We start from the raw sequence: 57,671 nt of genomic DNA, 5'->3' as shown, positions 1-57,671 counted from the left end.
CCCGCTCGTGAGCCACTTCTGTGAGCTCATCGAGTTGCTGGGTCAGGGTAGCCACCTTGACCGTCTTACCGTGCTTGACCCGGCCACGGGTCGGTTGCACAGTACGGGTGATCAGGCCCAGCAAAGTCGACTTACCGGCCCCATTGACGCCCATAATGCCGGTGCGCTCACCTGGGGCTATTCTCCAGGTGACCTTTTTGAGGACATTCTTGGTGCGGGTTGGGTCTTGGGTATCGGGGTAGCTAACATCCACATCCTCAATATCGACCACGTCCTTGCCCAGGCGTGCTACCGCCATCTGGGAGAGCTCCACAGTGTTGCGGACCGGGGGGACATCAGCAATGAGAGCATTGGCCGCATCGATACGGAACTTGGGCTTGGAGGTGCGGGCCGGGGCGCCGCGACGTAACCAGGCTAGTTCCTTACGCATCAGGTTCTGGCGTTTAGCTTCGGCAGTTGCGGCCTGACGGTCGCGTTCAACGCGCTGAAGGATGTAGGCGGCGTAGCCACCTTCGAAAGGTTCTACCAGGCCGTCGTGAACTTCCCAGGTGCCGGTGCAGATTTCATCCAGGAACCAGCGGTCGTGGGTGACTGTCAGCAGCCCCCCGGCATTCTTAGGCCAGCGGTTTTTGAGGTGCTGGGCTAGCCAGGTAATGGCTTCAACATCGAGGTGGTTGGTGGGCTCATCGAGCATGAGTACATCCCAGTCACCGGCTAGCAGCGCTGCAAGGGCTACACGTCGGCGTTGACCGCCTGAGAGTGACTCAACTGGCCCATTCCAGTTCAGGTCAGAGACCAGGCCGGCGATGACGTCGCGTACCTTGGGGTCAGATGCCCACTCGTATTCGGGGGTATCGCCCACAATTGCCTGGCCCACGGTCAGGGTGTTGTCCAGGACATCAGCCTGGTCAAGGTAGCCAATTCGTGTGCCCGAGCGCACTGTGACCTTGCCGGAATCTGGGGCCAAGCGCCCGCCCAGTAGGGAAAGCAGAGTGGATTTACCGTCACCGTTGCGGCCCACGATGCCGATGCGGTCACCCTCGTTGAGGCCTACGGTGATGCCCTCAAAGATAGTGCGGGTAGGAAATTCGATATGCAGCTCTTCGCCGCCTAATAGATGGGCCATATTTTTATTATTCCTTAGCGAGAATTTTTCTTTCTTGAATGAGAATCTGGCTCATGTCAGACATATCCTGGTTCAGTTTTTTGGAAGTAATGCCCATATGATCAAAGAGAGACGAAAAACGGTGCCTCCAGTCAAAATTCTCTAACGAATTGAGTATATTAATGCTTGCTTGCTTTCTTGAGAAAGAATCTAAGGCTTCACTAATCTGCTTCATTCCGCGTCTGATATCGTCTGGAGATATATCGACGGTTGCGGTATCCCATAACAGGTCCCTGGACGAAGCAGAATCTGGTTTTTGGCCAACGACAACTGCTCCCCATGCCAGCGCATCGAGCCAGCGCCCCGTAATATAGTCCTTGGTTGGATGGGTGTAATTTCTTGGGCTTACTTTGACTGAAAAAGCCAGGACAGATTTTGTTTGACTGAGCGCATTATTGAGCATCTTGGCTGAAGCATCTGCTGATTTTCCAAATCCGGGGCGCCCCTCAAAGATAAGTCCGTGTTCCTGGGCTACTTGAGCAGTTATAGCATCATTTTTCCATGCAACTGGTTGTCTGCCGACCCGGAGTAAATCGGTTGTCTTATGTTCCACAGATGCCAAACGATCTGAAAGGTTTGACCACACATCCGTACCCCATTGCAAAATGCCGAGGGATTCAACGCCTGCTCTGCGCCAATCTTCTAGATCAGCTGGGTCAGTAACAAAGATTTTCGTATAGGTTTGGTTACTACGCGCGATACGGGGTATTCGCTCAGTCCAAAAACTGTCTATAACCCAGCCAAAGCAAGCAGAATACTGTTTCAAAAAAAGATGATTTTGGGCGATAGCGTTTAGCTGCCCAGGATCGTAAGCAATGACTAGAGCCTGCCGTTTTCCGCTTTTTCTTCGAGGAATCATCCCCAGGAGCCGGGTCGAGAGTGATAAGGATGAACTGGTGTCAAGCAGAATCGGTTGAGTTTCCAGGTAGCCGCATAGCAAATCTGCCATAGATAGTATGGGTGCCCAACCTGGTTCTTTTGGAACTGCCACATAAACATCTACTGGTGAGATCACATCTACCTCCAAATCACTGTATGTTGTGGCCTGCATTTAGTCTTCAAAATGTCACGCTGCCACCACACTAGGCTACAGCCTTAGGGAACATGAGGAGGTAAAAATAAGGAAAACAGCATGCGGGTATTGGGCTAGATCCCCAGAGTGTTAGCCCACCACCAAGCTGTGATTTGCAGGTAGAATCTCTATGGTGGCAAGTGTCTTGCCTAAACAAGAGAGATTGAGCGGAGTGCAATGATAAGTTTTGGGGTTTCCTCGCTACTGAGAAAAGTGGGGGATCGAACAGATCCTGAACCGGATCATGCAGATACAAAAAAAGAGGTTTTGTTCGTCTGTACCGGTAATATAGCCCGTTCCGCCAGTGCCCAATATCTGGCAGCGGCAATGCTAGAGGATGGCTCTACTTGGACTTTTAATAGTGCCGGTACCGGTGCAATGGTCGGGGCAGGGGTTGCCCGCCATATTGATATCGAACTCGCTCAACGTGGTGCTCAGTACGATCAGCACCTTGCCAAACAAATCACGGAACGCCTGGTCAGAGAGTCAGCTCTTGTGCTGGTCATGGAGAAAGAGCACCTGGACTGGATCGTGCATGAATGGCCCCAGTACCGTTCAAAGGTTCACCTGCTATGCCAGATGGCCAGGGTGCAGAAGCAAGCAGGCAAGCGCGTTGACCCGGTAGCTTTCATGATGCAGTATGACGAAGAACCTCTTGCCCAAGACGAGGTTGCTGATCCTTACTTGCGTGGACCAGAGGCCGCCAAGGTAGCTGTCCAGCGAATTCAAGAAGCACTGGATATTGTCGTGCCCTGGCTAGGGAATTAGCAATTTATCAGCTACACGGTAGCTTTCAGAAAGTTCTTATTTAGCACCCTAACTTTATCTTTGCTACTATGGTCTAAGTCTGCTCCTGCTCAACCCAGCATGGGACTGAGCTAGGGTAGCCCTATTCCGCCATGGTGTAATTGGCAACACAGCGGCCTTTGGAGCCGTTATTCAAGGTTCGAGTCCTTGTGGCGGAGCTCAACCACCCCGGTGCCTTCATGGCATATTTTTGGGGTATCACTCACTTGAGGAGTTCCATACAGTGACAGTAGTTACATCAGCCCCATCTGCCGTGATCGTTCTGGCTGCGGGGGCCGGAACCCGTATGAAGTCATCAACTCCCAAGGTTATGCACCCTATCGGTGGTCGCTCCATGGTGGAGCACGCTGTTGCCGTGGCACGGGAACTTGAACCCAAGAACCTTGCCGTTGTTGTACGTCACCAGCGTGACAAGGTGGCTGAGCATGTCACCGCCTTTGATGCGCAGGTCACCATCATCGATCAGGACGAGATTCCCGGAACCGGCCGCGCTGTAGAGGTCGGCCTGCTGGGCCTTGATTCCGAAGTGGGTCAGGTAGAGGGCACAGTTGTTGTCACCTACGGCGATGTTCCCCTGCTGAAGACCGAAAGTCTGCGTAAGCTCATCGCTTTTCACGAAGAAGGCAAAAACGCTGTCACTGTTCTGACGACACACCTTGAGGAGCCCTGCTCCTACGGCCGTATCGTCCGCAATGAATCAGGCGAAGTCACTGCCATCGTTGAAGCTAAAGATGCCACCCCTGAACAGCTTGCCATCACCGAGATTAACTCTGGTATTTACGCTTTCGATGCCACTGTTCTGCGTAACTCGCTAACCCGCGTCACCACCGATAACGCTCAGGGCGAGAAGTACATCACCGATGTCCTATCCATTGCTCGCGAAGACGGCCACCGAACCTCGGCACTCGATATCGAGGACCGCTGGGAGGTAGAAGGTGCTAATGACCGTGTTCAGCTGGCTCAGCTGGGTCGCAAACTCAACGACCGCATTACTCATGGCCACATGGTCGGTGGTGTCACCATTGTTGACCCCGAGAGCACATGGATTGATGTCACCGTAACCATCGAGAACGATGTCACCATTCTTCCCGGCACGCACCTCAAGGGAACCACCCACATCGCTACCGGCTCCGTGATTGGGCCAGACACCACGCTCACCAACGTCAAGGTAGGGGAGAAGGTCACTATCTCACGCACCGAAGGCTGCGACTCAGAAATTGCAGACGGTGCAAGTGTTGGCCCCTTCGCCTACCTGCGCCCCGGCACCAAGCTCGGTGTTAAGGGCAAGATCGGTACTTTCGTGGAAACCAAGAACGCAGAGATTGGTTCCGGATCTAAGCTCCCCCACCTGTCCTATGCTGGCGACGTCACCATTGGTGAGAACTCCAATATTGGAGCCGCTTCAGTGTTCGTTAACTATGACGGTGTGAATAAGTCCCGCTCAACCGTGGGAAGTAACGTTCGCATGGGTTCAGACAACATGTATGTTGCTCCCGTAAATATTGGGGACGGGGCGTATTCTGGTGCTGGAACCGTTATCCGCAAGGACGTACCCGCTGGGGCTCTTGCCATCAACGAAGCTCCCCAACGCAATATCGAGCGCTGGGTCATTGAAAAACGCGCTGGAACAGAGGCTGCTCAAGCCGCCGAGGCGGCTTTGGCGCAGCAGCCGGCACAGCCTGAAAAGGAAAGCGATAAGCAGTAATGACTGAGATTACGAATCCGGGCGAAAAGAAGATGGCCTTGGTCTCCGGGCGTGCCCACCCCGAACTGGCTGAGCAGATTGCTGCTGAGCTAGGAAACGAGGTTCTTCCCTCATCTGCCTACACTTTTGCTAATGGGGAAACCTACGTCCGATTCAACGAATCGGTACGCGGTAAAGATGCTTTCGTGATTCAGTCTCACCCGGCACCCATTAACGATGCCCTCATGGAACAGCTGATTATGATTGACTCGCTCAAGCGAGCATCCGCCCGTTCCATTACTGTTGTTTCTCCTTTCTACCCTTACGCCCGCCAGGACAAAAAGCATAAGGGCCGCGAGCCCATCTCAGCCCGTCTGGTTGCAGATCTTTACAAGACTGCTGGTGCTGACCGTCTGATGAGCGTTGATCTGCACACCGCCCAGATTCAGGGCTTTTTTGACGGTCCTGTGGATCACCTCATGGCTATCCCGCTTCTTGCTGAGCACGTTGCCAGCAAGGTAGACACCTCAAACGTTACTGTTGTTTCCCCCGATACCGGCCGTGTACGTGTCGCTGAGCAGTGGGCAGAGCTCCTGGGCGGTGCACCTCTGGCTTTCGTTCACAAGACCCGCGATATTAACGTGCCCAACCAGGCTGTTTCTAAGACCGTGGTGGGCGATATCAAGGGCCGTACCTGTGTTCTGATTGATGACATGATTGACACCGGTGGCACTATTGCCGGTGCGGTCAAGGTCCTTAAGGACAATGGCGCTAAGGACGTTATTATCGCGGCAACCCACGCGGTTTTCTCTGAGCCTGCTGCTGAAAGGCTAAGCCAGTGCGGTGCTAGCGAGGTTGTTGTCACTAATACCCTGCCACTGCGCCCCGAACAGAAGTTTGAGAACCTGACCGTGCTTTCCATTGCCCCCCTGCTGGCACGCGCTATCAAGGAAGTCTTCGATGAAGGCTCTGTCACTAGCCTCTTTGATGGTCGGTCAAACTAAATAATGCACAGCCTCTTAGCAAATCTGCTAAGAGGCCATATAAATTTTCTACATTAAGATTGAGATATTGGGGAATGATCGCAAAACTAAGGCTCCTATTTCCGGGCAATAAATTTGTAAAGTTGATGGGGTTTGTAGCCCTTCTTTTCCTGGTATCCTTATTTGACCTGGTTGGCGTTGCGGCTATACTTCCGGTTATTGATTTAGTGACGGGTGCTGACCCCAATCGGGGGTATTTATCAATCATTTACAATTTTCTTGGAAAGCCGTCTAAGAACAATTTTATTATAATTGCCTGTATATTTTTGGTATCTGCTTTTATATTCAAGGGAATATTTTCGCTGATAGTAAAATGGAAAAGTTCTGGCTTTATTGCCTATCAGCAGACAGCTACCTCCGCCACGCTCCTTAAAAATTTTGTTTATGGGGATTATGTCGAGAACCGCAAAAAAACATCGGGTGAAGTCATGAGAGATACCAGTGACTCTGTGGGTGCTACTTACTCATATCTGGTTACTGGAACACTCACAATCATTGGTGAGGTATTTTCTATAATTCTCATCATGATGCTACTCGTTGTTGTTATGCCTTTGCCAGCTTTATTTGCTTTCGTTTATTTTGCTCTAACTGGTTTTATTCTGCAAAAATATCTGGCAAAGAAAAATCTGACGGTAGGGAAAAATGCTATAGAGGCAGCGCTTAAGGCTATTTCCTCTACTATCGAATTAACTAACGGTTATCGTGAAGCAAGAATCTTTGGTGTAGCGGATAGATTTGTTTACAGGGTTCAACAAAATACTTTGCGGTCGGTAGATGCTACCCGGGCGCGAAATTTCCTAACTGAAATTCCAAGGTATATCCTCGAGATTATTTTTATAATAGGAATTGCGCTTGTTCTAAGCATAATTATGTTACAGGGTGGTACAGGATCCGCTCCTTATCTTTTGGTGTTCGCGGGGGCTTGTATCCGAATCCTCCCCAGCTACACGCGGATTGTTGCATCCCTGGGATCTGTTAAAAGCGGACAGGCTGCCTTTGACATCGTGGAGAAGCAACTTCGGCAGATTCCTAGTGATTCGATTGAGCTACTTACCGAGCCTGATATAGGTAACTATTCCCGAGTTAACGCGACACAAGTCAGTGTTCAAGTAGACCTAGAGGGCGTTACCTACGCCTACCCAGATGGGACTGAAAACGTACTTGAAGATATTAACTTTTCCGTTCCTGCTGGCACCTCATTAGCTTTGGTTGGTGGATCGGGATCAGGAAAAACTACACTGGTTGATATTATTCTGGGTCTTATTAAGCAAAATCAGGGAACCATCAAAATCAACGGTATTTCCACAGAGGATAATTTAGATAATTTACTTCTCAACGTAGGATACGTTCCACAGAATGTATTCTTTGGATCTTCGACACTTGTTGAGTCTATAGCATTTGGCAAGAATCCAGATGAAATTGATATTCCACGTGTGTACGAATGTATAAAACTTGCAGAGTTAGAGGACGTAGTCAATAATCTTGAAGATGGTATTTACACGGATCTAGGTGACCAGGGGTCACGGCTATCGGGTGGACAGCGCCAGCGAGTAGGTATAGCAAGAGCACTTTACCGCAAGCCCAGCTTTATTATTCTAGATGAGGCGACATCAGCACTCGATAATGAAACAGAGCACAAAATAACTGAAACTATGCACCGTCTTTCTGGGGAGGTTACTTTCATCGTCATTGCTCACAGGTTATCGACCGTTAGAAATGTTGATCAACTTGTTTTCTTGAAAGATGGAAAAATTGCTGTTCAGGGCACTTTTTCAGAAGTGCGCCAAAAGAACCCTGAATTTGCACGCCTTGTCGAGTTAGGACAGCTTCCGGAATGAGAATAGAAAAAGGAAAAATATATATTAAGAAAAATCTTAATTTTATTAGCTCTCTACCAATAATTCCTGCTGGTTTTAGATGGAAGCTATTAAAGATTTTCGGGAGCAAAGGGATAGAAAATTCATATATAGAAAAGCATAATAACTTTACAGGTTTCAACACCTCAATTGGTGAAGGTGCATTCATTAATCAAGGTTCATATTTTGATAGCAGTGAGGCCATCACAATTGGTAAAGAAGTGGGTATCGGTCCTCGATGCACATTGATTACAGGGTCGCATCACCTGGGCCCGTCCCAGGCCCGGATTCAGGGGGGCGGTAATCATGCACCAATATTTATTGGGGATGGCTGTTGGCTAGGAGCAAACGTAACAGTCTTACCTGGGGTAGTCATCGGGAAAGGGTGTGTTATAGCAGCCGGCGCTGTTGTTGTGCGTGATTGTGAGCCCAACGGTTTATACGCGGGTGTTCCAGCCCGCCGAATCAAAGATTTACCGGTAGATTAAAGATATGAATCCAGAAGTATCGATTATCATTCCTGCGCTAAACTCTGCTGCATGGATTTTGGAACAACTAGAATCACTTAATCGTCAGGTTGATGCTCCCATCTTCGAGGTATTAGTGTGTGATAACGGAAGTACGGATGAAACTGTTGACTGTGTGAAGTCATTCCATGCGAGTTTCAGCCTTAAAGTTATCAATGCATCGGGAGTACCAAGCGCTTCGTATGCCCGTAATATCGGTGCGCAGAATGCTTCTGCTGATATTCTCCTTTTTTGTGATTCAGATGATTATGTAAACGATATTTGGGTGAGGGAGCTCTATAACGCTTATCGGCTCTCAGGAGGCGCGTTAGTTTCTGGTGCTATTCACCATAATCGCTTTAACTCACGCCGAGTGCTAGACGCCTATGACATTCCCGATGACCCCAAAACATTGGGATCAGCTGTCATGTCTCGTGACGCACCAGCTTTCGCTGGCTATCTACCAACTGTACCTGGTGGTAACTTTGCTTTCGGAAAAGCCGACTACCTCTCCTTGGGTGGTATGGACTCAAGCTACCCTGGGGGAGCTGAGGAAACAGATTTCTCTTGGAGGGCACAAGAGGCTGGACACTCTGTGGTGGTGGCTCCGCGCGCCGTAATTCATTATCGCCTTAAGAAAACTGGAAGGTCCATATTTAGGCAACAACGTATTCAGCAGAGAGCTAGAATTTTGCTCTGGACTCGGTATAGTGACAGGGGTATGAACGGCCCTAGTACCAGGTATTCAATTAGTGAAATATTGAAATCTATACCGATGCTGGTTAAAGATGATAGCCGATTGGCGGGCATGAGAGTCCTGGGAGGAAATATTGGAGCTCTCGAGGGAATTATAAAGTATAGAGTTCTTGGTAAACTTGGAGTAAATAAAAAACAATGATTATTAATTTAATAACTTCTGGGTACTTTTACCATGGGTAGCCAATATAAAATAGTTGCATCAGTTATTATTCCGGTATATAACGGGATGAAAACTTTACCACTGCAACTTGAATCGCTTTCTCTACAAAAAGGTGCCCCCTACTTTGAGGTTATCATCGCAGATAACGGTTCCACCGATGGGCTTGAAGACTGGATTTCTCATCTGACTTTTGATTCTTTTGCTATACGGTACCTGGATGCTTCTGGGTTCAGGGGAGCGGCTTATGCGAGAAATTATGCCACTGCTCGGGCCCAAAGCCAGCTTTTGTTATTTTGCGATGCGGATGACCTTGTTGACGAGTCATGGGTGGCTTCAGCGATCAGAGCACTTAAGCAGTATCCGGTTGTGACCGGTGCGGTATATACAGTTTTTGAGACTGAATTTAACAAAATCAAGTTCGCCCAAGAGGGTTGGAAGAAGTTTCCTGCATTGAACATAAATACCTACTCCAAGGCAAAGATGGGGTCCTTGGCTCCAGTTCTATTGGGGGGTAATTTTGCTATAAGGAAGGATTACTTCTTGAAAATTGGAGGGTTTGATACACACTTTTCAGCAGGATCTGAAGATAATGATTTATCGTACAGAATTTATAAAGATGGAGTCGAGCTGGTAGTGGCTGATGATCTCAGGATCTTATATAGGATTAGAGATGATTGGAAAAAACTAACTTTTAGGGGCTACACAACCGGTTTCACTTTTTCTCAGTTAGCTGCCAAGCACGATGCTTGGCAGGAAGCAGCTCCTTACCACAAACTCTCTTTAGCTTCGGCACCCAAAACCTTGGTAAAGTTCTTCTTAAATTTTAGGCCGAATGACGTAGAGGGGAATATCTCGCGGTTTTCTAATTTTTTGACGGTTGTTGGGTTACTTGTGGGAAGATTTAAATATAAGACATTAGGTAAAGAGCTTAAATTTAGTGAAGGAGCTGGTCTTTGAGTGGTTGAAATTGGTAAAAACCCAGTTTTACTATCGGTGATTATTCCCTTCTACGGAGATCCTGCCGATTCTATTACTTTGATTGAACAGATTAAGAACCAATCTAACGTTGCTCCTCTTGAAGTTATTGTCTCTGATGATTTTTCGCCCACGCCTTTTCCTCAGGTTGATGGCGTTACCGTTGTACGCCGTGAGACTAACGGCGGATTTGGATCTAACGTAAATTCAGGGGTTGCCCAGGCGAAGGGAGATTGGATACTTATTCTGAACAGCGACCTTACTTTACCTCCCCATTTTCTCGGAGATATGGTCGCAGCTTATCAGCATGAAAATGGAGCCATAATTAGTCCACAGGTTCTTGGGCACGGTAATCAAAGCCAGTGGGTGGGAAGACGGTTTCCAAAGACAGCGCATCATGCCTGGGAGTGGTTTACCCCGGTTGCTCGCTTCCGGGATACCCGCTTCTGGCATATCATGGTTGGTCATGACACCAAATGTCAGACGGGTAAAAGAGCTGAACCTGATTGGTTGATGGGGGCCTGCATGATGCTCAGGAAAGCAGACTTTGAGGCTGTCGGTGGTATGGATGAGCGCTTTTTTATGAACAGCGAAGAAATTGACCTACAACGCCGACTAGCGGATCAAGGAATCAAACGTGTCTTTCGGGGCGATATTGTAGTCCGACACGCTGGAGGAGGTTCTTCTGGCGGGTCAGCTCAGCGACGCCAGTGGGTTCTTAACTCTCGCTTTATTTACAACAAGAAATGGGATGAGGGTCTTCTCTTAGCGCCTATTCTCAAAGCCGTAAGCTACCTGAATTTTGTGTTCAATACGTTTCGTTCGTTATGGAACTCAGCCGTCAAACCCCGCCGGATACTCCAAGAAGAGCTCAAATTTATCAAGAAAGCTGAAGCTCAATAATGCCAACCGAGAAACTGCTCATTGTTAGTCCGGCATTTCATGGGTACTGTCACTCGATTGCTGATGGATTCAGCCAACTTGGTTACGAGGTTACAGTTCACAGATACGATGCTTTTGACACTTTCAAAGATAAGATTCGCAATAAGGCCCTGTACGAGCTTCCCTCAAAAATAGGTTTGCAAGGACAAAAGGCTGCTGAGATTGCAGCGACTACCAAGGCTTTGAGGGTTCTTGACGAAGTAAAGCCTGACAAACTCATTGTTATTAAAGCCGATGGGTTGGGCGATAACTTTTGGCAGAAAGTGGACGAATCACGAATTCCTCACATCTTATGGCTATACGACGATCTTAAAAGGCATCGTTACACTCTTGAATTTCTTAAGAGCCGCCCCACAGTAGTTAGCTATGCACGTTCAGAAGCTGAAGAATTTTCCCTCAATGGAGCTAACGCCCACTTTGTAGCTAACGGCTATGACCCTAAGCTTGCTGACTTCCCCACTGAACGCATCCCCGAAATTGTTTTTGTAGGATCACGCTACGATAACCGCGAAAAAATGATGCTTGCCCTCCAAGAAGCGGGGGTGCCCGTAAGGGTCTACGGTCGAGCCTGGTCACACCACCCCTTTGACCGCTTACGTACTTGGGAAATAAAGCGACCCGAACTTCCAGCAGAGCGAGATATACCTCTTGCTGAAGCCTATAAGGTTCAAGCTGCTGCTGCTGCCTCGCTGAATGTTCATGGGCTACAGGCAGGCTTGTCCATGAGAACTTTTGAGGTACCCGGCATGAACGGCCTGCAGCTCATTGACCGGCCCGATGTTGAAGAATTTTACGAAGTCGGCAAGGAGGTTCTGCTCTACCAGAGCACCGATGAACTAATCGAGATTTGCCAGCGAGTTATTGCAGAGCCCTCTTGGAGTGATTCGATTCGCGAAGCAGGGCTCAAACGTAGCCAAGCTGAACATACTTTTTTCCACCGAGCACAGAAGATGAATCTTTTATGGGCCTAAAGTACCCTTCAGACTTAGAAGCCTGGAATAGATGGCAGGCAAATGCCCATCTGTTACGGAGGGGTAAAAGCACTGTCAAAAATTTTGCGTCTTCACTACCTTCCACGGGCAAAGGTAAGCCCCTAAATGAGCTTGTAACTGGCTACCTACATACCACCGGTGAAACTGCAAAGATACTAATCGCGCTGGACTCCACCTCACCTACTTCGCTGAACTCTCTGGTCACCCCCACCAAATTTTTGGGGCAAACCCCCTATGCGGTGTGGGCCCCCAACGACCTTACAGCCTATCTTCCAGACCAGAGCTGGACGGTGCAATTGGTGCAAGAAGACAAGCTGGATACTGTTTTACCTGAGGTCCAAGAGATAGTGGCGCTTGGTCACTATATGGCATGGGGCTCCGCCGCCTACCGATTCTCGCAAAGGACCGAAGCTCAGTTCGTTACTATTCAACACGGGTTGCAGACCCCGTATGCGCCGCCTCTGGCTTTCGGTACTCACCTCTTGGCCTTCAGCCAGGCTGATGCTGACTTCTGGATTTCCGGTCGTACCGATGTGACGGCTCAGGTCGTGGGTTCTCAGCTTTTCTGGGAGGCCTCTCAGCAACCTGCGGTTGATCCTGCCGAGATTCTCTCCACTCCGTTGTTCCTTGGGCAAATGCACGGGGCCGAGCTGCCCCGTGCTTCCTTCGCTTACTCCACCCTCAAATTCACCAGGGAGAACAAGGCAATCTACAGACCTCACCCGAGTGAGAAAGATAAACTTTCTCTCCTCACACACGGTTTGATGGATAGACTGGGCATTGAAGTTGATCGCTCACAGCGGCCTCTGAACCAGGTTAATAATCCGATTGTTTCCATCTTCTCAACGGGGGTCCTAGAAGCCGCTATTCGCGGGGTTCCATCTTGGGTCTACCACCCGCATCCGCCGCAGTGGTTGCAGGATTTCTGGGAGCGCTACGGCATGAGCCCCTGGGGGAGCGAACCGACCCCGGCACCTCAGCTTCCGAGCCGTGAACCGGCGGAAACCATCGCACATATCCTCACTCAATCATTGGAGAACTAGACAGCATGCGTATTCTTTGCGTGATACCCGTTCGCGGCGGGTCTAAGGGAATCCCGCGCAAGAACCTCAAGCCTATCGCTGGGAAACCGCTGGTTGCCTGGACCATTGAGCAGGCTCTTGAGGCGCAGAAAGCTCTGGCAGGTGAACATACAGTAGACGTTGTGGTGTCCACCGACGACGCCGAACTGGCCGATACTGCCCGTGAATACGGGGCAGAGGTGCCCTTTATCCGCCCGGCCCACCTGGCTAAGGACACCACCGCAACCGAACCGGTGATTGAGCACGCGATTGACTTCTACACGCAGGACGGCAGACGGCCGGATGCGGTTATGCTCTTGCAGGCCACCAGCCCCGTCCGCCTACCCGGCACCCTGGAACGGGCTGTCCGCCAGTTTGCAGACTCAGACTCGGACTCCATGGTGGGGGTCATCCCCATCGGCCCCTTCATCTGGGCGGCAACAGAGCCTCCGACAGCACAGTACGAAGTCATGAATCGGCCTCGCAGGCAGGAACTTACCCGTGAGACCTTCCGCTACCGCGAAAACGGGTCCATGTACATCACCAGCACAGAGCTCTATGAAAGCCTCCATAACCGTCTGGGCGGAAAGATTGAGCTCTTCATTCTCGATGAGGTAGAAGGCGTAGACATCGATGCCATGATTGACTTCTCCCTCGCTGAACACCAGCTTCTTACCACCCTCGCACCCTCGCACAAGAAAAAAGGCTAATCCCCCATGATTATCGAACGTAACATCACCCCCTACATCGTTTTCTCAGAGGACCCGGTTCTAACCGCCCTCCACAAAATCTCCGCTAACGGCCAGCGCATCATTTTCCTGGTCAATGAATCCGGCGTTCTCAAAGGCTCGCTATCCGACGGCGACTTCCGGCGCTGGCTGATTGCCAACCCCACCGCCTCGCTGGAAACCAGCGCCCTTGACGTCGCTCACCTGGGTGTCAAGACCGCACCGGTTGGTTCTGAGCCCGCTGAACTTCAGAAGGAGTTTGCCAAGGGGATTAGCCACCTTCCCCTGGTCGATGAGCGCGGCCACCTGGTCGCTATCGCCATGGATGAGCAGAACGTCCTGCGTATTGGCCGCACCGAGATCTCCGAGGACTCACCAGCCTTCATCATTGCTGAAATCGGCAACAACCACCAGGGCAACGTTGACCTGGCTAAGCGCCTGGTAGACCTGGCTGTTGATACCGGTGCCGATGCTGTTAAATTCCAGCTTCGTGACATGGACGCTCTCTACCGCCAGAAGGGCTCCAAGTCAGCAGGCGAGGACCTGGGTGTTCAGTACACCCTCGATTTGCTCTCTCGTTTCTCCTTCACCGTAGATCAGATGTATGAGGTCTTTGACCATGTCAAACAGCACGACATGGACATCATGTGCACCCCCTGGGATGCCCCCTCCGTTCAGGCTCTGGTGGATTACGGTGTACAGGGCCTCAAGGTTGCCTCAGCAGACCTAACCAACCATGACCTGCTCCGTGACATGGCCTCACGGGGCCTGCCCATGCTTATCTCAACCGGCATGAGCCGCGAAGAAGAGATCCGTGAATCGGTCAAACTGCTCCGTTCACTCGGTGCCTCTTATGGGCTACTCCAATGCCAGTCCACCTACCCTGCGCCCTTCAAGGATGTCAACCTGGCCTATATGGACCGCCTGGCAGAAATCGGTCAGTGCTTGGTTGGCTACTCCGGCCACGAACGCGGCTATCATGTACCCATCGCTGCTGTTGCCCGCGGTGCCAAGATTATTGAGAAGCACTTCACCATTGACAAGACCCTTGAGGGCAACGACCATACCGTCTCCCTGCTGCCCGAAGAGTTCAAGGCTATGGTCCAGCAGATTCGTGAGGTTGAGGAGTCCATCGGTACCGCCGCACCCCGCCAAGTATCCACTGGTGAGCTTATGAACCGTGTGAACCTGGCTAAGTCACTGGTGGCTACCCGCACTATCGCCAAGGGCGAGGTCGTCACCGAAGCCGACGTTGAGGTCAAGTCACCTGGCCGTGGACTGCAGCCCAACTACCTGCCCCAGCTCCTGGGACGCACCATGCAGCGCGAGGTTGAGGCCGGCTCCTTCTTCTTCGAGGGTGATCTCAAAGACGACCTGGTGACCCGCCGCGACTTCAAATTCGACCGCCCCTGGGGCCTACCCGTTCGCTACCACGACTACAAGCCGCTGATTTCAGAAGCCAAGCCTGACTTCCTTGAATTCCACTTCAGCTACAAGGACCTGGAAGTCAACATTGACGATGTCTTTGACCGCAAGTTAGACATGTCATTCACCACCCACCTGCCCGACCTCTTCGCCGGGGACTTCCTGGTAGACCTAGCCTCACGCGACCAGGAAATCTGGGAACGCTCCATCGCCGAGGTCCAGCGCACCATCGACATCACCCGCGACTTGACCCGCTACTTCACCCTAGATGATGACCCGGTCATGGTTGTCACCATGGGCGGTTTCACCAAGGACGGCCACATTGCCCCGGCCGCCCGTGCCGATAAATACGAGCGTATCGGCCAGGCCCTGGCTAAGCTGGACACCTCCGGCGTGCGAATTGCTGCTCAGACCCTGCCCCCTTACCCCTGGCTCATGGGTGGCCAGCAGTACCACAACCTCTTCCTTGACCCCAAGGACACCGCAGAGTTCTCCGATACCTACAACACCGCCCTCTGCCTGGATATCTCCCACACCATGCTGGCGGCTAACTTCCTCAAGATGCCGCTGTCAGAAGCCGTGGACCTGCTGGCCCCCCGCTCTATCCACCTGCACCTAGTTGACGGTGTGGGCGTGGACGGCGAAGGCGTCCAGGTGGGCGAAGGCGACGTGGACTGGGCCGCGCTGGGCAAGCAGCTGCGCGAACTTACCCCCAACTCATCCTTTATCCCCGAAATCTGGCAGGGCCACGTCAACAACGGTGAGGGCTTCTTCACTGCCCTGGATAGGCTGGAAAAGTGGCTGTAAACAGCGACCTACCGGTGGCGCTTCACTGCGTTCCGGTCCCCGATTTTGGTGGTGTAGCCCGGCACATCAGCGACCTCGCTGAGGTCGGGCTACCCGGCTACCGCCTGGTGGTTCTCTGCCCGCCAGGGGAGCTTTCAGCTCGGCTCAAAGAACTCGGGGCTGAAGTACGCGAAGCTGATTTTGGGCCAGCTGCAGGATTCTCAACTTCCCGGGCAACCCTCAACACCGTCATTGACGAACTCAAACCAGCAATCGTGCACAGCCACCTGGCTTATGCGGATGTGGTAGCCGCTGCGACCGTGAACCTACGCAAGGTCAACAAGATACTGCGCAGGGGCACCCATATACCTCGGGTTTTTACAACCGAACACGGTATTGCCGGGGACGATGCGGTCTACCACGGTACTTCTTGGCGCTCGCGGGTGATGGAGCAGGTGCACCGCGTGCGTTTGTGGGGGACAGATGGCTTGCTGGCTGTTTCTCAGTCCACCGCTGACCAGATGAAAGGTAAGTGGGGTGCTCGTGGGGTTGCGGTGGTTTATAACGGCCTTGATACAGCTCGGGTCGCCTCAGCCGTTGAAAGCTGCCGTGTTCAGCCTGCCCCCGGTGCTTTGCGTGTGCTATCGCTTTCTCGGCTAGCTCCTGAGAAGGGGTTGGACGTACTGGTGGAGGCTTTTGCCGCTGTTCGTCAGGAAATTCCGGGGGCTACCTTGGAGATTGCCGGTAGCGGCGAACTGAAAGAAGATCTACAGAGACAGGTTGCAGAACTTGGGCTTTTGGAATCCGTGAGCTTTACCGGCTTTGTGGACCCCATCGAAGCTATGGGCCGCTCAGACCTGCTGGTTCAGCTCTCGGTCTGGGAGAACTGTTCTTATACCCTGCTCGATGCCAAAGCAGCCGGGCTAGCTCTTGTAGCAACAGCGGTTGGGGGCAACCCCGAGATCTTGGACGGCAAGGAGCTTGTGCCCTCGCTCAACCAGATGAACCGCCAGGCCGCCGCAAGCACGGTTGCCCGGTGTCTGCTAGAGCAGGCTGTAACCGCGCATACTCCACAGACATTTAGCTGGGCTAGCCGAGAAGAGATGGCATATCAGCTAGTAGCACAATATCAGAGGGGCAGATAGGTATGGCTGTTGTTGGTGTGACCGACGAGGGCAAATTGACTTTGGGGCAGAAGACCCTGAACGAGCATGGAAAGGATTTGTTAAAGCGAACAGAAACTCAGGTTTCACAGGTCCGTATAGTAGAATTCCTACTTTTTGCTGCCTTGATTTATGGCGTACCTGTTCCTGGCTTGGGCTTGCCTTTCAACCAGCTCATGGTCTTCATTATTGTCGGTTATGGCCTTACCAGAAAGTCAATTTTTTCTCTAGGCAGGTACTCGACTTTTTTTGTCGCACTGGGGATAATCCTGGTTTATATCGCCATCGTATCTGCTGCGAGTGACCCCAGCCTTTATGCCGCTGACGCTACGCGACGATTTATTCGTCTTGTGGCCACAACCGGGCTTATTTATGTGATTGCGGTAGGGAGAATACATCTTCGCTCCGCTATCCTTGGCTATTCCACAGCACTTTTTATCAATGCTGGCTTGTTCTTTTCTGGTCTTGCACCGGACACCTACGGGGGCTACCTTACCGGGTATCTTGGGGATAAAAATTATGCTGGTTTGGTTCATGCCCTTTTTGCTCTTTTGGTGATGACCGTCTATTCAAAGCGCTGGCAGCAGATTGTGGGGCTGGCAGTTTCCTGTCTTCTGTTGTGGGAGACAGGCTCAAGAACCTCTCTGGCGGCCTTGCTTTTTGCCTATCTCTGGATTCTCATTGCGCCGCGTTTTCACCCAATGATCAAGGTCTTGCTTCTGGGGGTTTTTTACTTCCTTCTGAACTTGGTGACCGAGGATTATGCTGATGCAAAGGTCTTTGGTGACCGATCTGGTAGTGATGCCCTACGCGCCCGCATTGACGAGATGTCATGGACTAAGGTTCAAGAAACCGGCTTCTTTGGACAGGGGCTGGGGGAGGCATACGTCTATGATTCCGCTGAAGATAGGACTTGGTTTTTCCACAATTCCTATTGGTCTGCTTTTGTCGAGGGTGGCTGGATTTGGGCTCTTGTTCTTGTTTCACTGACCCTATTTGTTGCTGTGCGCCCCCTGAGCAGGCAGAGAAGGGATGAACCCCTCTATAGAGTACTTGCCCAGGGTGTGGGCGTTGCCTTGCTGATTTGCGCTTTCAGGTTGGGCGAAGTCTTTTATACGTTGCCTTGGGCTATCTGCATGGGCTATGTGCTACGTGCAGCGGTTACCTCATTGCCCGCGAACTCCAAGGTTAAATTATTTGGCTACGATAAGGAAATCAGGAGTTTGAGGAAATGACCCAACCATATGACGCCTCAATTATAGTTTGCGTGAAAAATGGTGGTTCCAGTCTGGGGAATCAGCTCGAAGCGGTGGCTAACCAGAGAATATCTCCAGGGGTAACCTATGAGGTTATAGTCGTCGATAATGGTTCGACTGATGAAACTTCGCATACCATAAAATTATGGTGCCAAAAATATACCTCAAAGTTTAGGATAAAGACTTTTAGTCAGCCCGACCTGCAGGGGATTCCAGCGGTTAGAAATTTTGCTGCCTCACAGTCAGAGGGAGAAACTATTCTCTTCTGCGATGCGGATGATGAGGTATCTCAGGACTGGGCTCAAGCTTTTGTTGAAGCTACGTTAGGGCGTGAGGTTTTAGCTGGAGGACTCATTGAAGCCTATGACTCCAAAGAAGTACTGCACACTGACTTCTTTCCGAAAGGTTTAATGCAGACGGCATACCTACCACATGTGGGTAACTGTAACTGCGCAATTAGCCGTTCTCTTTTTTTTGCGGTAGGAGGATACGACGAGTCATTACCGAAATACGGTTTTGAGGATGTTGACCTGTCGTGGCGTGTGCAGCAGGCTGGTTACCCGGTAGAATTCGTGGAGAAAGCTCGCATAAAGTTTAGAATTAGCGGTTCATCTGCCTCATTTAAAAAGAAATTTATCTTGGGCAAGGGCAGGGTTCTCATGGCCCGCCGGTACCCTCAATATGATTCTGCCTCTTATAATTTTTTCTACTGTATAAAAAAAGTTTCTTCAACATCAGTTAATCTAGTGAAAAATATTCTAAGAAATAGGGTGATTAGCAGGCGTGATATCTCCTTGGTTGTATCGAGTCTAGGTAATTTATACGGTTCTGTATATTACTCCGGAAAAGGCAGCTGTGATCTGAAGCCTCGACTCATGGAAAATCCAGGAGAATAAATTGAAGATTGTTATTGCTTCAAACCATGGGGCCATAGGCGGCGGTGAAGTCATGCTTCTGAACGTGGCTCGCGCTCTGCGTTCATTAAGGCATGAGGTCACGATTTTGAGTCCGACTGAGCCGGGTGAACTTCTAGATCTTGCAAAGGACGAAGGGTTTTCAACAATTTCCCTAGAAGCAAGGGACAGAAAATCTTACATGGCACAGCTTCGTGTTTGGCGGGCATACCATAGGGATGCTTTTCTGTGGTGTAACGGTCTTGCGCCGTCTCTGGCTACGGCTGGGGATCAAAACCGGCTAGTACACTTACATCAGTTACCTACCGGCATCCAAAAATTTGCTTATGGAGTAGCTAAAAAAGGTGCTCGTCTCGTGTTGGTGCCCAGCTATTATGTCGCAGAGCGTGTGCCCCGTTCTGTAGCATTGGAAAACTGGGTTGCGGAGGTATCAGATTCCCCCAAAGTTCAACCACAAAAATCCCATGTTCGTATCGGTTTTTTAGGGCGTCCTGCTCTCATTAAAGGGACCCATACTTTAGCTCATGCGCTTAAACTGCTCAATGATTCTGGTGATAGACGGTATGAGTTACTTATTGGGGGTGAGGCAAAATTTATTGATGCCTCTAGCCAAGAGAAGGTGAATCTGGCTTTAGATAACTTGGGGGACAAGTGCCGTCTGTTGGGTTGGGTTGATCCCGGTGAGCTCTTTTCTCAGAGCGATATTCTGGTTGTTCCCTCAGAAGTGGATGAGTCGTTTGGGCTGGTTGCAGCTGAAGCTATGAGCGCCCGGATGCCCCTTATCGTTTCAGATGCAGGTGCCTTACCTGAGGTTGTGGGACGTGACTACCCCTGGGTTTTCCGGCAGGGCGATAGCTTACAGCTGGCGGAGATGATTCTTGCCTTAGATGAGATGGCGAGTGAAGATTTCTCAGCTTGTCAAGATCTCTTAAACAGGAGTTACTGGCGGTGGTTTGAGAACTATTCTCCCGAATCTGGTAAGGCCAGAGTTGCCGAAATTATTAAACGAATAGAAAATACGGACTGAAATTATTATGACAACTTATCAAGCCGCCGTTATTATCCCAAGCCGCGGGGGAGCGCCCAAGTTGCACTACCCCTTGGATGCCTTAGAAGCTCAAACCGAAAAGAACTTTCAGGTTATTGTCGTCCTTGATGGCGATATCGACAATTCAGCGGCTGTTGTCCAGCGCTATATTGACCGTGGACGGCTTAACCTCAGCATGATTGTTTTTGACCAGAACCAGGGGAGGGTCGCTGCCCTGAATGCAGGCTACCGGGCCGCCGACGCCGCTATTTTGATACGCTGCGATGACGATATCGAAATGAACGAGGAATACATTTCTAGACACATTGCGTATCATCAGGAACAGCCTCGGCGTGCTGTGATGGGTCTTGTGCACAACATCTTCCCCGATACCCCTCACGCTAAGTTTTATGGACATTACCGCGATCAAAGGTTCAGGGACGATGCCTATTCATCGGACCCCGCAGGCTGGTGGCACTACTGGGCTGCCAACTGCTCAATGCCCTCCGAGCTTTACCACACGGTAGGTGGCTATGACCCGCGATATCGTCTCTACGGCTGGGAAGACGTTGATATGGGCAAGATGCTCGCCGATGCTGGGGCAAAGTTTGTTCTTGCCCGTGACCTTGAAGTAAGGCACTATATTGCGGCAACAACAACTGCAGGAAAAGCTCGCAGAGCGCTCTTTTCCGGTTCTGCTCGAAATATATTTCTTGAAAAACACGGTCAGGATGCGCTGAAACCAATAAAACCCTCAGGGGTTTGGGGGTTTGCAGTGAGGTTTATGGCCCAGTTTATGACAGAAAGAAGCGTAAACTATCTGGGAAATCTAGTTGACTGGCTGGCCCCGCGGGTGCCTGCCCAAATAGCTGAAAAGATTATTGCTCTCGTCGTTGAATCCTCCAGCTATGCTGGTACAAGATACCCCCACCGTGCACAAAAAAATTTCTAGCTGAAAGAAGAACCCACCCCCATGCGTTCTCGTTCTACTTCTGCGGCAGAGGCAAGCTACCCGGTCGCAATAGCTCACGACTACCTCACCCAGCGTGGTGGTGCCGAGCGGGTAGTTCTTGCCCTGCACAAGGCCTTCCCTGACGCTCCCATTTACACCACTCTCTATGACCCAGAGAAGACTTACCCTGAGTTCAAGAACTGCACCGTTATCACTTCTCCCCTTAACAAGGTGGGTCTCTTCCGTAAAGACCACCGCCTAGCGCTACCGCTACTTCCCTTCTTCTCGAGCAGACTCAAAGTTGATGCTGAGAGGGTGATCGTATCGTCAACCGGGTGGGCCCACGGGTTCAACCTTCCCACACAGAGCCTGATTTATTGCCATTCTCCTGCCCGCTGGATTTACCTCACGGATCAATATATGGGCAGCAGCATGAATAAGGCCATTGAGTTAGGTTTTAAAGCCTTGCGCCCCTTCTTGCGTCGGTGGGATCAGCGCGCTGCTGGCAGGCATGATCACTATATAGCCAACTCCAGCATCATCCAGCAAAGAATTTTTGATGTCTACGGCAAACAAGCTAGGGTAATTTTCCCCCCACATTCTATGGATTCAAACGGTCCTCTGAGTCCCATCCCGGGTCTTGAAGACTTCATGGCAGATGGCTACTATCTGCTTGTTTCCCGTCTGCTACCTTACAAAAATATCCAGCATGCCGTCGAGGCTTTTGCTGGGCTCGACCAGAAACTCTTGGTCATCGGTTCCGGCCCGATGGCGGATGAGCTTAAAGCGATGAGCACCCCCAACATAGCTTTTGCATCTGAACTTAGCGATGAGCAGATGCAGTACGCCTATGCTCATGCGCGAGCTCTGCTAGCGGTCTCTCACGAAGATTTCGGGATCACCCCGCTTGAGGGTGGAGCCTTCGGTAAGCCCACCATTGCCCTGAAAGCAGGTGGCTTCCTCGACACTATCCGTGAGGGAATCACCGGTACCTTCATCGACCTGCCAACAGCCCCTGAGATCCGTCGGGCTGTTGAAGACTTTCGTCCCGATGACTACTCAGCCCAGAGAATCCAGGAGCATATCTCCCAGTTCAGTGAGGAGCGGTTTATCCAGCAAATCAGGGAACAAGTCAAGCAATAGTGCACCGGGTCTTAAAAGGAGAGGGCGGGTAACAGCTAGCTGTTACCCGCCCTCATCAGTTTTAGGTATAGTCCGTGAGCTCTAGAAGGTTTTGCCGGACTAACGAGTCCAGAAAATTGAGGACGCTATCTGCCACGGTTTCACGGGGCACACCGTAGATATCTTGCATATCAGCGATAATCTCTTCGGAACTACGGGGAGAGTCCAGAATCTCCCATATCAAGGCGCTGGGCCCGCGAAGAACAGAAATCTCCGAGGTCAGCAGATTCGCTACATAGGTTTCATCATCTGCGCTTTGCCCACTCTCGAACCCCATGATGAAGCCGATATGGTTCGCGCGGCTGTATCGCATCGTTTGTTCCTTCATGACTTCTTTTTCCAGAAGATAAACCGGGAGAAGAACTTCTGACGGATTTCTTCTTTGGTGGGTGGGTGCCCTAGCTCCATGGCGAGATGATCTTTATTAACCATCACGATACTGAACACCACCCTCGTTTTTGCTCTGAACCCTTTGGCATGCATGAACCGGGCCTTCCACCGGATATAGGTTGAGGTCTTTTCCGATACTGACTTCCAGAGCAGATAGTCAGGGTGATCCCTGAAACTGTCCAACTCCTGCAGCGCAGCCGCGAAAGCAAGTTCAGCATCCAGCGCCGGTAGACGATCTCTCATGTCCTGCCACTGACCGGGGGAGAGGGTCTTACGAAGATACTCAATATCGGCCTTGTACTCATTTTCGGAACGCGCCCCGTGTACTACAACAAAAATACGGGAGTCGGTTAGAGAAGGCAGGCAGCAGGGATAATGAGCTATCTCCCGCGTTCGCCGTTGTTGCCAGAGAGTTTCAAAGGCTGAGCCTTGAGCATCACCGATTCCAGGGAAGTACCGGTGGATGTCAACAAGCCCCCATGACCCGTGGTAGAGGGTCATAGCATGTTCAAAGATTGACCCTGTCTCAAATCGAGCAATGATTTCCCAGCCATCACTCTGGGCAGCTTCTATGAGCTTCTGTAGGTGCTCAGGCCGGACCAGCAAATCAACATCTGTGCTAACCCTACCCTGGCGGTAGACCTCCTGCGCAAAGGCATAACCCTTCACATGCAGAATATCGATGCCGTGCCGGTTAGCTAAATGCTGAAAATAAGCATGAGAAAGGCTGATACGCAATGCAAGGGGAACATCAGAGACAGCTGATGTTTGGGCACTTTGTTCTTTTGACATAGACCTTACTCCGATAATCCCTGGACTATAGAGTTTATGCCAGTCGCTACATAAACGACTGGCATAAAACTCAACTCACTGCACTATTTGAGTTCTAAGACTCCTGGGGTGCGGACTCAACTGACTTAGCTGAGCTTTTCTTCCCCTTCTTGGATTTTTTCGACTTGGTGGTGTCCTGGCCGTAGTAGCTGGTGTAACCCTTATTGGAGCTGTAGGCGAAGCCATAGTAGGAGTTACCCAGACCCGTGCGGGGAGCCTTATTGATGACGACTCCCAGGATTTTAGCGCTGACCTTACGCAGGTTGGCAGTAGCTTCTGCCAGGTTTTCCTTGCGGGTCTTGCCCACGGTACCGACCAGCACAACACCGTCCACAGCAGTTGAGAGAAGGACCGCGTCGGTAACAGGAAGGACCGGGGGGACGTCAACAATGACAACGAACTCGCCGGCTAGCTCAGCGATGAGCTGACGCATTTTCTCGGACCCTAGGAGCTCTGAGGGGTTGGGGGGGATGCGGCCGGCTGGAAGAATGAAGAGCTGAGAGTCCTCAAACTGGCGAACGGCATCGGCAAGTTCGACCTGGCCAGCTAGCACCTGGGTCAGACCCACCTTAGAGTCAATTTTGAACTTTTTGGCAATAGTAGGGCGGCGAAGATCAGCGTCGATAATAATAACCGGTTCACCAGCATCGGACAGGGCCCGGGCCAGGGAAGTCGATACGGTTGATTTACCTTCACCGGGTTCGGCAGAGGTCACAATCAGCGAACGAGGGGGGTTATCGATATTAACAAAGCGCAGATTGGTGCGCATCTGGCGGATAGCTTCTTGTGAAACATGATCCTTACCTGCCTTGAGGATGTTCTCCTCATCAAGCTCGTCTGACACAGGCAGTACTCCCAAGATCCCAGCTTCGGTTGCTTGAGTGGCATCGTTGCGAGTGCGGAGCTTGGTATCAAGGGTTCGGCGCAAAAGGATAGTTACTAGAACTAGCCCCAGGCCAGCGGCAGCGCCGGTTAGAACCAGCTTCTGGGTATCCGGGCTTACCGGACGCTGGTTAAGGCTGGCATCCTCAAGCGGGATAACCTTTACGCTGCTTGAGCCTTCCATGTCGTTAACAACTTTGGCTACAGCTTCCAGCGAAGAGTTGGCTAGAGCCTGGGCCGTCTCGGGGCTTGACCCTGTGGCTGAGACCTTGATGAGTGCGGAGTTGGAATCAACGCTTGCGGAAAGATTGCCTTGGACCTGTCCCCGGCTCAGGTTCAGGTTGGGGTTGGCGGCGACGATCTCCTCAGCAACAGCACCGCTATTAACCAGGGCTAGGTAGGCGTTAGCTTTCTCCTTGGCCGCTGTGGATCCGGCTATGACATCCCCAATACCGCTGCCGTCCCCAACGGTTACATAGCCAGTTGACGACGAGGAGTAAACCTTGGGCTGTAGGAGGGAGTAGCCAAAGCCCAGCAAAGCCCCGATCAGGGCTCCTACTATGAGAAATTTTAGATTGGCGCGTAACATTCGCACGAAGTCAAGTATGGTCATCAGTAACCTAAATGTGAGTTTAAAGCAGTTGAAAAAGAATAAAGTTTGTTTTGATTCTAACAGCAGCTGTTTGGCAGTCCTAGGAGTCAGAACTCATCCCAAGACACCAGCAATGTTAAATATCTCTTATTTGAGAAGGCCCAGCAGGTACTTGCCGTAACCGCTTTTAGCGAGAGGTCGTGCAAGTTCAGCAAGCCGGTCGTCATCAATCCAACCCATGCGCCACCCAATTTCTTCGGGGGCACCGATGGAAAGACCCTGGCGGGCCTGAACCGTACGGACGAAACTTGTTGCATCGGCAAGAGAGCCAAAGGTCCCTGTATCGAGCCAAGCTGTTCCGCGCGGAAGAACTTCAACCTGCAATTTGCCTTGCTCTAGATAGATCCTATTGAGGTCGGTAATCTCTAGTTCGCCACGGGGGGAGGGCTTAATGGCCTTTGCGTATTCAATAACCTTGTTATCGTAAAAGTAGAGGCCAGGGATTGCGTAATCACTTTTAGGAATTTCTGGCTTTTCTTCAATAGAAATAGCTCTGAAATTATCGTCAAATTCAACAACACCGTAGGCAGTGGGGTCTGCAACACGGTAACCAAAAACAGCGGCACCATCCACATCATTGTATTTGCGGAGCTGATTGCCCAAACCGGGGCCGTAGAAAATGTTGTCACCGAGCACAAGGGCTGCGGTGTCATCTCCGATATGGCTTTCACCCAGAATAAAGGCCTGAGCAAGTCCATCAGGAGAGGGCTGAACCTGGTAGCTGAAATTGACACCGAACTGCGAACCATCACCGAGAAGCCGCTTGAACTGCTCCTGATCTTGGGGTGTTGTGATAATCAGGATGTCTTGGATTCCGGCCAACATAAGGGTCGAAATGGGGTAGTAAATCATCGGCTTGTCATAAACAGGCGTGAGCTGTTTGCTGATGCCGAGCGTAATGGGGTGGAGGCGCGAACCGGTACCCCCTGCGAGTAAAATTCCCTTCATAGTTTCCATTGTGGCATGAACACCACATCTCGTGGGGCTAACATAGCCTCTACTTTGAGGTGATTTACCACTATTGTTAGCTTCATGGGAAAAATTCTTGTTACCGGCGGTGCCGGCTTTATCGGCTCAAACTTTGTTCACTATCTTCTTGAAAAAACTGATCATAGTGTTCTTGTCCTCGATAAAATGACTTACGCCGCCAATGAAATGTCACTGGCTGGCTTGCCTGCTGACCGGTGTGAAGTGGTTAAAGGTGATATCGCAGATATGGACGTCGTCAGCCCTCTGGTGAGAGAGGCTGATGCAGTCGTCCATTATGCGGCAGAGTCACACAACGATAATTCCTTGAACGACCCCAGCCCTTTTATTCATACTAATCTGGTGGGTACGTTCACCCTCCTAGAGGCCGTGCGTCAGCATAAGACCCGCTACCACCACATCTCAACCGATGAGGTTTTTGGTGATCTTGAGCTTGATGACCCCGCTAAGTTCACTGAGACTACCCCCTATAATCCCTCCTCACCTTACTCTTCAACAAAGGCCGGTTCTGACCTGCTGGTGCGTGCCTGGGTACGTTCTTTCGGTATTGAAGCAACTATCTCTAACTGCTCCAATAACTACGGCCCCTACCAGCACATCGAGAAGTTTATTCCTCGCCAGATCACCAATATCCTGGCAGGTATCCAGCCTAAACTCTACGGCCAAGGCCTGAACGTCCGCGACTGGATTCACGCATCAGATCACTCCAGCGCTGTTCATACAATTCTGGAAAAGGGCGCTATCGGTGAGACCTACCTCATCGGTGCAAACGGTGAAGAGAACAACATCACGGTGCTTCGTACTATCTTGCGCCTGATGGGTCAGCCTGAGGACGCTTTTGAGCACGTTGTTGACCGCCCCGGTCACGACCTGCGCTACGCCATTGACGGCACCCGCCTGCGCGAAGAACTTGGTTGGGAGCCGCAATTCACCAACTTTGAGGCTGGGCTTGCTGACACCATCGCCTGGTACACCGATAACCGCGCCTGGTGGGAGCCCCTCAAGGCTGAGGTTGAGGCTAAATACGCAAAGGCTGGTCAGTAATGCCCAAAGACCTTGCTGTTTACACCACCGAGATTCCCGGCCTGCTGGTCATTGATATTCCGCAACACGGTGATAACCGTGGTTGGTTCAAGGAGAACTGGCAGCGGGAGAAAATGTTGGCCGCCGGTCTGCCCGATTTCGGACCCGTTCAGAACAACATTTCCTTTAACGCCTCAGTAGGCACCACTCGCGGTATTCACGCTGAGCCTTGGGATAAGTACGTCTCTGTGGCAACCGGCCGCATCTTTGGTGCCTGGGTAGACCTGCGCGCCGGAGAATCGTTCGGTAAAACCGTGACCGTAGAACTCGGCCCCGACACCGCGGTGTTCGTTCCACGCGGTGTGGGTAACTCCTTCCAGACCTTAGAAGATAACACCGCCTACACTTACCTGGTCAACGATCACTGGTCGGTTGATGCCCAGTCCGAGTACTCCTTCTTGAACCTGGCCGATGAGACCGTAGCTATCGACTGGCCCATTGCTCTTAAAGATGCTGAGCTATCGGAGAAGGACAAGAACCACCCCCGCCTGGCTCAGGTAGAACCCCTTGCCCCCGCTCCCTTCCTGGTGGTTGGTGCCAAGGGCCAGTTGGGCCGTGAACTGGTCAAACAGCTTGAGGCAAGAGGTACTCCCTACCTGGCCGCCGGCCGTGATGAGCTTGACCTGGCCGACCCCGATTCGTGGGTGCAGGCCTATCGTTGGCGCTCTTTACGAGGCATCATCAACGCGGCAGCTTACACCGCTGTGGACCAGGCAGAGACCGCCCAGGGTCGGGCCGATGCCTGGGCTGCTAACGCCACCGGTGTCGCCGCTCTTGCCCGTGTCGCCGATCAGGCCGGGGTTCCGCTGGTACACGTATCCACCGACTATGTTTTTGACGGTAGCCTGCCACTGGGGCAGGAATACGCAGTGGATGCACCGCTGGCTCCGCTGGGTGTCTATGGTCAGTCCAAGGCCGCCGGTGAAATGGCGGCCCGCTCTGTAGCCCGCCACTATATTGTTCGAACCTCCTGGGTCATGGGCGATGGTAAGAACTTTATCGAAATCATGAAGTCACTGGCTGAGCGTGGCATCGACCCCACGGTGGTTGCCGACCAGCACGGGCGTCCGACCTTCACCCGCGATTTGGCCGGTGCCATTGTGCACCTGCTCGAAAATCAGTGTGACTACGGCACCTATCATGTCTCGAACACCGGTGATGTAGTGACCTGGGCAGAGATCGCTCAAGCTGTTTTTGAAGCAGGCGGGCACTCTGCTGACCGGGTAAGCCCTGTCAGCACGGCAGACTACTTCGCCAAGGCTGAGGTATTCGCGCCCCGCCCCACCAACTCCGCAATGGACCTGTCAAAAATTATCGAAGCGGGCTTCACCCCCCGTAATCACAGGGAAGCTCTTGCAGACTACTTAGGTAAGAGCATTTAGAGAGAGGTTAGGTTTTTTGAAGGAGCAAACGTTAGAAGTATTACGGCAGGCTAAACACCGCGCTTTTATCTTCAAGAAGAAATCTAGGTGGTTTTATCGCTCTTCAATTGGTTTTGGCTTGAAGAAATACTCTGCATTCGCGGGCTATTCCTACCAAGCTGAAAAGTATGAGAGGTGGCTTAATAAAGAGGGTACTTTGCGGTCCCCTACTTCCTCTACTTTCCCTGTAGACCATTTGAGGCTGTCGAGTAATCTTCCTACCGCCGAGAGCCTCCCAGTGCCTAAGAAACTTTACTTATTTTGGACTGGGGACAACCCTCTGACAAAAAACAGGAAAAATTCTTTCGATTATCTCGTAAAAAATAATGATGATATAGAAGTAATCCTGGTTTCGAATGATAATCTGAAGGACTTCATTGTTCCTGGCCACCCCCTGCATGACTGCTACTATGATTTATCTTTTGTGCATAGGTCTGATTACTTGCGTGCCTACTTTATGTACCACCACGGTGGCGCCTATCTGGATATTAAACCTTTCGAGGGTAGGGTCTCTCGGATGATTGATTATCTTGAAAATCATAAATCAATATGGGCCGTAGGCGAAGCAGAGGTCTATGGGACTGGGGAGATGCCCAAGGGGGGCGCGCTTCAGAGGGATTCAGAACTTCACTACTCCAGGACTCTTTCCCAAATGTGTTTTGCGTTTCGGCCTCAGACCGCATTTGCGGCTGAATGGCTTACAGAAGTTGAGAGAAGAATCAACTATTTTTCAAGCGACTTGGTTAGATTTCCTGCGCGAGGGGCAACTGGTACCGATAATCCAGATTATCCGGCCCCCTGGTTTTCGCTACTGAGTGCAATTTGTCTTCCCTTATGTCTAAAATATTATAATAAAATCTATGTTGGGAATTTTGTGGGTCTTAGGCCAGGGTCTATAGAATCTTACAGATGATAAGCGCTAAGCCCTGGGGTACTCTGTGTGTATTAAGTTGATTCCTTATCTATTCCATGGAACAATTGCCTTGGCTATCCTAAAGGTAGCTCTCAGGCCAAGGCAGTGGAATACCGTCTTATAGACGGTAGGTCCGAACCTGACGGTGGCTGGTTAGAAAGTGATTTCTGGCGCCAGTTCACTACACCACTTGGCGCATCACTCCTAACCATAGAAAGGATGGCTGACCATGTCAGATACCATCAAGATTTCCGCAACACCCCGCAACGACTTCGGCAAGGGCTACGCTCGTCGCATCCGCATGGCAGGCGACATCCCCGCAGTAATTTACGGCCACGGCGAAGAGCCCAAGCACGTTATCATGCCCGGCCACGCAACCACCCTGGCTGCTCGCGTTGACAACGCTATCCTCGAACTCGATATCGAAGGTGAATCACACCTTGTCATGATCAAGGACATCCAGCGTCACCCCATCCGCCCCGAACTCCAGCACCTTGACCTGCAGACCGTTAAGAGTGGCGAGCTGGTTCAGATTGAAGTTTCCATCCATGTTGAGGGCGAGCCTGTAGTTGGCGCTGTCGCAAACCAGACAGAAACCTTCCTGCTGGTTGAAGCAGATGCCCTCAAGCTCCCCGAGAGCCTGGTTGTTAACATCGAAGGTCGCGAAATCGGTCAGCACGTTCATGCATCTGATATTGAACTGCCCGCCGGCGTTACCCTGGTAGCAGATCCCGAACTTCTAATCGTTAACGTTTCTGAGCCCGAGGAACTTGACGTTCCCGAAACCGGCGAAGAAGGCGAAAACGCTCCTGAGGGTGCCGAAGCTGATGCCCTGGTAGATGAAGCTGAATAAGTTTAGAGGTTTCTAACCTCAGGGGTCTGCGTCGTAGCATTTACGGCGCAGACCCTCTTTGTATCATCAGCTCAGAAAGGTGAGTTACATGGCAGAGGCTTGGCTCGTGATCGGTCTGGGGAACCCCGGTACTGAGTACGCTGCAACCCGTCACAACATAGGTCAGATGGTCCTAGACCAATTAGCGCGTGAGGTTGGCGGTAGCTTTAAGAAGCACTCAAAAGCTCGTGCCCAAGTCCTAGAAGGACGTCTGGGCATGGGAGGCCCCCGCCTGATCCTGGCAAAGCCTCTAACCTATATGAATCTTTCGGGTGGCCCCTCGGCAGAACTCTCGCGATTTTACGGTATTGAGCCTGAGCGGATTATCGCAGTACACGATGAACTGGATATCCCCTTCGGCACTATCAAACTGAAAATCGGTGGGGGAGAAGGCGGGCATAATGGGCTCCGCGACATGACCAAGGCACTGGGAACCAAAGATTATTACCGGGTGCGTACCGGGATTGGCCGACCCCCAGGCCGTATGCAGACCGCAGATTTCGTTCTCAGGCCCTTCTCACAACTTGAGAAGAAAGAGCTCCCCTTTCTGGTGTCTGATTCGGCGCAGGCCCTTGAACTGCTGATCACTGATGGGCTTCTTGCGGCCCAGCAAAAATTTCACGTCAAGAGGGACCAGGCCTAGATGCTGTGAACTTGGAATAGGCCAGCCCCACCTAACTACCTTTCTTCCTTTTTTGGGAATAGGCTATAAAAGCATGCCGTTATACAGGCAGGATTCGAAAGAAGGGCAGATATCAGTGGCTAGCCAGTACCGCACCCCGGCCGGGGTGGAACTCACAGATGATCTTGTGGCCGAAGTGCGTAAGGATTTCCCGATTCTTGACCGCACGGTCAACGACCAACCGCTGATTTACCTCGACACGGGTGCAACGAGCCAGAATCCTCTTCAGGTCCTTGATGCTGAGCGCAACTACTATCTGGGCGCTAACTCTGCGGTTCACCGCGGTGCCCACACCCTAGCAGTTGATGCAACCGATGCCTTTGAGGACGCCCGGCGCACGGTAGCTGGATTCCTTGGCGCTGCGGAGAACGAGCTGGTATGGACCTCAAACGCCACCGAGGCCCTGAATCTCCTGGCTTACTCCCTGGGCAACGCATCTGACGGTATTGGGGCAGAAGCCGCCCGAGCTTTTGCGCTCAAGCCCGGTGATGAAATCATCACTACGGAGCAGGAACACCACGCCAACATTATTCCCTGGCAGATTCTTGCGGCCCGCACCGGGGCAACCCTCCGTTATGTCCCGGTGACGGCAGATGGGCTGATTGACTACCAGGCGGCGGAGAATATCGTCACAGAGCGTACCCGCGTCCTAGCTTTCACCCATGTTTCTAACGTTGCTGGCTCCATGACCGATGTGGCATTCATGGTCCAGCTGGCAGAGCGGGTGGGGGCGCTAACCGTTCTCGATGCCTGCCAGTCTGCACCCCACATGCAGGTCGATGTCAAAGCGCTCGGCGTTGATTTTGCGGTGTTTTCTGCGCACAAAATGCTGGCACCTACCGGCATCGGTGCCCTGTACGGCCGGCATGAACTTTTAGAGGCTCTGCCACCATTCCTCACGGGCGGGTCCATGATCACCAAGGTCACCATGACCGAAGCTGAATGGATGCCTGCTCCCATTAAGTTTGAGGCCGGTACCCAGCGGGTCTCCCAGGCTGTTGCCTGGGCCGAGGCTGTGCGCTACCTGCAACACCTAGGTATGGACCGCGTCCACGCCTGGGAAGCTCACCTGGGGCAGCTCCTAGCTGAGGGTGTGAGCCAGATTCCCGGTGTGCGGTTGTTGGGTCCCTCAGTGGGGCAGCCGCGTGCTGGGCTTGTCTCCGTGCATGTCGATGGGGTACACCCGCACGATGTGGGTCAGCTGCTGGACCAGCAGGGCATTGCGGTTCGTGTGGGTCACCATTGCGCCCAGCCCCTCCACCGCGCCCTAGGCGTCACCGCCTCAACGCGAGCATCAGCCTATATCTACACGAGCACCCAGGACGTTGAGCGTTTCATTGAAGAGCTAGCAAAGGTACGCCCCTACTTCGGGTATACCGACTAAGACCTGCTGTAGTCCCTTACCCTCTCCGCAAGAACCCGGGAGGGCGGGTGCTTAGTCTGCACCATTTCTAAGACCTACGACGAAAGAAGAGATACTGTAATGAGCGGCCTAGAACAGCTTTATCAGCAAATTATCCTTGAACATTCCAAACAGCGCAGCGGTGAGGGCCTGCTTGAACCGGCAGAAGGGGCACGGGTAGCCACCAACCACCAGTACAACCCAACCTGCGGTGACGAGATTAACCTGCGGATTATTCTTGATACCAACCAACCCCTTATCCAGTCGGTCTCCTGGGAAGGCGACGGCTGCTCAATCTCCATGGCGGCGGCTTCTGTGTTATCAGAGATGGCCCCTGGCATGACCGTAGAAGAGTTCCAAAAACTTGTTGATGACTTCCGCGAGATGCTCCGCTCACGCGGTCAGATTGAACCCGATGAGGAAGCGCTCGGCGACGCTGCAGCTTTTGCCGGTGTCTCCAAATTCGTGGCCCGCGTGAAATGCGCCATGCTTTCGTGGGTCGCGGCAGAAGAAGCCACCAAAGAAGCCGCTGCCCGCTAGGCCCCGGTATTACCTGCGGCTTAGCCCCTGACATAAGGCCCGTCCCGGCTATAGAAGATAGCTGATGGGGCGGGTCTTATTGCAGGTCACACCAGCCTCTTTCAGTGTGGGCTGTCCCCCAAAGAGCCGGTTCAAACGGCTACCAATAGCAGGTTAACTCCCGTAGTCTTAAGGACTGAAAATACACTAACATCCCGTTTTCGCACGCGGGTTCTTTCGCACTTTTCTTCAGGGGAACAATGAATATCGGTTACGCCGCTGGCGCCTTTGACCTCTTTCACGTAGGCCACCTCAACATCTTGCGTGAAGCAAAAAAGAACTGCGACTATCTGATTGCAGGAGTCGTCTCAGATGAAATGTTAGAGCTGACCAAGGGCCGACGCCCCATCGTGCCCTTGGCTGAGCGTATGGAAATCGTCTCTCACATTGATTTTGTCGATGAAGTTCGAGCAGAAACGGTAGAAGATAAGCTAGAGACCTGGGAACAGGTTCGCTTCAACACCTTCTTTAAAGGTGACGACTGGAAAGGTACTGCTCGTGGTAAGGAGTTAGAGCGCCGGTTTGCGGAGGTCGGTGTTCACGTAGTTTACTTCCCCTACACCGCTCACACCTCCAGCACTAAGTTACGCGCCGCCCTGAAGGCACTTTCTATGCCATCTGCGGCCTAAGTCCCATTGAAGCCAAGAAAAGAGGCGCCCTACCCGAACGGGTAGGGCGCCTCTTGAGCTTTATGGGGCTATCTGGCCTAGTAGTTGTTCTGAATGAACTCTTCTGCGCAGGAACCCAGAGCCGAGAACACGCGGCCAATCTGAGGCTCAGCTGCCGCCGCAATTTTCTTACCTACCAGCGGGATAGAGCACTTAACTTCGCCCTCAACATTAGCTACGGTCGTATCTCCCTGGGGGGTAAGGCTCTGGCTAGCTTTGCCGGTTACGGGAACACCCTTAACAGATACTTCTGAGACAACGGTGCGTGAACCATCAGCCGCGGGCGCAGAGACCTGATCGACCTGGGTCAGGGAGATGCCATGAGAAGCACCGGGGATCTTCTTGGCCATATCGGGCAGACGATCAGCAGGTACGGAACGAACAGTGGTGGTGGTAAAAGCTGCCGCAGGGTCACCCTGAAGCTGGAAAGACTCAAAAGTCACCCGTACCTTTTCACTTGCAAAACGGGCAAAGTTCTCGTCGGCAAAAGCACGTGCAACCAAATCGATGCCGGCGTTAATAGTGGTGGAGCTTTGAACAGCCATAGTGAAGCCTTTCAGGGCAAATAGTTTCTGTCCTGCCCCATTCTACGGGGTTAACATGTTTGAACACTGAGAAATGCGAGCCCTGCTCACTGATGGCTAAATCGTTGAGCCTAAGAGCAGATACCCACAGGCTTGTACCTTAATGCGCTAGCGGTAAGGGGGGGAAGACCTAGCTTGGCCTCCTGCACATTCCCAACAGAATCTGCCAGACCCTGCGAACAAACCCACTTGGCTGGCCACTACCAATGCGGCTAAAGGACTCCGTAAGATTATCGGCAGCCTTATCACTGCCGGGTACACGGTAGGTTCCTCGCAGAGAATCCGGGTCAGCGAAAGCTGCATCAAGCTTATTCAGGAGATCTTCTGCGCTGTTGACCACGATGGTCTCACCGTGTGTCTGCATCACACGAGAGAACTCAACCTGGTGATTATCAACTACCTCATCAAGTTCAGCAACACGGGGGACTGCCAGCGGAATCGCACCTACCTCACGAGCATCCAAAATTGACCCTGGCCCGCCCTGCACCAAGACCACCTTCGCAGAGCGGTAGAGTTCCAGTAGTTCAGCACGGGGCAAACGCTCAACAGCCTCAGCATGTTGAGGAGGAGCCGTGAAACCATGTTGAACAAGACAGCTCACCTGAGGGCGTGCCGCAAGATACTCATCCACCCAATGCACAAGACGGTCAAAATGGTGGTAATCAGTGCCCAGAGATACAACCAGATCATATTTTTTCTCGCTCAAAGCTACCTCCTCGCTCAGAGAATATGGCCGATATTGACGGCCTCAGGGAATATCTTTTTCTGCTCCTCCCACTGCACCACAAAAAGATCGCTCATGGGGTAGCAGATGCGGCCGGTGAGCGTTGGCATAGTAATACGGTCATAGCACTCAATAAAGACCGTTTTGATGCCAAGAAGCTTGGCGATAATAAAGAACGGAACGGCAACCGCAGCACCGGTTGAGATAACGGCATCGGGCCGCTCCTTGCGGAGTACCCGCCAGGCAACACCGATATTCCGGATTGCGTTAGGAATATTCCGGGTTGTCGGGAAGTGTACCCAGTAGGTGCGCTCGCCGTCTAAAGCGGCCTTAACTTCGGGTAGCTCAAAGGTTGCCCAGGCCCGATCGTGCTCTTTCCAGAACTTTTCAAGGGCTATAAGCTGAGCCAGATGGCCACCAGCACTTGCTGTTAGAAGGACCTTCATGGGTGATTATTTCTCGTGAGTATGCGTGTCAAAGTAAACAGGGATAACCTGGGTGGAGCTTGAGGGAGTGAGCTCACTAAACAGGCGTCGTACGCTCTTCACCGTGCTTTTGGGGGTAAAAGGCAGGAGTAGAACGCCACTCTGGTCAGCTGAAAGGAGGACCTTTGCAAGAGAGGCTGAGGCCGGAGTATCTACAATCAGCGGCTTGTTCTGCTTGATATGAGCCTTGAGCTGATTGTTGGTTAGAGAGTTGAAAACCGGAGCCTCGGTTACGACAAAATCGGGGTCAGAAATCCCCTTGATGAGAAAGGTAGTCAGCGCACCTGCCGCGCGAGGGGTAGGGGAGAAGACAGTAACACCATCAAAGTTAGCCTTCTTGAGATTGCCATCGGCAACATCCATTCGGCGGAGAAGCTGGGCAATAGATTCCTCTTCAGAACCACTCTTGATGATAGAGACGGGAGCCTGAGCAATTTCAGAGAGACGCTCGGGGTAGCCGAGAACCCTCGAAGTTCTATCCACGATGTAGGCTGCAAAAATTCCTAGGAGCAGGCCTACTCCTGCACCAATAAAGATGGTTTGCGCCAGAGTGAAATTTGATGGTCTGCTAGGGGCTTGGGCGCTTGAGATAATAGTGCCGGTATCTGTGGAGGTGGCCTCTAGGCTCAGGATAGCCTGGTTGACGATTCCTGAATCCATCCCCGCAGAGACAGCGTCGATATTTTTGCGGGTTTCTTCCCGGGTTGTCCGGATTGTATCTGATCTGTGTTTGAGGTAAGCGTGGGCTACAGTATTAGCGATCTCGGCTGATCTTTCAGGTGAATCCGAGCTGACCATAATATCGAGAATGGTGCTGTTGGAATGGCCTGCCACGCTGACCATATCTTTGAGGTCATCAGCATCTAAACCCAGCTGATTGGCAGCTGCCTCGAGTACAGTGCGGGAACCTGCAATAGCCTCTTCGGTATCCATGTCAATAGTGTTCAGGCTAGCACGGAGTCCCGATGCGCCGGAGCTGGGCTGGGTTACATTGATCACGGCTTTAGACTGGTATGAGTTAGGAAGGATAAGCCCTGCCACAGCGCCGAGCGCCGCGAAGATCATTAAACTGGTAAGCACCACAAAGCGGTGGCGCAGAACCCGCCGAGCTGCTGCTCCGAGCGATACGGGTGTGGCTTGCTGGTCCTTGGTTCTTAACCGTGATTGGCGTTCCATGAGTATGAGTCCTTCCCTAAAGATTAATCAAGATATTGTTGCCTAGCGGCTAAATTTGCGAGTGAGTGAGTTGATGACTTGCTCCAGGCCTACCTGATGTCGGAAACGGTAGATGAGAGCCACATAGAGCGGTACCACCGTACCTAGGTAGATGATGAGTCCTAAGAATTGGTTTCCCCAGATGAGGTGAACTCCCACGGCTCCAAGAGACGGAGTTCCAGCCGCAAGACCCATGACCGGGAGCAACTCGGAAGGGCGGGGCCTGATGCCGAGTTTTCCGTAGACCTGAACCGTGGCCAGCACACAGTCTGTGAGGACGGCTGAGGCCCAAGCGGTTGCTGCCCCAGCTAGCCCCCAGAGTGGAATCAGGGTGAGGTTGAGAGCGACTGCAACAGCTAGTGCGGAGAGCTTGTTGTAAAGTTGCCAGCGGCTACGCCCGCTCATGAGAAGTACACTCTGAACGCCACCGGCGGCCATCTGAACCAGCATGGCTACCCCGATGATCCAAAAGAGCGGTGCTCCCTCAACAAACCCGGAGCCAAAGAATCCCAGTAGCGCGGGGCCGAAGGCCGCCAAGGTGATGAAAAAAGGCCAACCAACAGCCACCAGAATCCGGGTTGCGGAGACAAAGATCTGGCGAGCTCTAATAAGGTCACCCCGAGCGATTGCTGAGGAGATCTCTGGCCCGGTGACCACGCGGGCGGTATGCTCAACCATTGCACCGACACGGACACAACGATTGACAGCGCCGTAGACGCCGCTGGCTGCCGGGCCTAAGAAGAGGCCGATGAGCAGGACATCAATCCATTCCAGGACCGCCTCGACCATGGCCGAGACACCGCGCGCTGAGCTGAAGGCCCAGAAACTTTTTGCGGTCTCGGGCGCAGTGACAGGTGTACTTGCCATGGCTTCAATAGCTAGATGCTTTGCTGGATAGCTGGGAAGATCTTCACCCTGAGGCATGTACTTGCGAACCCATAGCGCTGAAACTGCAAAGACAAGGAGCAGGGGGAGTGACCATGCCAGAGACAAAGAGAGAATGGCCCCCGAGATACTGACAGCGAGCAGAACAGCCAGAATACGAAGGGTAGGCAGGAGCGCGCTTTGGAGAAAGGTGAACTCTACGGTGTAGCCCAGTCCCCGGAGTGCCCCGAAGCACAGTGTCATCCAGGCCGCAACCAGAATAAAAGGTGCGCTGGCAAGGATAGCTGTACGGTTTTCAGTGCCCATATTGGGGGTCACAACCGGTAGCGCGATAAGGGTTGCCGCAATAAGAACCGTGAAAGCAATGAGGGTTGCGGGGCCAAAAGCATATCGTAAGAGCTTCGGTAGAAGGGAATACTGCCCCAGAGCTCGCTGTGCGCTCATGGCTCTTACAAGGCCGGTATCTGCACCAAAGACACAGAGCGAAGTCGCAATCGCAAAGAGTGCCATGACTTGAAAGAAGGAACCCGCACCGGCTTTACCTACACCATTTGACACTATAAGCGTAGCCACAAAGGCCGCAGCCGAACCGTACATGACGTACAGCGTTGAGAAAGCTCCACTTTTTGCAAGAGAACGAGCCATCAGAGGCCCTCCCCGTACATTCGAGATCTCATCATCATGGCTACCGTCAGCATAAGAACGGTGAGCTGAATGACGTCGAAGGAATAGAAGAAGACTACTGCTAGCGCTGCCACAATCACCGAGTGAACCCACATACCGGTCAGCGATGCAACGTTCCAGGTATTGATGAGGACTGAGACTACATAGAGTAGGAAGAGCCCCAGACCAACAAAACCAAAGCAGAACATGAGAGCCCATACCTGGCCCTGGGTGCCCATTGAAACACCCACGTTATCGGCCATCTTGGAGGTTCCATAGCCTACGAGTGGTGAACGCAAGGTGTACTCAAAAGTGAGCTCGTAGAGTGAGGCCCGACCACCGGTTGAGTTTGAATACTCCTGGCGGCCCAAGATTTCCTCAATAGCACCGGAAACCGTGAGGTAGGTGATGCCCCCAAGGAAGAGCACAAAGCCTATACCCAAAGCACGCCAGTCACCGCGAAGAAGCAAACGGAAGAGGACATAGGCAAAAGCTGCGCCCAGGCCAATGAACATACCTCGGTTTGAGGTTGCCACTGCTGGGACTAGCGAAACAACTACGGCAAGGACGAGAAGGATCTGGGTTTTACGTGAGTGAACCCCGGTAATCACAGCAAAAACAACGGGTGTGAGTAGCGCATAAGCTAAACCCCATGAGTTGGCGTAGGGGAAAGGCGCTGAGGGCCTGTTGTAGGGTACGTCGACTCCCCACGGGAGCTGAACTTCTGCCATGGGGGGGAGCACATAGGCTTTTACCAGGTCGTTATTGAGTAGCGAACCCGGCAAGACAAAACTCATGGGCGTTTGAAGCCTAAAGTTGGGGAAAGCTAGGGCGGCGTAGCCCAGGATAACGACCGTTGCCCATATAGTCAGCAGGCCGCCCAGCATGATGTGGTTAGGGATCCGTTCACGGGCATTAAAGAAATAGACCGTGTAGATACCCACATTAAAGATGTTCATGTAGCGCTGGAACCAGCCTAAAAACTCCGATCCTGTATTGATGGAGACAAGGCAGATAAGCCCCCAGAACATGAGAGCAAACCAGACCCACATGGTGGAATGAACCATCACGTGTCGGCGCATGACCATGAGAACAATCATGATCAAGGCTAGAACCGTTGGGGCGAACTGCATGAAACCCATAGCCCACACAAGGGGAAAGCCATAGAGCAGGATTAAAATGGGCCAGGCCGGGAGCGGTGCATCCACGGTAGGGGGCACCGCCGACAGAAATCGATTGTAGTGTGAGGTTGGGGAGAGTGGAACCGTCATGCGGACCTAGAGCCCTCTACCTGTTTTATTCACCAGGTTCAGTAGAAACTCGGGCTTGATGAGTCCCGCTGCAATACAGCGTGCGGCCCAGGCCCGAACCTGTAGGGGGTCGCGACGCAGTGCCGATCTTGCGTATGCCTGCGCGGATTTGCGGTTGCCCAGGGCAGCATGTGCAAAAGCGATCTGACCGGCGATTCTCGCGGTGCCTTTGGGCTGACGCTCAAACTCGGGGTACTTCTGGAGAATATAGGTAAGACCATCGACCATTGACTGCCAGCGCCCCGCAAAGAAGGAGGGGCGATCCCAGAGTATGAGCGCGCCGGGCTTCTGAATTGAGTAAATATCACCGCAACGGGTTGCCCGCAGGAGCAGATCGTAGTCTTCACCATAGGCAGCGGGGAGCTTTTCATCAACCAGCCCAATACGCCCGCCAGGAACTAGGTCATCACGCTTAAAGAGCGTGGTGCAGGGATTAATCTCGGTGATGCGAGAGCGCAGGAAGTCGTCGAATCTTGCAAGCGCAGGAGCAAGACGTTCGATCTCCTTACCTTCAGAACGAATGACGATGCCAGATGAAATGGCGATAGCCTCCGGGTGCTCTTTCCAGAGTTTGATCTGTTCAGAGATACGGGTGGGGTACCAATAATCATCATCGTCGCAGAAGCCAACACATTCACCGCTGGCCTCAACCACACCGGTGTTCCGTCCGCCGGCAAGACCCTTCGAATGTGAGTTAACAATGGTCTTAAGAGAGCGGTTGGGCGGTACCGTCATATCGGATAGATCATCGATATCAACGTAGTCAAACACAACGATAACCTCGATGTGACCGGTGTAGTCCTGGTCAAACATGGATTGAACGGTCTGTCGCAACAGCTGGGGGCGTGCCCCTGCGGTTGCAATAAGTGCTGAAATTTTAACGTCGGACATGGGACCTATGCTCCTTGAGGTGTACTGAGTGACAGGAACTTACGGCGCATGGAGAGAAGAACCGTTGCTGCGTTTGAGAGGAAGAGGAGGCCGTAGGCAATGAGGAAGCCCCAGCACGTTCCCCAGAGAATAAAGACCCAGCAGAAAGTACCGGAATCCATATGTAGATTGATGAAAGAGCGAAGACTTCCCCCCGAGGGTGGCTCCTGCCTAGCGTGCTTTTTACGGAGCTGCTCTGCCAGAATCTGGCTCATGAAGTGGCCGGTCATCAGAACCGAAAAAGCCAGGGGTAGCCACCAGAGCTGCCAGCCTGTCACAGGCCAGCTGCCGGGGTACTTGATGAAGCCGATCAGGATGGTCAGGTGCATGGCGGGGGTACGCATAGCATCAACGACGTGATCTAGCCATTCCCCGGCGGGGGAGGATTTGCCTGTCACGCGGGCAACCTGGCCATCAGCGGAGTCGAGCGCGTAGCCCAGGGCAAAGAGGAAAGCTGCAAGCGCGCCCACAGCCAAAGAGGGCTGGGCAGTCAGCAAGAGAAGCATGGCTAGCAGCGAGGTGAGGGCGCTGATAGCGGTGACGCCGTTTGGGGTAATACCACACTTAACGGCAGCGGCTGCAAAGATGCGTGCGACCCGACGATTAACCCAGCGGGTGTAAGCAGGTACGCCCACCCCGGGCTTCTGCGCTGCATTCAAATGTGAAAGTGTTTCCCTGAACCGGCATTTGGTGCCAGAGGAAGAAGAGGTCATAGCCATGCCCTGGAAGTCCCTAGTAAAGTGCGAGCAGATAAGTGCGGTGTGCGGACCGCTTGTTAGCCCCTGAGTCGGCCTATCATTGCTTTACCCCTCAGGTGTAGGGAAAGGTAGATGCCGCTCAAGGGTGGGGGGTATATCCCTCAATTTTAGGTCAGAGTAGGTTCAAACAGTAGCCGACCTTCTTGGGACAAGCCCCATATTTATAAGGACTTGTCCCTATCATTTGTCAGCTAAACGGTGGACGAAAGGATCCCCTGTCTTCATAAGCCGCCGCTAAACATGTAGAAGACCCAGAGCTTAATCTTTTACCGGGCTGTATACGAATATAGAAAATCCTGCTCATCAAAGGGAAAACTTTGGGGGAGCAGGATTTTCTATTCTTTGCCCGAGCAGCCTCTAGCGTGTTACCAGAGTTGCATCCATATCGAAGGTGGTAGGTTCGCCACGACGGTAGGAATGAACCTCAACCGCGATGACGTTCTTACCATCTTTGAGATCCTTAGACGGAATGGTGATAGTAAGCGGGTTAGCTTTTGCATCAGCATAAGAAACTCGTGCAAGAGCAGCCGTCCTGGGGTAGGCATTGGCAGGGAGGTTCTGACGGGCCACTTCCTTGCCATTGACATAGATAGCGATGCCATCATCAGCGTAGGTAGTCAGGACCAGCTCCTGGTTAGGAGCGGGGTTCAAGGTGAACTCCTTACGCAAGAAGAAGGACGAGGGCTGGGTGAAGAAGTTGAAGGTCAGCTGGGTCTTCAGGCTACCTTCACCCCAACCGATTGAAGTTGGTGCCGTGTACCACTGCCAGGCGGTGTTGTACCTGTAATTGGTATCGCGCCAGCTACGGTCAAAGTCACTGAAGAGGTGAAAAGCTACCCGCCAGTCATCTCCAGAGGCAATGATTCTTTGGTCGGCTGGTTTCTCCGGCTCAACCGGTTCCACCGGGTCAGCTGGAGCCGGATTATCTTCAACATCGGGTTGTTCTGGGTCAGCGGGAGTGTCCTCCCCAATGGGGGGAGCCACTGGGTCAGCTCCATCGGCGGGCTGATCAGGGTCCTGCCCGGGCTCCGGCTGATCCGGTGGGGTAAGCGGATCCTCGCCTGGTCCTGGTTCCACAGGTGGGCTTACCGGGGCCTTGGTGGGTTGGGGCAGGTCTGGGGGAGTCACCGGGGACTCCTCAGCGGGTGGGGTAGTGGGCTCCGCTGGTGGGGCCTTGACTTCTGCCAGGGCAACAGGGGTTGTCTCAGAGTAGTTGCCTACGTTATCGACTGAGCGTACAAAGTAGCGCGCATCATCTGTGTGAGCAACCGAGTAAGAGGTGCCCTGAGTGACTGTAGCAATCACGCGATCGTTGCGCAGTACCTGGTAATCGGTGCGGCCAGCAGTGTTGCTGTCCCAGGTGAGCTGGTCGTTAGTTCCGTCTGAGGTGACCTGCAGGTTGCTAGGTGCAGCAGCTGCAGTAACATCCTGGGGAGTAAAGCGAGCGAAGCCCACCGTTGCTTGGGTACCGTTTGCGCCTCGGGAACGGGTGATATCCCCACCCACCCATAGGACACCGGTGGAATCGAGGAAGGAGGCCCAAACGCCATACCCTCTTGCCCCGGCAAGATCGGGTGCGAACTCTGGTAGCAGGTGACCAGACTGGGCATCAAAGGCGGCGATTAGCCGGATCCGGTGGATATTAGAGGAGGTTTCCCAAGGGGTGCTGTACTGCTGGCCTCCCTGATAAATCCAGTCACCACAGTGACAGGAGCCGTAGATAACGTTAGCCTGCGGGTCAAAGCTCAGATCTTGGAAGTCTCCACCCTTTTTGGCGATAGAGGATGAGCGTCGAGAAAGATCGGACTTATCGTATTGGGCAATGAGGTGCTCAGCACCACCGGCCCAGATGGAGTCCCCTACATCCTGAACATCAAACTGGAAGCCGTCGCTGGGGTAGGGGTTATCTGCCCGGTGGGACAAGGCCCAATTCCAGCTTTTAGCCAGCGTGCCCTCGGTGGTTTTTAGGTAGGCCAGCTTTCGAGAGGGCTGGCCGCTGACTGTGGTGAAGTAGCCAGCAAGGGCTACCCCGTCATCGCTGGCTGAGATGCCGTTAACGGTGCCGTTAGTGGCAGGGCGCCAGCTAATATCAACTGTCCCGTCGCTCAAGGAGAACCTGGCGGCGTTACGAGAGTATGCGTAGCTGAGGCGGTTGGCACCCTTGACGTGAGTGAAAGAACCACCGATGTAAACATAATCGCCGTGAACTTCAATGGTTTTGACTACGGGAACTCCGGAGGCCAGCCTATTTTCAATATCCCAGTCTAGGGAGGTATCTGTTTGACCTGTAACCGGGTCTAAAATGACAAACCCGTTGGCTGGTTTTCCGTTGACTCGGCTGAACTCGCCACCTACGGCCAGCAGGTTATTGGGCAGGGCCGCCAAAGACTTGATTTGCCCGTTGAAGGTGGGGGTGAAGGTGCGGACTAATTCGGCTGTGTTGACGTCGTAGCCCGCTATGAAAGCCTGGTTAACGGTTTCGCCGTTGGCGCTGACAACATTCTTGAAGTCCCCTCCGGTAAAGACAGTGTTGCCGACCTGAGCAATGGCCTGGACTCGGGTGTTGAGTTCAGAGACAACACCGGTTCCTGAGTCTTCGGAGGTTCGCCAACGCATAGAAGCCGTGTAGCTGTTGGGCAGTTGACGGTTGGTCTCAGCGGGTAATCCGCTATCACCGATGGCCTTAAAACCCGCCGTGTTCTGAGTAATTCGGGGGCGGATAAAGACCTGGGTGAAGGCTATGGGCGGGGTGCCGTAGCTCGGTGACCAGAGGTAGGAGGTGGCTGATGAGCTACCCCACACACCGGCCTTGTAGGCAAAACCATTCTTCCACCCATAGGTTTTAGAGGTGGTGAAATCAAGAGTGTTGAAAGAACCCCAACTGCCTACGCTACCTAGTGAGGCAGGTGTGCTGTAGTTAGAACTGGTGAAGGGGGGATTCTCAAAACGAATGTCTGACCAGTTGGCTGTGGCGCGTAGGGCCCAACTCCACTTTTCTGTCTGTGATCGTTTGGCGTAGGTATTCTGCCAGCTACGACCATTCATGTCTGCTGCGCGACGGAAGCGGATTCCATCCTGTAAAGAATCAACTCTTTGTCCATTGAGAAGTTGATCCACTTTTTCTGATGAGAGCTGGACGGGGGTGAAGGCAGTTGAGCCTTCAGGCTGAGTATAGAGCTCAGAGGCATCGCCGCGACCGTAGTAGTCCTCAGCCCAGCCTTCTCGTCCTCGGCCGATGAGAACCCAGCCGCCGCCGTCTGTTTCCTGGTCACAGTAAAATTTTTCTGGGGCGTCCATGGAGGGGGTATAGAGCCAGTAGGTTCCTGACTTTGCTGTGGGGTCGTTTTGTTTGACCTCCCAGCAGGAGGCAGCGGCGGTTTCCGAAGACAGGCCGTTAGGGGCAAAATCATTGGTGGCTGTTGCTCCGGGGAGTAGGGAGACACCTAGGCCTAAGGCAAGAGCTCCTACTGAGATCTTGGTGATGAGTGATGGTTTTTTCATGTCTGTTAGCAATCTGCGTTATTGGGGAAATCTTGGGAGGCTATTTTCCAAGTCCCTTTGTCTTCGATTAGGGTAAAGATGTTCAGGGAGCGTGTGGCCTGGGCCGAGTTCATGAGGTTTCCGGAGGAGTCAAATACTTTGACTTGGGATGAATCAAGGCAGACTTCGAGAATCTTTGCTTTCTGGCCCTGATATTCGCCGTCGGCAATTTTGGGTGTACCGATGACCTTGGAGCTACCTTCTACATGCCAGCCACTCATTGCGTATTCGGTGGCAGTGGCAATGTACTGGTCGAGGGCGCTACCGGTGGTGATGGTTTCTAGCTGCGACATGGTTTCAGGAGAGACATAGGAGCTAGGCTCGGCCAGGGCCTTGTCGTCCTGTGCGGTTGAACCCTCGGGAGAGAGCTCTTCTGCTCCTGACACATCAAGGGGCGGGACCTTGGAGAGAGTCTCCTCAACCTGGTTGTAGAGCTCTTCGGTTTTCTTTACCTCGTCTGCATCCGACTTCGCTTCAGTGGCCTGGGCTAGAGCACTTGCTGCCTGGTTATTTTCGGGCAGAGCATCTTCCGAGCTATTTGAGCTAGCAGATGGCTGTGCCAAAGCAGAAGCGCTCCCGGGTGCGCTTGTAGCATTTCCTGAGGCCTTGGTGGCAGATGCCGTAGCTGAACTGCTGCCTGAAGTTTCAGGGGTGGTCATTGACCCGCAGGCCGTCAATCCCAAACTGGCTGCTAATGATACGGTGAGGGCTATAGTCCGAAAGGGAGATATAGCGGGGAAAAAGGATAGAGAGGTCCCTAATGTGTTCATGTAGTCCCTTAAGATGGTGCGAAATAAGCTAGCGCCCCCGGGACTTGTGCGAGAAGATTTATAGGAAACCGGAGGTGAGCTAGACACTTCAATTTTATCGGTATAACCCCTGTAAAAAATCAGGTTACTTGGTAGTAACTTGTGGGGACAAGGCAATAAATTCCTCACCAGGGAATCTATCTAAAGTATGTCAATGCTGGGGATAAAATCCCCAAATGTGGGGGCAAGAGTTACTGCCTGCTAAGACCCCTTCAATGGCCCACATCACCCTACCTTGGCAGGGGGCCGCCTATGGGATAATGGGGGCTGCACTAGAGGTCTGATCGATGGAGCGAACATGTCATTGCGTGGTATCACCGCCGCCCTGAGCCAGGAACCGAGTTATCGGGCTATTAGCAATCAGGCTTTTGCAAGCCCATCATCACGTGTTGATGAGTTCATCATCGGTGCTCCCGATGGAGCCCGCCCCTTTGTGCTAGCGGGTTTGGCTGACCAACTGAGTGCCTCCGCACCAGAAGCTACTCAGCCTGTCCTGCTCGCAATTACAGCCACCGATCGAGAAGCTGAAGACACCGCAACAGCTCTTGGCGCTCTGGTAGAGCCCGGGGCAGTCCAGCTCTTTCCTGCATGGGAAACCCTGCCCCATGAACGGCTCTCACCCCGAAGCGATACCGTAGGACAAAGGCTCTCCGTTTTGCGTGCGCTCCATCAAGGAGGCCCTCAGGCCCCCCGTATCGTGGTGGCACCCATTCGCTCGGTCCTCCAGCCGCTGGTTGCTGGTCTTGAAAAGATGCGCCCGGTTTATCTCAAGCTAGGCCAAGAACAAGACTTCGATGAGCTCATCAAAACCCTGGCAAACGCCGCCTATTCACGGGTTGACTTAGTCTCTAAGCGAGGAGAGTTCGCTGTTCGAGGCGGAATCATCGACATCTTTTCCCCTACTGCCGCCCATCCCGTACGCGTCGAATTCTTCGGCGATGAAGTGGAGAGCATCCGTTACTTCTCGATAGCTGACCAACGAACCCTCCCCGGACAGGAGCACCCCCAAGAACTTGTGGCACCACCCTGCCGTGAACTGCTTATAACCCCGGCGGTCATGAGCAAAGCAGCCCGTCTCAAAGCCGATTTCCCGGGGGCAGCCGCCATGCTCGAAAAAATTGCAGGCGGTATTTACGTAGAGGGTATGGAGTCCCTCATCCCCTTACTGGTTGACGACATGGTGACCCTGCTCGATCACCTGCCTGCTGGCTCCCTGCCCCTTGTCTTCGAACCTGAGCGGGTGCGCTCGCGAGCCCACGACCTGGTAGCAACCAACGAAGAGTTCCTCCTTGCTGCCTGGGACTCAGCTACCGAAACGTCCCAGGCTCCTATTGACCTGACTGACCGCAGCCCCCAGGAGCTGAGCCAAGGTGGATTCAGGACCGTTGCCTCAATCCGTGATGAAGCTCTTGCCCGAGGCTTTGGCTGGTGGGCCATGACTGCACTGGGTGTAGATGATGCGGTCGATGACGGCATTGACTCCGTTCAGCTTGCTGCACGTGCCCCGCACACCTACGCGGGCAACGTCAACGAACTGCTCACCGAGGTCGGTAAGAAGATTAAGGCCGGCTGGCGGATCACCGTCGTGACGGACGGCCCCGGCCCGCTAGCCCGCTTACTCGACCTCTTCCAGCAGGCTGAGATTCCGGCATCACGGGTCCAAGACCTGACCAATCCACCCGAGCCCGGCATGATCGAGATGACAACCGCTAGCATGGGGCGCGGCTTCATGATGGACACCGAGCGGCTCGGTCTGCTCACCGAGGCGGATATCCTGGGCCGTACCAGCCCCTACGCTACCCGCGATTTGCGCAGTGGCAAGCTACCGGTGCGCCGCCGAAAGAACGCGGTAGATCCCATGTCTTTGAGTGCGGGGGACTACGTAGTGCATGAACAACACGGTATCGGTCAGTTCGTGGAGCTGATTCAGCGCCCCATTGCCGGGGCCACAGTCACCCCGGGCCAGCCCAAGCCTATGAAAGAGTACCTGGTACTGGAGTACGCCCCCTCTAAGCGGGGTGGCCCCAAGGACAGGCTCTTTGTGCCCAGCGACCAGCTGGACCAGGTCTCTAACTATGTGGGCGGTGACACTCCGGTACTCTCTAAAATGGGCGGTTCCGACTGGGCCAAGACTAAGTCAAAGGCCCGCAAAGCGGTCAAGGAAATCGCCGCTGATCTCATTAAACTGTATTCTGCCCGCCAGGCCTCGCGCGGTCATGCCTTTGGGCCCGACACCCCCTGGCAGAGTGAACTGGAAGAAGCCTTCCCCTACAACGAGACACCCGACCAGCTCTCGGCTATCAACGAGGTCAAGGCCGACATGGAGAAAGAAATCCCCATGGACCGCCTGATCTCGGGGGATGTGGGCTACGGCAAGACCGAAATCGCTGTGCGTGCCGCCTTCAAAGCCGTTCAAGATGGCAAGCAGGTGGCAGTTCTGGTCCCCACCACCTTGCTGGCCCAGCAACACTACGAGACTTTCACCGAGCGCTTCTCCGGCTTCCCCGTCTCTATCAAGGTGCTCTCCCGCTTCCAAAAAGCTAAAGAATCTGCCGAAACCATCGAGGGAATCAAGCACGGCTCCGTCGATCTTGTGGTGGGCACCCACCGGATTCTGTCCGAGTCCATCGAATGGAAGGACCTGGGCCTGGTTATTATTGACGAGGAACAGCGCTTCGGAGTGGAGCATAAGGAAAAGCTCAAAACCATGCGCACCAACGTGGACGTGCTAGCCATGAGTGCCACCCCCATTCCTCGCACTCTGGAGATGTCACTGACCGGTATCCGGGAGACCTCCACCCTGGCCACCCCGCCTGAGGAACGCCACCCGGTTCTCACCTTTGTTGGCCCCAAGACCGATCAACAGGTAACCGCCGCTATCCGCCGGGAGCTCATGCGTGAAGGCCAGGTCTTTGTGGTCCATAACCGGGTCGCCACTATCGAAGAAACCGCCAACGAGATTCAGAAACTGGTGCCCGAGGCCCGTATTGCCGTTGCGCACGGGCGCATGAGCGAGTCCCGGCTGGAAAAAATCATTGTGGACTTCTGGGAAAAGAAGTTCGATGTGCTCGTCTCAACTACCATTGTGGAGACCGGCCTGGATATCTCCAACGCCAATACCCTGATTGTGGACCAAGCCCAGAACTACGGGTTGTCCCAGCTTCACCAGTTGCGCGGGCGTGTAGGCCGTGGCCGCGAACGCGCCTACGCCTACTTCCTCTACCCGGTAGAGAAGATGCTGAGCGAGGTCGCCCATGAGCGCCTTAAAGCTGTTGCTACCCACAACGAGCTGGGCGCGGGTATGCGCCTTGCCATGAAAGACCTTGAGATTCGCGGGGCCGGTAACCTGCTCGGTGGTGAACAGTCAGGGCATATTGCAGGTGTTGGCTTTGACCTCTACCTGCGCCTGGTGGGGGAGGCCGTAGCCTCCTTCCAACACGGAGATAAAGAAGAAACACCCGCCGACATCAAGGTGGACCTACCCGTCAACGCTCACATGCCCCACGACTACGTTTCCTCCGAACGCCTGCGTCTTTCTGCCTACCGTCAGATTGCTCAGGCTCAGACCGCTGAGGAACTGGGCGAAGCCCGCGAAGAACTCATTGACCGTTACGGCCAGCCCCCGGCCCCCGTGGAGAACCTCTTTAAAGTTGCCTCTCTACGCCACCGTGCTCGGGCTGTGGGTCTGGAGGAAATCGTCGCTATGGGACCCAAGATACGGTTTTTCCCGGTCAATGACCTGCCAGAGTCCCGCCAGATGCGCCTAGAGCGTATGTACCCCGGCTCAACCTACCGGCAGATTCCCGGTACAGAGAACTGGCAGATCCTTGTTCCCCGCCCCAAGACAGCCCGGCTTGGTGGCAAAGACCTGGTAGATGAAGCCATCGTGGAGTGGACTGAGCAGTTTATCCACGCCATCTTTGAGGCAGGTACGGCTTAACCCCTAGCTGGGGCAGCTGTAATAAAAGAGGCTGGCCCACCATGACGGTGGGCCAGCCCCTTTTGCCTTGCCTTGTGCTAGCCGAACTTACTTAAGGAAGAGATCGCTACCGCCGGTGTGCACGCGCTCATTGGTCTTAGAGGGAAGAATCCAAAGCGGAACCATGAAGGTTACACCGTAGAGAATAACGGCAACCATCCACCAGACCCAGCCGCCCTCGGGGTACATGCCCAGGGTATAAAGGCAACCCAAGAGCATAACAAAGCAGAGAACAAAAAGGGCGATGTTTGAGCCAAGCTCCTTGGTGCCGGAGTACTGGGGGGCGCCGCTCCGCTTGCGATTACCAGATTCCAGACCCAACGATTCAACGTTGGACCGCTTCTCGGCTTCTTGCTGCTCAGTGGCATTATCCATGAGAAATCCTTTAGTGGGATGTGTGTGCTTTTATAGATAGTATAGGTGTTCAGCTAGAGGTTTGCACCCCTACGGGGGGCCCCGCGCTTTTAGTAGGCCCCAGGTGTTTCCTGCCCCGCTTCAATGATAGCGATACCCTGAGAAGCACCGATACGGGTAGCGCCAGCCTCAATCATGGCCAGCGCATCTTGGCGGGTGCGCACACCGCCAGAAGCCTTAACACCCAGGTCGGGGCCAACGGTCTTGCGCATAAGGGCAATGTCTTCAAGGGTGGCACCCGACGCTGAGTAGCCGGTGGAAGTCTTCACAAAGTCAGCACCTGCCTCAACAGAAGCCTGGCAAGCCAGAACCTTCTGCTCATCGGTGAGCTCAGAGGTTTCAATGATGACCTTAAGCTGGGCGCCACCTGCGTGGACGGCATCGGCTACAGCCTTAATATCTGCAACCAGGGCCTCCTTCTTGCCGGCCTTGGCATCGGCAATGTTGATCACCATATCGACCTCAGCGGCACCTGCCTCAACTGCGGTTTTAGCCTCAAAAGCCTTAACCACGGTGGCGGAAGCGCCGAAGGGGAAGCCCACTACAACGCAGGGAAGGGACTGAGAGCCGGCTAGCTCTTCAGCCAGGACCGGTGCCCAAACGGGGTTAGCGCAGACGCTGGCGAAGCCGTAGCGCTTGGCTTCGGAACAGAGCCGGCGGACGTCCTCTTCGGAGGCGCTGGGAGCCAAAATGGTGTGGTCAATCATGGCGGCCAGCTCGGCCTGGGTAAGTTCAAGAGTCATGGTTTCTCCTTGCAACGTGGGCTTAGAGGCCCAGCGCGATTTTCATATCTTCGGTAATGCGGGCAAGCCGGTCTGCGGCTATCGAACGGGCCTCTGCTACGGATTCGGTAACGGGCACAAGGACTTCAAGGTAGCACTTGAGCTTGGGCTCGGTGCCAGAGGGGCGCACAATGACGCGCGATGAGTCTTCGGTATAGAAGCGCATGCCGTCGGTCGGGGGCAGAGCCTCGCTACCCTGGGTCAGGTCATCACTGACAGTCACCGGCGAACCTGCCAAGTCCTGAGGAGGCGCGGTGCGCAGGCGCTTCATCATGGCCGGAATCAGGGCTAAATCATCAACGCGCACCGAAAGCTGGTCGGTAGCGTAGACACCGTGTTCACGGGCAATCTCATCGAGAAGCGCGGGGAAAGAAGAAGCAGCATCCTTGAGTTCCTGGGCGTAGTCGGCCATGACCAGGGCGGCAGAGATGCCGTCCTTATCGCGGACCTGGGCATGATCGACGCAGTAGCCCAGGGCTTCTTCGTAGCCAAAGGTTAGGTCCTCAACACGGGCAATCCACTTGAAGCCGGTGAGGGTTTCAACGTGCTTGACTCCCGCGGCGCGGGCCAGGGCGCCCATCTGGCGGGAGGAGACAATCGAGTTAGCAAAGGTTGCCTGTGCCGGATCGGTCAGCTGAGCCAGCAGACGAGAGGCCAAAATAGTGCCTGTTTCGTCCCCGCGGAGCATACGCCAGGTGCCCTCTTGCCTGATGGCAAAGGCGGCGCGGTCAGCGTCTGGGTCGTTAGCGATAATCAGGTCGGCATCAATGTGCTGGGCAAGGGCCATCGCTAGGTCCAGGGCACCGGGCTCTTCTGGGTTGGGGAAGGCCACGGTCGAGAAGTTAGGGTCCGGGTCAGCCTGCTCAGGGACCAGAGTGACATTCTTAAAACCGGCCTGGTTCAGCACAGCAAGAGCGGTCTTGCCGCCCACGCCGTGCATGGGGGTCAGAACAATCTTGAGGTCCCGTTCTTTGGTTTCCACCAGGGGAGTGACCCTGTTGATGTAGTCGGTGGCAAGGCTCGCGGGGAGTACATTCCAGCCCTCAGCAGCCAGCACAGGGGCTTCAACCGCCGCGATGGAGGCGGCAATATCACCGTCATAGGGCGGAATAATCTGGGCACCGCGCGCACCGGGTTCAACGGCGGCCCCACCGAGGTAGACCTTATAGCCGTTATCGTTGGGCGGGTTGTGGGAAGCCGTGACCATGACCCCTATTTCTGCCCCGTATTCGCGGGTGGCCCAGGCTGTAACAGGGGTGGGCAGGGCGCTGGGCATGAGGTGGGTCTCGATGCCTGCGGCGGTGAAGATAGCGGCGGTATCGGTGGCAAAGATATCGGAGTTCTTACGGGCATCAAAGCCCACGACGGCCGAAATCTTCTCCCAGCCCTCCGCCCGTGCTCGTGCTACCGCGTAGTTAGCTAGCCCCTGGGCAGCCCGCTGAACAACCACACGGTTCATACGCATGGGACCTGCCCCCAGCTCAGCACGTAGACCAGCGGTACCGAACTGTAGAGTCCCGCTAAAGCGGTCTGCCAGGTCAGCGGCAGCATCTTGGCTGCCGGCCTCTACCTGCGCAATGATGCCCTCAAGCTGGCTTTTGGTCTCCGCGTCGGGGTCAAGAGCTACCCAGGCGCGGGCTTGCTCAAGAAGCTGGTTAATATCTGGGGTCATGTGTGTTCTCCAAGGTGAGAGGTGTCAAGCCCCGGCAGAAAGTATGCCGGGGCCGGTGATGGGATAAGCCCGGGTTTAGAGGGCCGCAATAATATCTGCCAGCAGGCGCGAGATGCGGGGGCCAGCGGCCTGGCCAGCCTCAATAACCTCAGCGTGGCTCAGAGGGGTCTCCTGGATACCTGCGGCCAGATTGGTAACCAGTGAGATACCAAAGACTTCAAGGCCTGCGGCGCGGGCGGCAATGGCTTCAAGAGCGGTGGACATACCCACCAGATCAGCACCTAGGACACCGGCCATGCCAACTTCGGAAGGAGTCTCGTAGTGGGGGCCAGGGAACTGCATGTAGACCCCTTCTTGCAGGCTGGGGTCAATACCTTTTGCCAGGTCGCGGATACGCGGTGAGTATAGGTCGGTCAAATCAACAAAGTGGGCGCCGGTGAGTGGAGACGCTGAGGTGAAGTTGATGTGATCGGCAATCAGCACAGGTTCACCGGCTGAGTAGGCCGGATTGAGGCCACCGCAGCCGTTGGTCAGAATCATGGTCCGGGCACCGGTTGCGGCAGCGGTACGAACACCATGGACCACGGCTTCAACACCGCGCCCCTCGTAGTAGTGGGTGCGGGCACCGATGACCAGGGCACGCTGACCGCCGGGGGTCAAAATTGAGGTAATGGTCCCGGGGTGGCCAACCACGGCGGCCTTGTGAAAGCCCGGAACCTCATCGGCGGAGAGGACGTGGGTTGCCTCACCAATCAGGGAGGCGGCTTGACCCCAGCCTGACCCGAGCGTCAGTGCCAGATCATGCTTTTCTACACCGGTTTTCTCGGCAATAAAGTCAGCTGCTTCGCGGGCGCGAACAAGCGCCGGGTGCGAGGGGTCAGCGGTGGATACGGAGGAAATATTTGAATCATTCAACACCCTATCTACGGTACCAAACCCGCCCGCCACCCACCTATATCTGCGAGCACAAAAGAAGTAGCCTTACCCGGTAAACAGTGAACACTCGGCGGGCTACCGCAACCGCCTGCACCTCTTAAGTTGAGGGTTCCTGCGATGTAGGACACAATATAAGGTGTGACTCTAAAAACAGACTACGCATCACACAAACTCGTCATTCTTGGTGGAGGCCCCGGTGGCTACGAGGCCGCCCTGGTAGCCGCAAGCCACGGTGCCGATGTAACACTGATTGAAGACAAAGGTATGGGCGGTTCGGCCGTTCTTACCGACGTTGTGCCATCCAAAACACTGATTGCAAGTGCAGATGCTCGCAACCGCTTCGGTAAGGCCCAAGAACTAGCTATCTCGGTGGGGGAGGACGACTCTCCGCCCCCTATCTCGGTTGACCTGGCAAAGGTCAATGAGCGGCTACTTGCTCTGGCCCACCAGCAGTCCCAGGACATCAAACGAACCCTGGAACGTAGTGGGGTCAAGATTATCCACGGGAGGGGTAAGCTCGTTGACAAGCACACCATTGAAGTCACCGACAAGACCGGCCTGGTCTATGAGCTTGCAGCAGATTTTATCCTCCTTGCAGTAGGAACTCACCCCCGTGAGCTACCCACAGCCCAGCCAGATGGTAAGCGAATCCTTAACTGGACCCAGCTTTACCAGCTTGAAAAGCTCCCCGAAGAGCTAATCGTTGTTGGCTCTGGTGTCACCGGTGCTGAGTTCGCTTCAGCCTACAAGGGCCTGGGCTCATCGGTTACACTCATCTCCTCGCGTGACCAGGTTCTTCCCGGCGAAGACCAAGACGCCGCAACCGTTCTTGAAAATGTTTTTGAACGCCGCGGCGTCCGAGTTATGCCGCGTTCGCGGGCCGATGCCGCCTGCTACAACGAGGCGGGTGACGGCGTTATCGTAACCCTGGGGGACGGGCGTAAGGTCTCTGGCTCCCACGTTTTGATCGCCGTGGGCTCGATCCCCAATACAGAGGACCTGGGCCTGGCTCAGGCAGGGGTTGAGGTCAACGAGACCGGGCACATCAACGTGGACCGCGTCTCTCGTACCAATATCTCCAATATCTACGCCGCCGGTGACTGCACAGGTGTTTACCCGCTGGCATCAGTTGCGGCTATGCAGGGCCGAGTAGCTGTGTCTCATATGATGGGGGACACCGTTAAGCCCTTGCGAACCCATCAGGTAGCGGCTAATATCTTCACCGCCCCCGAGATCGCCACTGTTGGCGTCAGCCAGCGCGAAATCGAGCAGGGCAAGTACCAGGCCGATATGGTCATGCTACCGTTGGCCACTAACCCGCGTGCCAAGATGATGGCTGTTGAGGATGGCTTCATCAAGATTTTTGCTCGCAAACATTCGGGCACCGTGATCGGTGGTGTTGTGGTTGGTCCGCGAGCCTCGGAGCTCATCTTCCCGCTGTCCTTGGCTGTGGATAAGAAGTTGCACGTCGATGATATTGCCGAGTGTTTCACGGTCTACCCCTCCTTGACCGGCTCTATCTCAGAAGCCGCCCGTCAGCTTCACACCAAATAAAAACCCATAGATATACCAAAAGCGCCGCCGGTCTTCCAGTGTGGGAAAGACCGGCGGCGCTCTATGATGCTGGATTTTTATAGGACCTACTGGGTTCGCTCCATGGTAGTTAGGTTAACGTCCCTGGTCTCATGGGTAATAGCCATAAAGATTAGGGTGAGCAAGCTTGCACCGGCCAGGTAAAGCCCCACTGCGCCAACGCCGCCGTGGGCGTTGAGCCAAACCGCTGCGTAGGGGGTTAGCGCCGCGCCCAGGATGGAGGCCACGTTGTAGCTGATACCGCTAGCGGTATAGCGAACGTTGGTGGGGAAAAGCTCGGGCAGGTAAGCCGACATGGAACCAAAGGTCAGGCCCATCAGGGTCATTCCGATGGACATGAAGAGGATAATACGCCCAATGTTAGCGTCGGACCCGGTACCAACACTGGCAGGGTCCATCAGGAAGCCGAAAGACATACCGAAGATCATGATGAAAGCGGTAATCACCAGCTGGGAGGAGCGGCGGCCATACTTATCTGCCAGCCAGCCCGATACAGGAACCATTGCGGCAAAGAAGAGAATGGTGATGATCTGGATAACCAGGAAGGTGCGATAGGCAATGCCCAGGCCGCCGTCTTCAATCTTGCCGATACCGAAGGAGAGGATCCAGGCAGTCATCAGGTAGAAGAGAACGTAGGTAGCCAGCATAATGAAAGTCCCCTGAATCATGGGCCACCTGGCAACACGGAAAGCTTCAGTCAGAGGGGTCTTAACCTTCTGTTCCTGCTCTAGTGCCTGCTTAAAGATCGGGGTTTCCTCCAGTTTGAAACGCACGTAGAGCCCAACCGCCACCATGATGATAGAAGCTATGAAGGGGATACGCCAGCCCCAGACCAGGAAGTCGTGGTTCAGACTGTCACCGGCCGCTAGGGAGGTGAAACCCATCGACAGGGTAAGAAGCAGCATGAAACCGTTAGCCAGAATAAAGCCAAACGGTGCCCCAAGCTGGGGCCACATAGCTGCGCGTGCACGCTTACCTTCTTGGGCGTACTCGGTGGCCAGCAGGGCCGCACCTGACCATTCACCGCCCAGGCCCAGGCCCTGGCAGAAGCGCAGGATAGTTAGCAGAGTAGGGGCCCACAGGCCAATCTGGTAGTAGGTGGGGAGCAGACCGATCAGGAAGGTTGCGATACCCATGGTCAGTAGCGCGCCCACCAGGGTGGCCTTGCGGCCTACCTTGTCGCCGAAGTGACCGAAGACGACAGAGCCAATTGGACGGGCAATAAAGGCGGCACCAAAAGTTGCCATAGAAGCTAGTAGCTTGGCGGTGTCATCGTTGCCGGTGAAGAAGAGTGCGGGGAAGACAGCTACAGCTGCGGTGGCATAGATGTAGAAGTCATAGAACTCAATGGTGGTACCAATCAGCGAGGCCAGAATGACCCGACTGCGGGGCACCGTGATATCTGCGGAGTCTCTACGAGGCCTAGTGGAGGTGGACATGGTTTTCTCTCGGGATATATGGGGTGTATGCCTACGGTTTTAATGTAAGACTCCGGTTCTCATTCTGAAACTTGTGTTTCATATTCTGAGAGCGCTATTCACTGGTGGCAAATAGACAGGGGCATACCCTACCTACCAGATAGCCCTTGGGCGGGTATCAGGCAGCGGGCATGCCCCGGCATAAACCTAGGGCAGGCTACCTATTTGATGGTTGCAACAAGGGCCCCAGCAGAAACGGTATCGCCTGCTTTGAGTTTGAGGCCGGTGACCTTACCTGCCTTGTGTGCTGTAATGGGCTGTTCCATCTTCATGGCTTCAAGAACAACAATCAGATCACCCTCAGCGACCTTAGTGCCGTCCTTGACCGCCACCTTGACGATAGTGCCCTGCATGGGACTGGTCAGCTCATTGCTATTGGCCGGGCCGCTTGCGCCGCCACGGGCCGAACGGGACTTACGGGCCTTAGCCGCAGAGGCAGGCTTAGCACCGGTACCGGCTAAGGAGGGCATGGTAATTTCCATGCGCTTGCCGTTGACCTCAACGGTAATCTTCTGGCGCTCGTCCTCAGCCTCGGCCAGGGTAAGAGCACCATCGTAGGCGGGCAGATTATTCTTGAATTCGGTCTCAATCCAACGGGTATGCACAGCAAAGGTGCCGCCCTCACCGGGAGCAAAAGCGGGGTCATTAAGAACGGCAGCGTGAAAGTTGGCGACCGTGGGCATACCCTCAATCACCAGTTCACCCAGCGCACGGCGGGCGCGCGCAAGAGCCTGGTCACGGTCAGCACCGGTCACAATGAGCTTGGCAATCATAGAGTCAAAGTTGCCACTGACGGTATCGCCGGCAATGACCCCGGAATCCCAGCGCACGCCAGGCCCCTGGGGCACAACCAGCCTGTCAATAGTGCCGGGGGAGGGCATGAAGCTCCGGCCAGCGTCCTCACCGTTGATACGGAACTCGAAGGAGTGGCCCCGCACCTGGGGGTCAACCGGGCTAATTTCTTCGCCGCGCGCAATCCGGAACTGCTCACGTACCAGGTCAATACCGGTGACTTCCTCAGAAACCGGGTGCTCCACCTGCAGGCGGGTATTGACCTCCAAGAAGGAGATAGTGCCG

Annotated in this window: 50 protein-coding genes and 1 tRNA gene (2 of these 51 running past the window's edge); 29 read left to right on the top strand and 22 right to left on the bottom strand. The window is 53.7% G+C overall.

All coding sequences use genetic code 11. From position 1 onward, the window contains the following. Nucleotides 1-1,126, bottom strand: the 5' portion of a protein-coding gene (locus ACN08Y_RS07740) for an ABC-F family ATP-binding cassette domain-containing protein (protein ID WP_419112302.1). The gene continues 704 nt to the left of window position 1, outside the view; the window shows 1,126 of its 1,830 coding nt (coding positions 1-1,126); it begins with the start codon at nt 1,124-1,126; the stop codon falls past the left edge of the window. A gap of 7 nt (nt 1,127-1,133) precedes the next feature. Beyond that, the gene (locus ACN08Y_RS07735; RefSeq protein ID WP_419112301.1) at nt 1,134-2,216 is read right to left on the bottom strand and encodes a glycosyltransferase family 1 protein; all 1,083 of its coding nucleotides are present in this window, start codon (nt 2,214-2,216) and stop codon (nt 1,134-1,136) included. Nucleotides 2,217-2,504: 288 nt separating this feature from the next. Here ACN08Y_RS07735 and ACN08Y_RS07730 point away from each other — a divergent pair, with 288 nt between their 5' ends. From ACN08Y_RS07730 to ACN08Y_RS07640, 19 genes are all read left to right on the top strand, one after another. Then, entirely contained in the window at nt 2,505-3,005 is a 501-nt protein-coding gene (locus tag ACN08Y_RS07730) for a hypothetical protein (RefSeq protein WP_419112300.1), read from the top strand. A 125-nt stretch (nt 3,006-3,130) separates the two neighbouring features. Further along, nucleotides 3,131-3,202, top strand: a tRNA-Gln gene (locus ACN08Y_RS07725). A gap of 65 nt (nt 3,203-3,267) precedes the next feature. Further along, complete coding sequence (gene glmU / locus ACN08Y_RS07720; RefSeq protein ID WP_419112299.1) at nt 3,268-4,749, top strand: bifunctional UDP-N-acetylglucosamine diphosphorylase/glucosamine-1-phosphate N-acetyltransferase GlmU; 1,482 nt, start codon at nt 3,268-3,270, stop codon at nt 4,747-4,749. Further along, entirely contained in the window at nt 4,749-5,732 is a 984-nt protein-coding gene (locus ACN08Y_RS07715; protein WP_419099871.1) for a ribose-phosphate diphosphokinase, read from the top strand. Before glmU ends, ACN08Y_RS07715 begins: the two co-directional genes overlap by 1 nt. Nucleotides 5,733-5,806: 74 nt before the next feature. Continuing rightward, complete coding sequence (locus ACN08Y_RS07710) at nt 5,807-7,609, top strand: ABC transporter ATP-binding protein (protein ID WP_419112298.1); 1,803 nt, start codon at nt 5,807-5,809, stop codon at nt 7,607-7,609. Further along, the gene (locus ACN08Y_RS07705; RefSeq protein ID WP_419112297.1) at nt 7,606-8,115 is read left to right on the top strand and encodes an acyltransferase; all 510 of its coding nucleotides are present in this window, start codon (nt 7,606-7,608) and stop codon (nt 8,113-8,115) included. The genes ACN08Y_RS07710 and ACN08Y_RS07705 overlap by 4 nt, the downstream gene beginning before the upstream one ends. Before the next feature lie 4 nt (nt 8,116-8,119). Next, nucleotides 8,120-9,031, top strand: a complete 912-nt coding sequence (locus ACN08Y_RS07700; RefSeq protein ID WP_419112296.1) for a glycosyltransferase family 2 protein — start codon at nt 8,120-8,122, stop codon at nt 9,029-9,031. Nucleotides 9,032-9,064: 33 nt separating this feature from the next. After that, a complete protein-coding gene (locus tag ACN08Y_RS07695; RefSeq protein WP_419112295.1) occupies nt 9,065-10,009 on the top strand; it encodes a glycosyltransferase family 2 protein in 945 nt (314 codons plus the stop codon). Continuing rightward, complete coding sequence (locus ACN08Y_RS07690) at nt 10,010-10,930, top strand: glycosyltransferase family 2 protein (RefSeq protein ID WP_419112294.1); 921 nt, start codon at nt 10,010-10,012, stop codon at nt 10,928-10,930. It begins immediately after the preceding gene. Beyond that, nucleotides 10,930-11,940 (top strand): CgeB family protein, encoded by a 1,011-nt coding sequence (locus ACN08Y_RS07685; RefSeq protein WP_419112293.1) that lies wholly within the window; start codon nt 10,930-10,932, stop codon nt 11,938-11,940. The genes ACN08Y_RS07690 and ACN08Y_RS07685 overlap by 1 nt, the downstream gene beginning before the upstream one ends. Beyond that, a complete protein-coding gene (locus ACN08Y_RS07680; protein WP_419112292.1) occupies nt 11,931-13,004 on the top strand; it encodes an RNA-binding protein in 1,074 nt (357 codons plus the stop codon). The genes ACN08Y_RS07685 and ACN08Y_RS07680 overlap by 10 nt, the downstream gene beginning before the upstream one ends. Nucleotides 13,005-13,009: 5 nt before the next feature. After that, on the top strand, nt 13,010-13,732 hold the full coding sequence (locus ACN08Y_RS07675) for a cytidylyltransferase domain-containing protein (RefSeq protein ID WP_419112291.1): 723 nt from the start codon (nt 13,010-13,012) through the stop codon (nt 13,730-13,732). Nucleotides 13,733-13,738: 6 nt separating this feature from the next. Continuing rightward, entirely contained in the window at nt 13,739-15,982 is a 2,244-nt protein-coding gene (locus ACN08Y_RS07670; protein WP_419112290.1) for an N-acetylneuraminate synthase family protein, read from the top strand. Beyond that, entirely contained in the window at nt 15,973-17,106 is a 1,134-nt protein-coding gene (locus tag ACN08Y_RS07665; protein WP_419112289.1) for a glycosyltransferase family 4 protein, read from the top strand. Before ACN08Y_RS07670 ends, ACN08Y_RS07665 begins: the two co-directional genes overlap by 10 nt. A 2-nt stretch (nt 17,107-17,108) precedes the next feature. Beyond that, nucleotides 17,109-18,359: an O-antigen ligase family protein gene (locus tag ACN08Y_RS07660; RefSeq protein WP_419112288.1), complete on the top strand. Its 1,251-nt coding sequence runs from the start codon at nt 17,109-17,111 to the stop codon at nt 18,357-18,359. Beyond that, on the top strand, nt 18,356-19,276 hold the full coding sequence (locus ACN08Y_RS07655; RefSeq protein ID WP_419112287.1) for a glycosyltransferase family 2 protein: 921 nt from the start codon (nt 18,356-18,358) through the stop codon (nt 19,274-19,276). The genes ACN08Y_RS07660 and ACN08Y_RS07655 overlap by 4 nt, the downstream gene beginning before the upstream one ends. 1 nt (nt 19,277) lies before the next feature. Continuing rightward, nucleotides 19,278-20,321: a glycosyltransferase family 4 protein gene (locus ACN08Y_RS07650; protein WP_419112286.1), complete on the top strand. Its 1,044-nt coding sequence runs from the start codon at nt 19,278-19,280 to the stop codon at nt 20,319-20,321. Nucleotides 20,322-20,328: 7 nt separating this feature from the next. Continuing rightward, a complete protein-coding gene (locus ACN08Y_RS07645; RefSeq protein ID WP_419112285.1) occupies nt 20,329-21,273 on the top strand; it encodes a glycosyltransferase family 2 protein in 945 nt (314 codons plus the stop codon). Nucleotides 21,274-21,294: 21 nt separating this feature from the next. Beyond that, the gene (locus ACN08Y_RS07640) at nt 21,295-22,416 is read left to right on the top strand and encodes a glycosyltransferase (RefSeq protein WP_419112284.1); all 1,122 of its coding nucleotides are present in this window, start codon (nt 21,295-21,297) and stop codon (nt 22,414-22,416) included. A gap of 61 nt (nt 22,417-22,477) precedes the next feature. On the opposite strand, the gene ACN08Y_RS07635 is transcribed toward ACN08Y_RS07640, so the two are convergent. The 4 genes from ACN08Y_RS07635 to rfbA all read right to left on the bottom strand — a co-directional run bounded on the left by ACN08Y_RS07635 (nt 22,478) and on the right by rfbA (nt 26,158). Then, a complete protein-coding gene (locus tag ACN08Y_RS07635; protein ID WP_419112283.1) occupies nt 22,478-22,783 on the bottom strand; it encodes a PqqD family protein in 306 nt (101 codons plus the stop codon). Next, complete coding sequence (locus tag ACN08Y_RS07630; RefSeq protein ID WP_419112282.1) at nt 22,780-23,637, bottom strand: nucleotidyltransferase family protein; 858 nt, start codon at nt 23,635-23,637, stop codon at nt 22,780-22,782. Before ACN08Y_RS07630 ends, ACN08Y_RS07635 begins: the two co-directional genes overlap by 4 nt. A 94-nt stretch (nt 23,638-23,731) precedes the next feature. Beyond that, entirely contained in the window at nt 23,732-25,171 is a 1,440-nt protein-coding gene (locus ACN08Y_RS07625; protein WP_419104453.1) for a polysaccharide biosynthesis tyrosine autokinase, read from the bottom strand. 126 nt (nt 25,172-25,297) lie between these two features. Continuing rightward, nucleotides 25,298-26,158: a glucose-1-phosphate thymidylyltransferase RfbA gene (rfbA, locus tag ACN08Y_RS07620; RefSeq protein WP_419112281.1), complete on the bottom strand. Its 861-nt coding sequence runs from the start codon at nt 26,156-26,158 to the stop codon at nt 25,298-25,300. An 84-nt stretch (nt 26,159-26,242) separates the two neighbouring features. Between rfbA and rfbB the strand changes: the two genes are divergently transcribed. The 8 genes from rfbB (at nt 26,243) to ACN08Y_RS07580 (ending at nt 33,798) form a co-directional block, all read left to right on the top strand. Further along, a complete protein-coding gene (rfbB, locus tag ACN08Y_RS07615) occupies nt 26,243-27,241 on the top strand; it encodes a dTDP-glucose 4,6-dehydratase (protein ID WP_419099854.1) in 999 nt (332 codons plus the stop codon). Further along, nucleotides 27,241-28,662 carry a dTDP-4-dehydrorhamnose reductase gene (rfbD, locus tag ACN08Y_RS07610; RefSeq protein ID WP_419112280.1) on the top strand — a complete coding sequence of 474 codons (1,422 nt, stop codon included), beginning with the start codon at nt 27,241-27,243 and terminating at the stop codon, nt 28,660-28,662. The genes rfbB and rfbD overlap by 1 nt, the downstream gene beginning before the upstream one ends. Before the next feature lie 277 nt (nt 28,663-28,939). Then, on the top strand, nt 28,940-29,614 hold the full coding sequence (locus ACN08Y_RS07605) for a glycosyltransferase (RefSeq protein WP_419112279.1): 675 nt from the start codon (nt 28,940-28,942) through the stop codon (nt 29,612-29,614). A 229-nt stretch (nt 29,615-29,843) separates the two neighbouring features. Further along, nucleotides 29,844-30,467 (top strand): 50S ribosomal protein L25/general stress protein Ctc, encoded by a 624-nt coding sequence (locus ACN08Y_RS07600; protein WP_419099851.1) that lies wholly within the window; start codon nt 29,844-29,846, stop codon nt 30,465-30,467. An 88-nt stretch (nt 30,468-30,555) separates the two neighbouring features. Continuing rightward, nucleotides 30,556-31,149, top strand: a complete 594-nt coding sequence (pth, locus tag ACN08Y_RS07595) for an aminoacyl-tRNA hydrolase (protein ID WP_419112278.1) — start codon at nt 30,556-30,558, stop codon at nt 31,147-31,149. A 115-nt stretch (nt 31,150-31,264) separates the two neighbouring features. Further along, nucleotides 31,265-32,572: a SufS family cysteine desulfurase gene (locus ACN08Y_RS07590; protein WP_419104458.1), complete on the top strand. Its 1,308-nt coding sequence runs from the start codon at nt 31,265-31,267 to the stop codon at nt 32,570-32,572. Between the two features lie 99 nt (nt 32,573-32,671). Beyond that, on the top strand, nt 32,672-33,130 hold the full coding sequence (gene sufU, locus ACN08Y_RS07585) for a Fe-S cluster assembly sulfur transfer protein SufU (RefSeq protein WP_419112277.1): 459 nt from the start codon (nt 32,672-32,674) through the stop codon (nt 33,128-33,130). Nucleotides 33,131-33,369: 239 nt separating this feature from the next. Then, complete coding sequence (locus tag ACN08Y_RS07580) at nt 33,370-33,798, top strand: adenylyltransferase/cytidyltransferase family protein (protein ID WP_419099847.1); 429 nt, start codon at nt 33,370-33,372, stop codon at nt 33,796-33,798. A gap of 77 nt (nt 33,799-33,875) precedes the next feature. Here ACN08Y_RS07580 and ACN08Y_RS07575 read toward each other — a convergent pair whose 3' ends face one another. From ACN08Y_RS07575 to ACN08Y_RS07530, 10 genes are all read right to left on the bottom strand, one after another. Further along, a complete protein-coding gene (locus tag ACN08Y_RS07575) occupies nt 33,876-34,382 on the bottom strand; it encodes a DUF2505 domain-containing protein (protein WP_419099846.1) in 507 nt (168 codons plus the stop codon). Nucleotides 34,383-34,551: 169 nt separating this feature from the next. Continuing rightward, complete coding sequence (locus ACN08Y_RS07570; protein ID WP_419099845.1) at nt 34,552-35,127, bottom strand: glycosyltransferase; 576 nt, start codon at nt 35,125-35,127, stop codon at nt 34,552-34,554. A 14-nt stretch (nt 35,128-35,141) separates the two neighbouring features. Beyond that, nucleotides 35,142-35,591, bottom strand: a complete 450-nt coding sequence (gene pssD, locus ACN08Y_RS07565) for a PssD/Cps14F family polysaccharide biosynthesis glycosyltransferase (RefSeq protein WP_419099844.1) — start codon at nt 35,589-35,591, stop codon at nt 35,142-35,144. A 6-nt stretch (nt 35,592-35,597) separates the two neighbouring features. Then, nucleotides 35,598-36,806 carry a YveK family protein gene (locus ACN08Y_RS07560; RefSeq protein ID WP_419112276.1) on the bottom strand — a complete coding sequence of 403 codons (1,209 nt, stop codon included), beginning with the start codon at nt 36,804-36,806 and terminating at the stop codon, nt 35,598-35,600. Between the two features lie 42 nt (nt 36,807-36,848). After that, on the bottom strand, nt 36,849-38,375 hold the full coding sequence (locus tag ACN08Y_RS07555) for a lipopolysaccharide biosynthesis protein (RefSeq protein WP_419112275.1): 1,527 nt from the start codon (nt 38,373-38,375) through the stop codon (nt 36,849-36,851). Beyond that, nucleotides 38,375-39,664: an O-antigen ligase family protein gene (locus ACN08Y_RS07550; RefSeq protein ID WP_419099841.1), complete on the bottom strand. Its 1,290-nt coding sequence runs from the start codon at nt 39,662-39,664 to the stop codon at nt 38,375-38,377. The genes ACN08Y_RS07555 and ACN08Y_RS07550 overlap by 1 nt, the downstream gene beginning before the upstream one ends. Nucleotides 39,665-39,670: 6 nt before the next feature. Next, nucleotides 39,671-40,594, bottom strand: a complete 924-nt coding sequence (locus ACN08Y_RS07545) for a glycosyltransferase family 2 protein (RefSeq protein WP_419104463.1) — start codon at nt 40,592-40,594, stop codon at nt 39,671-39,673. A 5-nt stretch (nt 40,595-40,599) separates the two neighbouring features. Then, the gene (locus ACN08Y_RS07540) at nt 40,600-41,268 is read right to left on the bottom strand and encodes a CDP-alcohol phosphatidyltransferase family protein (RefSeq protein WP_419112274.1); all 669 of its coding nucleotides are present in this window, start codon (nt 41,266-41,268) and stop codon (nt 40,600-40,602) included. A gap of 480 nt (nt 41,269-41,748) precedes the next feature. Then, entirely contained in the window at nt 41,749-44,892 is a 3,144-nt protein-coding gene (locus tag ACN08Y_RS07535) for a fibrinogen-like YCDxxxxGGGW domain-containing protein (RefSeq protein ID WP_419112273.1), read from the bottom strand. 5 nt (nt 44,893-44,897) lie between these two features. Continuing rightward, nucleotides 44,898-45,494: a hypothetical protein gene (locus ACN08Y_RS07530; protein ID WP_419105008.1), complete on the bottom strand. Its 597-nt coding sequence runs from the start codon at nt 45,492-45,494 to the stop codon at nt 44,898-44,900. Between the two features lie 544 nt (nt 45,495-46,038). On the opposite strand from ACN08Y_RS07530, the gene mfd reads away from it, so the two are divergent. After that, nucleotides 46,039-49,680, top strand: a complete 3,642-nt coding sequence (gene mfd, locus ACN08Y_RS07525; RefSeq protein WP_419112272.1) for a transcription-repair coupling factor — start codon at nt 46,039-46,041, stop codon at nt 49,678-49,680. An 87-nt stretch (nt 49,681-49,767) separates the two neighbouring features. Here the strand turns inward: mfd and ACN08Y_RS07520 are convergent, their stop codons facing one another. The 4 genes from ACN08Y_RS07520 to ACN08Y_RS07505 form a co-directional block, all read right to left on the bottom strand. Next, nucleotides 49,768-50,094 (bottom strand): hypothetical protein, encoded by a 327-nt coding sequence (locus ACN08Y_RS07520; protein ID WP_419099835.1) that lies wholly within the window; start codon nt 50,092-50,094, stop codon nt 49,768-49,770. An 89-nt stretch (nt 50,095-50,183) separates the two neighbouring features. After that, nucleotides 50,184-50,876, bottom strand: a complete 693-nt coding sequence (deoC, locus tag ACN08Y_RS07515; RefSeq protein WP_419099834.1) for a deoxyribose-phosphate aldolase — start codon at nt 50,874-50,876, stop codon at nt 50,184-50,186. Nucleotides 50,877-50,898: 22 nt separating this feature from the next. After that, complete coding sequence (locus tag ACN08Y_RS07510; protein ID WP_419112271.1) at nt 50,899-52,587, bottom strand: phospho-sugar mutase; 1,689 nt, start codon at nt 52,585-52,587, stop codon at nt 50,899-50,901. Nucleotides 52,588-52,662: 75 nt separating this feature from the next. Next, nucleotides 52,663-53,487, bottom strand: a complete 825-nt coding sequence (locus ACN08Y_RS07505) for a purine-nucleoside phosphorylase (RefSeq protein WP_419099996.1) — start codon at nt 53,485-53,487, stop codon at nt 52,663-52,665. A gap of 174 nt (nt 53,488-53,661) precedes the next feature. On the opposite strand from ACN08Y_RS07505, the gene ACN08Y_RS07500 reads away from it, so the two are divergent. Beyond that, a complete protein-coding gene (locus ACN08Y_RS07500) occupies nt 53,662-55,077 on the top strand; it encodes an NAD(P)H-quinone dehydrogenase (RefSeq protein WP_419105011.1) in 1,416 nt (471 codons plus the stop codon). An 86-nt stretch (nt 55,078-55,163) separates the two neighbouring features. Here ACN08Y_RS07500 and ACN08Y_RS07495 read toward each other — a convergent pair whose 3' ends face one another. Continuing rightward, complete coding sequence (locus ACN08Y_RS07495) at nt 55,164-56,555, bottom strand: MFS transporter (RefSeq protein WP_419112270.1); 1,392 nt, start codon at nt 56,553-56,555, stop codon at nt 55,164-55,166. Nucleotides 56,556-56,755: 200 nt separating this feature from the next. Further along, a protein-coding gene (locus tag ACN08Y_RS07490) for an acetyl/propionyl/methylcrotonyl-CoA carboxylase subunit alpha (protein WP_419111322.1) crosses the window boundary here: on the bottom strand, nt 56,756-57,671 show its 3' portion. The gene runs 902 nt beyond the window's last position; 916 of the gene's 1,818 nt are visible here — the last part of the coding sequence; the start codon falls outside the window, past its right edge — the gene reads right to left on this strand; the stop codon is at nt 56,756-56,758.

The organism is Rothia sp. P5764 (assembly GCF_048512965.1).
Taxonomy (GTDB): Bacteria; Actinomycetota; Actinomycetes; order Actinomycetales; family Micrococcaceae; genus Rothia.
The sequence above is the reverse complement of the archived record's forward strand: the minus strand, read 5'-3'. Positions and strand labels throughout refer to the sequence as shown.

Excerpts from the sequence above, each read along its gene's own strand:
- ACN08Y_RS07580 (WP_419099847.1), top strand. The coding sequence starts at position 33,370 with ATGAATATCGGTTACGCCGCTGGCGCCTTTGACCTCTTTCACGTAGGC.
- ACN08Y_RS07575 (WP_419099846.1), bottom strand. The coding sequence starts at position 34,382 with ATGGCTGTTCAAAGCTCCACCACTATTAACGCCGGCATCGATTTGGTT.
- pth (WP_419112278.1), top strand. The coding sequence starts at position 30,556 with ATGGCAGAGGCTTGGCTCGTGATCGGTCTGGGGAACCCCGGTACTGAG.
- ACN08Y_RS07705 (WP_419112297.1), top strand. The coding sequence starts at position 7,606 with ATGAGAATAGAAAAAGGAAAAATATATATTAAGAAAAATCTTAATTTT.
- ACN08Y_RS07735 (WP_419112301.1), bottom strand. The coding sequence starts at position 2,216 with ATGCAGGCCACAACATACAGTGATTTGGAGGTAGATGTGATCTCACCA.
- ACN08Y_RS07560 (WP_419112276.1), bottom strand. The coding sequence starts at position 36,806 with ATGGAACGCCAATCACGGTTAAGAACCAAGGACCAGCAAGCCACACCC.
- ACN08Y_RS07520 (WP_419099835.1), bottom strand. The coding sequence starts at position 50,094 with ATGGATAATGCCACTGAGCAGCAAGAAGCCGAGAAGCGGTCCAACGTT.
- rfbA (WP_419112281.1), bottom strand. The coding sequence starts at position 26,158 with ATGAAGGGAATTTTACTCGCAGGGGGTACCGGTTCGCGCCTCCACCCC.
- ACN08Y_RS07630 (WP_419112282.1), bottom strand. The coding sequence starts at position 23,637 with ATGTCAAAAGAACAAAGTGCCCAAACATCAGCTGTCTCTGATGTTCCC.
- ACN08Y_RS07685 (WP_419112293.1), top strand. The coding sequence starts at position 10,930 with ATGCCAACCGAGAAACTGCTCATTGTTAGTCCGGCATTTCATGGGTAC.
- rfbD (WP_419112280.1), top strand. The coding sequence starts at position 27,241 with ATGCCCAAAGACCTTGCTGTTTACACCACCGAGATTCCCGGCCTGCTG.
- sufU (WP_419112277.1), top strand. The coding sequence starts at position 32,672 with ATGAGCGGCCTAGAACAGCTTTATCAGCAAATTATCCTTGAACATTCC.
- ACN08Y_RS07670 (WP_419112290.1), top strand. The coding sequence starts at position 13,739 with ATGATTATCGAACGTAACATCACCCCCTACATCGTTTTCTCAGAGGAC.
- ACN08Y_RS07645 (WP_419112285.1), top strand. The coding sequence starts at position 20,329 with ATGACAACTTATCAAGCCGCCGTTATTATCCCAAGCCGCGGGGGAGCG.
- ACN08Y_RS07700 (WP_419112296.1), top strand. The coding sequence starts at position 8,120 with ATGAATCCAGAAGTATCGATTATCATTCCTGCGCTAAACTCTGCTGCA.
- pssD (WP_419099844.1), bottom strand. The coding sequence starts at position 35,591 with ATGAAGGTCCTTCTAACAGCAAGTGCTGGTGGCCATCTGGCTCAGCTT.
- ACN08Y_RS07495 (WP_419112270.1), bottom strand. The coding sequence starts at position 56,555 with ATGTCCACCTCCACTAGGCCTCGTAGAGACTCCGCAGATATCACGGTG.
- ACN08Y_RS07675 (WP_419112291.1), top strand. The coding sequence starts at position 13,010 with ATGCGTATTCTTTGCGTGATACCCGTTCGCGGCGGGTCTAAGGGAATC.
- ACN08Y_RS07680 (WP_419112292.1), top strand. The coding sequence starts at position 11,931 with ATGGGCCTAAAGTACCCTTCAGACTTAGAAGCCTGGAATAGATGGCAG.
- ACN08Y_RS07550 (WP_419099841.1), bottom strand. The coding sequence starts at position 39,664 with ATGACGGTTCCACTCTCCCCAACCTCACACTACAATCGATTTCTGTCG.
- ACN08Y_RS07655 (WP_419112287.1), top strand. The coding sequence starts at position 18,356 with ATGACCCAACCATATGACGCCTCAATTATAGTTTGCGTGAAAAATGGT.
- ACN08Y_RS07600 (WP_419099851.1), top strand. The coding sequence starts at position 29,844 with ATGTCAGATACCATCAAGATTTCCGCAACACCCCGCAACGACTTCGGC.
- ACN08Y_RS07640 (WP_419112284.1), top strand. The coding sequence starts at position 21,295 with ATGCGTTCTCGTTCTACTTCTGCGGCAGAGGCAAGCTACCCGGTCGCA.
- ACN08Y_RS07545 (WP_419104463.1), bottom strand. The coding sequence starts at position 40,594 with ATGTCCGACGTTAAAATTTCAGCACTTATTGCAACCGCAGGGGCACGC.
- ACN08Y_RS07710 (WP_419112298.1), top strand. The coding sequence starts at position 5,807 with ATGATCGCAAAACTAAGGCTCCTATTTCCGGGCAATAAATTTGTAAAG.
- ACN08Y_RS07695 (WP_419112295.1), top strand. The coding sequence starts at position 9,065 with ATGGGTAGCCAATATAAAATAGTTGCATCAGTTATTATTCCGGTATAT.
- rfbB (WP_419099854.1), top strand. The coding sequence starts at position 26,243 with ATGGGAAAAATTCTTGTTACCGGCGGTGCCGGCTTTATCGGCTCAAAC.
- ACN08Y_RS07535 (WP_419112273.1), bottom strand. The coding sequence starts at position 44,892 with ATGAAAAAACCATCACTCATCACCAAGATCTCAGTAGGAGCTCTTGCC.
- ACN08Y_RS07555 (WP_419112275.1), bottom strand. The coding sequence starts at position 38,375 with ATGGCTCGTTCTCTTGCAAAAAGTGGAGCTTTCTCAACGCTGTACGTC.
- deoC (WP_419099834.1), bottom strand. The coding sequence starts at position 50,876 with ATGACTCTTGAACTTACCCAGGCCGAGCTGGCCGCCATGATTGACCAC.
- mfd (WP_419112272.1), top strand. The coding sequence starts at position 46,039 with ATGTCATTGCGTGGTATCACCGCCGCCCTGAGCCAGGAACCGAGTTAT.
- ACN08Y_RS07660 (WP_419112288.1), top strand. The coding sequence starts at position 17,109 with ATGGCTGTTGTTGGTGTGACCGACGAGGGCAAATTGACTTTGGGGCAG.
- ACN08Y_RS07510 (WP_419112271.1), bottom strand. The coding sequence starts at position 52,587 with ATGACCCCAGATATTAACCAGCTTCTTGAGCAAGCCCGCGCCTGGGTA.
- ACN08Y_RS07635 (WP_419112283.1), bottom strand. The coding sequence starts at position 22,783 with ATGAAGGAACAAACGATGCGATACAGCCGCGCGAACCATATCGGCTTC.
- ACN08Y_RS07625 (WP_419104453.1), bottom strand. The coding sequence starts at position 25,171 with ATGACCATACTTGACTTCGTGCGAATGTTACGCGCCAATCTAAAATTT.
- ACN08Y_RS07715 (WP_419099871.1), top strand. The coding sequence starts at position 4,749 with ATGACTGAGATTACGAATCCGGGCGAAAAGAAGATGGCCTTGGTCTCC.